Here is a 57671-nt window from a genome sequence, read left to right on the forward strand (position 1 = left end):
AAGACTCTCAGGCGGGAATGCAAGCAGCGATTAGGGCAGGTGCACGGGTGCTCGGCTTGGCCGACTATGTCCCGAAGCCGGCCACAAGAATCACCTTCAGCGATTTACAGTCTGCGACACTTCATGATGTTGCAAGGTGGTATTCCGCGCCATAAACCGCGCTCAAAGCTCTTCTGTTTCCGCTAAGGTGTTGTGCGTGAAGGACTTCGATCAACTTTTTGCTCAGCTCACTGAAACTGCCGACTCCAAGCGCCCAGACTCAAGCACGGTGCAAGCGCTAGAGAAGGGCGCCCATTTCATCGGCAAGAAAATCATCGAAGAAGCTGGTGAAGTGTGGATCGCTGCCGAGTATCAGTCTGACGAGGAGCTGGCGGAAGAGATGAGCCAGCTGATGTACTGGACCCAGGTAATGATGCTGCAACGCGGTCTTACCCCTGATGACATCTATAAATACCTCTAAGGATTTCGCCTGATGATTAAGTTTGCGGTTCCAAATAAAGGCTCTTTGTCAGAGAAGGCTCTCCAGATCCTCAAAGAAGCCGGCTACAAGGGGAGGGGCACATCAAAGGCCCTGAATATCTGGGATGAAGAAAACGGCATTGAGTTCTTCTTCCTGCGTCCAAACGACATCGCTATCTACGTTGCTCAAGGCCACCTTGACCTGGGTATCACTGGGCGAGATTTGGCACTCAATTCCCATGCCGAAGTAGAAGAAGTACTTCCGTTGAGCTTTGGTGCATCAACGTTCCGGTTTGCTGCCCCGCAGTCTGAAACATGGGCGGTGCCTGATTTGGAGGGTAAGCGGATAGCGACTTCATACCCGCACCTCGTGATTGACTATCTTGACGGGCTTGGCATCACTCCGAAGGAAGTCATTGAGCTTGACGGCGCTGTTGAGATTTCGATCAAGTTGGGCGTCGCGGACGTTATTGCTGACGTCGTATCCACTGGTACGACGCTAAGACAACATGGGCTGGCACCATTTGGGGAGCCCATTCTTGCCAGCGAAGCCGTCGTCATCAAGCGTAAGGGCGTAACGCTAGCAAACGAACATGAGGTAGTGCTTCAGCGTATCCGCGGCATCTTGAACGCGGAGAACTTCCTGATGCTCGATTACAACATTTGCAGAGATGACCTCGACAAAGCCAGCCAACTTACACCAGGCATGACGGGGCCGACTGTCTCGCCGCTGTCGCGCGACAACTGGGTCGCGGTGCGCGCTATGGTTCCGCGAACCCAAGCGAATGCGGTTATGGACGCTCTCTCTGAAATTGGCGCGGAAGCCATTTTGGCCACTCAGCTGCGCATTGCACGCCTATAGGATTTTCAATTAATCACCGATAAGTCACCCCTATCCCTATTATTGGGGTGACTAGGTGGCCCAAAAGTTGTATAGCGTCGAATTTGCGTACAATCAGTGGCATGAGTAATCGAATTGAAGAAGATCTGCTTGGCACACTCGAAGTGCCCTCCGACGTCTACTACGGCATCCACACCCTGCGTGCCGTCCACAACTTCCCGATCTCCGGCCAGACCATCAATGACCTGCCAGAGTTCATTCGTGGCATGGTGGAAGTAAAGAAAGCCACCGCACTGGCCAACAACCGCCTCCACGTTCTGCCAAAGAAGAAGGCGGACGCCATCGTCAAGGCCTGCGACGAGATCCTCGACAACGGTCGCTGCATGGACCAGTTCCCAATCGACCAGTTCCAAGGTGGCGCTGGCACGTCCCTGAACATGAACACCAACGAGGTTGTCGCAAACCTCGCTCTTGAGATCCTCGGTGAAGAAAAGGGTAGCTACGACATCATCAACCCGAATGATGACGTCAACATGTCCCAGTCCACCAACGACGCATACCCGACCGGCCTTCGCCTCGGTGTGTACTACGCCGTCCAGGGCCTGCTGACCGAGCTTGAGGAGCTCACCAAGGCGCTCAACGCTAAGGGTGAAGAGTTCGACGACATCATCAAGATGGGGCGCACCCAGCTCCAGGACGCAGTCCCGATGACGCTCGGCCAGGAATTCACTGGCTTCGGCGCACTGCTTGAGGAGGAACTGGACGTCATCAAGTCCGCAGCACAAGCACTGCTGACCGTCAACCTCGGTGCAACCGCAATTGGTACCGAGCTCAACACTCCAGACGGCTACCGTCAGAAGATCGTTGAGGCTCTCGCGGAAGTCACCAAGCTGGATATCAAGGGCGCACCGAACCTGATTGAGGCAACGTCCGATACCGGCGACTACGTATGGATGCACTCCGCACTGAAGCGCGCCGCGATGAAGATCTCTAAGGTATGTAACGACCTGCGCCTGCTGTCCTCCGGCCCACGTGCTGGCCTGAACGAGATCAACCTGCCGGAAATGCAGGCTGGCTCTTCGATCATGCCTGCGAAGGTGAACCCTGTCATCCCTGAGGTTGTAAACCAGGTGTGCTTCAAGGTCTTCGGCAACGACGTTGCCGTCCTGACCGCATCTGAGGCTGGCCAGCTCCAGCTCAATGTCATGGAGCCGGTAGTTGCCGAGGCCCTGTTCAATTCCATCCGTCTCCTCACCAACGCAGTCCGTACGCTGCGTGAGAAGTGCATCGTTGGCATCACCGCTAACAAGGATGTGTGTGAGGCCTTTGTGAACAACTCCATCGGCATCATCACATACCTGAACCCAGTGATCGGCCACCACAATGGTGACGTCATCGGTAAGGAAGCTGCTGCTACGGGTAAGAGCGTTCGTGATCTTGTTCTCGAGCGTGGCCTGCTCACGGAGGAGGAGCTGAAGGTTGTGCTGGGCAAGGACAACTTGATGCACCCAGAGTACCGCGGCGAATTTTTCGACGAGGACTAATCAACCAAAAGTAGTAAATCTCACACTCCCCTGATTCGGTAGTTATCGCCTCTTAGTGCGATAATGGAAGCGAATACTAATTCGACCGAATCAGGGGAGTTCCTGTGTTACTTGTGATACAACTCATCATCCTGTTCGGCGCCATTGTTCTCGGCGCCCGGATGGGTTCCATTGCTATCGGTTTTGCCGGTGGCCTTGGCGTTTTGCTTCTCGGACTCACTGGTATGTCCGTAACCGCCGATGACATCCCCTTTGATGTCATCGGCATCATCATGTGTGTGATCGCTGCTATTTCTGCAATGCAGCTGGCGGGGGGCATGGACTATCTCGTGTACCTCGCTGAGAAGTTCCTACGCCGCAATCCAAAGCGCGTCACGGTGTACGCGCCAATCGTTACTTGGTTGATGACCGTGCTGGCAGGCACTGGCCACACCGCTTTTTCCACTCTTCCAGTTATCGTTGAGGTTGCTAAGGAGGGCGAAGTTCGCCCATCCCGCCCGCTTTCGGTCGCAGTCATCGCATCGCAGATGGCAATCGTGGCTTCCCCGATTTCGGCAGCAGTCGTCTTTATGGCCTCCGTGCTTGAGCCTCTGGGCGTCGGCTACCTGCAGTTGCTCGGCGTCATGATTCCTGCGACCTTCCTCGCGATTTTCCCAACCGCTTGGGTTTCGAACAAGCTTGGTAAAGACCTCGTTGACGACGAGGTGTACCAGCGTCGCCTCGCAGACGGATTGGTTGCAAAGTCCACGACTACTTCGAGCAGCTACCAGCCGAAGGACGGCGCGAAGGCATCCGTGTGGATCTTCCTTGTCGCAATTGTCATCGTTATGTTCTACGCGACGATCATCTCCGATCAGATCGGTCTCATCGAGAACCCAACCGTCCCTCGTAACGAGGCAATCATGGCGATCATGCTTTCCGCTGCCGCTGCGATCCTGCTTATTACGAAGTCTCGCGCAGCTGAGGTCTTGAACACCCAGGTGTTCCGTTCCGGCATGTCTGCTTCTGTGTGTGTGCTTGGTGTTGCATGGCTGGGTACGACCTTTATTAACCACTACATTGAGGACATTCAAAACATTGCTGGTGACGTCCTGACGGCACAGCCATGGCTGCTCGCAGTCGTTCTGTTCTTCGCCGCATCTCTGCTCTACTCGCAGGCTGCCACCGCGAAGGCACTTATCCCAGCTGCTCTCGCAATTGGCGTCAGCCCGCTCACCGCTGTTGCAGCATTCCCAGCAGTGTCCGCACTGTTCGTGCTTCCGACGTACCCAACCCTGCTTGCAGCAGTGGAGATGGACGATACAGGCTCGACCCGAATCGGCAAGTACGTCTTCGACCACCCATTCATTCTGCCGGGTATCGTCTGCATCGCAGTCTCGGTAATTCTCGGCTACCTCATTGGGGCGGTGCTGATTTAAAGCTAAACTAGGGGCATGTCTACACAACATCACGACAGCCCCAAGTCCGAAGTTCTAACTGATGTGGAGATCGCTCAAGCGCATACGCTTGAACCGATCTCCACTATTGCGTTCAAGGCCGGTATTTCCGAAGATGCGCTGATTCCATATGGCAAGTACATGGCCAAGGTCGACCCCTCGCTTGTCAAGGACGATAAGCAAGGCAAGATCATTCTTGTCACAGGTGTTTCCCCAACCCCAGCGGGGGAGGGGAAATCCACCACACTGATTGGCTTAACTGATGCGTTTACAAACCTCGGCAAGAACGCCATTGTTGCTTTGCGGGAACCTTCTCTCGGCCCTGTGATGGGATTGAAGGGCGGCGCTGCTGGTGGCGGTTATTCCCAGGTGGTTCCGATGGAGAACATTAACCTCCACTTCACCGGAGACTTTCACGCCATCACGAGTGCGAACAATACATTGGCCGCGATGATTGACAACCACATCCACCAAGGAAATGAGTTGAACATCGATCCACGCCGTATTACGTGGCAGCGCTGCCTCGATGTGAATGATCGTTGCCTTCGTAATGTTGTCACTGGTCTCGGTGGGCCTGCGCATGGTGTGCCGACGGAAACTGGTTTTACGATCACGGCGGCCTCGGAAATTATGGCAATCCTCGGTCTTGCGAACGACCTTGACGACCTCCACGAACGCCTGGCACGAATCACTGTCGGTTTTACCTACGACCGCAAGCCGGTGACTGCGGGTGAGCTTAATGCAGCCGGGGCTATGACAGCGCTGCTAAAAGACGCATTGAAGCCGAACCTTGTGCAGACCATGGGTGGCACTCCTGCATTTATCCATGGCGGTCCGTTTGCAAACATTGCCCATGGTTGCAACACCTTGATTGCCACGAAGACAGCACAGAAGTGTGCTGACTACGTCTTTACGGAAGCAGGATTCGGGGCTGATCTCGGCGCGGAAAAGTTCTTCGATATCAAGTCACATTACGGTGACCTCGACGTGGCTGGCGCGGTAGTGGTCGCCACTATCCGTTCTATCAAGTACAACGGTGGTGTTGACCGCTCCGATCTCAAGGCTGAAAATATTGATGCGCTGGCGAAGGGCATTGTGAACCTTGAGCGGCACGTCGAAAACCTTCGTAAATTTGGTGTCCGCCCTGTCGTGGCGCTCAACCTGTTCACTTCTGACACGGATCGCGAGCGCGCTTGGATGGCAAAGTGGGCAAAGGATTTCGGTGTTGCACTGGAAGAGGCCGAGGTATGGGCGCATGGCGGTAAAGGCGCCGAGAAGCTGGCAAAGACGGTCCTTGACAACCTGGTCGAAGGTGCTTCGTCATCGCTGTACAACCCGGAGGAAGGTGTCGAGCAGTCAATCGAGACGATTGCCCGCGAGGTATACCGCGCGGCAGACGTTCAGTACTCGGATGCGGCTCGGAAAGACCTCGAGAACTTGCGTGCGAGTGGTGCAGATGCCCTACCGGTATGTATCTCGAAAACGCAGTACTCATTTAGCGACGACCCCTCTCGCCTCGGAGCGCCTGAGGGGCACACACTGCATGTGCGTCAGCTCATTCCGCGTACGGGTGCCGGATTCGTACTAGCACTCACTGGTGCTGTAATGACAATGCCTGGCCTGCCGAAAAAACCAGCAGCCAACAACATTGATGTTGACTCGAGTGGCAACATCAAGGGGCTATTCTAGTTTTAACCTGCAGTGGTCCGTCGCGGTGTTTACTCCACATCCGCCGCGGACCCCGGCCACCCAGGGTACTGCGGTGGCGTCCCGCCGAACTCCGGGCAGTACGCCTGAAACGCACACCAATCACAGAGCCTGGAACGTTTTGGTCGGAACTGTCCGGTTTCACCGTCACGGGTAATTTTGGCCCAAAGTTCACCGAGGTCGCGCTCGAAGTACTCGAGTTCTTCACTTGAAGGGGTAAGGAAGAGTGAGTCTGCCACCTTGAGATACATGAGCCGCAGTTGATCAGGTATTTCGTTGAAAAGCCGCCAGTACACCAGTGCGTAGAAGCGCATCTGGAACTTCGCGTCGTGTGAGAACCTTGGCTGTGGTTTCTTGCCGGTCTTGTAGTCAACGACCCTGATTTCACCAGTTGGCGCGACGTCAACGCGGTCGATGAAGCCTCGCACGGGCACACCGTTAGGCAGCACAGTATTGACGTACATTTCTTGCTTGTGTGAGTCAAAGCCAAGTGGGTTTTCCATCTGGAAATATCCGCGTAGGAGCGTGCGGGCGTCGATAAAAAGCAGTTGTTCGTCCTCGATGGGGTCTGCAACGCTGGGGTCCTGTTCGCACATCTTCTGCCATGCGGGGACGATGAGTTTGACCGCCGCAGGGTAGGTGCGTTGTTCGCGTTCCATCCCAAACAGTTCCTCGAGGACGGCATGCACGAGGGTGCCTTTGACCTGGGGTTCAGTTTTGGGTTCTTCGATTTTGTCGATCGCTCGCAGCCTGTAGAGCAGTGGGCACTGCTGGTAGTCGGACGCGCGCGAGGGGGACAGGGCTAACGGTTTCGCTTTCATATTCGTCCTATCCTAGTGGTTTCTCTCGAGCTAGACTCGCACGTATGACTACATCGATTGATTCGTTTCTTCGATTTCTTAGCGCAAGCCCGAGCGCGTTCCACGCAGCTAGCCAAGTTCGCTCGATGCTCGTAGGCAAAGGATTTCTTGACGACGCCAGCTCCACCGCATCTCCCGCAACTCCGGGTGGCCATGTGGCCGTCGAAGGAGGGGCAGTCGTAGCGTGGTGGATACCCGAAGAGTTTGACTCCGAGACCAGCCGATTTCGGATTGTTGGGTCGCATACGGATTCCCCTGGGCTTATGGTGAAGCCGAGGCCTGACGTTAAGGGAGAGGGGATACATCAGGTGGCAGTTGAGGTCTACGGCGGGCCGATTTTGCAGAGTTGGTTCGACCGTGACCTTGCCTTTGCGGGGCGTGTGGTGGACGCGAGTGGGAAGACCCACTTGGTAAATACTGGTCCGATTGCTCGGGTCCCGAACCTCGCAATTCACTTGTACCGAGCGGATACGCCTCCGGTTGAGCGCCAACAACACACGCAGCCGGTGCTCGGCGTGGATCGTCCGCTGCTAGACATCATCGCTGAGCAGATCGGGCTCGACGGTGAGCAGGTAGTTGCACATGAACTGATCTCGGTGGATACGCAAGAAGGTGCAGTCATCGGTGACATGCTGATGGCAGGCAGGCTAGACAACCTTTCGAGCGTGTGGGCGAGCCTAGAAGCGCTGATTGAAGCCCAACGTGAGGCAACACATTCCGATGTATTGGTTCTCGTCGCGTTCAACCACGAAGAGGTCGGTTCAAACTCACCGACGGGCGCAGCAGGCCCACTACTCGAGCGATTCCTACGACGAATCGCGTCCGGGCTGGGGGTCAATGACTTCCTGAGCCTCTGCGCTAGGTCTTCGATGATCTCAGCCGACGCGGCTCACGCGGTGCACCCGAACTATGCAACAAAGCACGATCCTTCGCACCGCCCCTTGCTGAACGCCGGGCCTGTCCTGAAGGTGAACGCAAATCAGCGCTACGCCTCCGACGCGGAAACTGAGGCAACGTGGCTTCGCGCTTGCGAGGCGGCGTGTGTGCCGAACCAGGTGTTCGTCGGAAACAACGACGTCCCTTGCGGTTCGACGATCGGACCTATCGCCGCGACGCGCCTTGGCATCCCTACCGTGGATGTTGGTGTTCCGTTGCTCTCGATGCACTCCGCCCGTGAAATGTGTGGGGTAGAGGATATGAAGTGGTTTGTACAGGCGCTCCACGCCTTTTACACGGATGCGCGAGTGTAAGGCATACTGAACAACATGTATTCAGGTCCATTTCGCGTTGGCGATAAAGTCCAACTCACGGACGCAAAGCGTCGCCACTTCACCATCCAACTCGTTGAAGGAGGGCAGTTTCACTCACATAAGGGGATTGTCAGCCACGACGACATCATCGGCGCGCACGAAGGCTCGGTGGTGAAGTCCACCTTGGGTGCGGACTATCTCTGTTTCAGGCACCTGCTTGTTGATCACGTGTTATCTATGCCACGTGGCGCCGCGGTCATTTATCCAAAGGATGCCGCTCAGATTCTTGTCGAGGGCGACATTTTTATGGGTGCGCGCGTGTTGGAGGCCGGCGCAGGTTCCGGTGCTCTCACGATGTCGCTCTTGCGTGCTGTCGGCCCCGATGGTCATGTGTTTTCCTACGAGATCCGCGATGATCATCTGAAGTTCGCGAAAGACAACGTAGAGGACTACTTCAACGGTCGCCCTGATTGGTGGACACCACGTCTGGGAGATTTCGGTGAGGTCACTCAAGAGGACCTTGGTGGACCAGTTGACCGCGTGATCTTGGACATGGTTGAGCCGTGGCACTTCATCGACACCGTCAAGAATGTGTTGATCCCCGGTGGCGTTTTCATGACCTACGTGGCAACCGTCCCGCAGCTGATGAACATTATGGAGGGCATCCGCGAGGCAAAGTGCTTTACGGAACCTCGCGCATGGGAAACCCTGCTGCGTGAATGGAAGGTCGAAGGTCTGGCAACTCGGCCAGAACACCGTATGAACGCGCACACTGCATTTCTCGTGTGGACGCGCCGACTCGCGGACGGAGTGACACCACCTCGTCCGCAACGGCGCGCGCGTCGCTAAGATTCCTTGTATGACTGAACGCTTGCCCGAAGTCCAGGTACTCACACGCGACAACCAGCAGCTCCGCGCGCGCAATGCACAGCTTGCGGACATGCTCAAAACCAGTCGGGACAAGCTGCAAGAGCTCTACGAACAGGTCGAGTCCCTCGGCGACCCAGCTTCGACGTACGGCCTGTTCCTTGCGTCCACTGGCAATGGAACAGACGCTGAAGTCTTTACAAGCGGTCGGCACATGCGTGTCAAGGTCGCGCCAACGATCGCGATCGACCGAGTGAAGCCGGGGTCGCTGGTGAGGCTTGGCGATGGCAGCGTGGTACTCGAGGTCTGCCAATATCCTGCTGTGGGCCAGCTAGCTACGCTCGTTGAAAAGCTGGACGCCGGTCGCGCTATTGTGCAAGACATCCAGGGAACGGAGCACGTCGTACGGCTTACAGACGAGCTACAGCGTGAAAGCCGTGCCGGTGACACGTTGCTCACCGATGTGCGCGCACAGTTCGCGTTTGAGCGCATTGCAAAGACCGAGGTGAACCAGCTTTCACTCGAAGAAGTACCCGATGTGACGTATGAGGACATCGGCGGGCTCCAAGAACAGATTGAGCTCATCCACGATGCGGTTGAGCTGCCGTTCGCGCACCCTCACCTTTACCAGCAGTATGACTTGAAGCCTCCGAAGGGCCTGCTACTGTACGGCCCGCCCGGGTGCGGTAAGACGCTGATTGCGAAAGCGGTCGCGAATTCGCTGGCGCACCGGCTTGGTCATGATGCGTCGGCACACTTCATCAACGTGAAGGGCCCCGAGCTGCTGAATAAGTTCGTGGGAGAGACCGAGCGTAGAATCCGGCTGATTTTCGAGCGTGCGAGGGAGCTCGCCTCGGAAGGTCGCCCCGTGATCATTTTCTTCGATGAGATGGAGTCGATCTTCCGTACCCGCGGTTCGGGGGTGTCCTCCGATATGGAAACGACAGTTGTGCCGCAGCTGCTCACAGAGATTGACGGCGTAGAAGATATTTCGAACGTCATCGTCATCGGCGCGACGAATAGGGAAGAGCTCATTGACCCTGCGATTCTCCGACCTGGACGCCTCGATATCAAGGTGCGGATTTCACGCCCGACTAAAGCTGAGGCCCTCGATATCTTCGGCCGGTACTTACGCCCTGAAGTCCCTCACGCAGCTCCTATCGAGGAGCTTTCTGAGATTGCCGTCGAGGAGTTGTTTGCGCCGCGGCCTTTCGTCCGTCTCCGGTTGATTGATGGCTCTGAGGAGACGTTGCATTACTCTGACTTTGTGTCTGGTGCGATGATCGCGAACATTGTCAGCCGCGCCAAAAAGCTTGCTATCAAGGACGCTATTTCCGGCGAGTCAGATACCGGCGTTACTGCGGAGCACCTGCGTGCGGCGGTTCGCGCGGAGCAGCAGGAAAATGAGGACCTGCCAAATACTGCCGACCCAGATACTTGGTCGCGCCTAGCCGGTCGACATGGCAAGCAAGTGGTCGCTGTGGAGGTCGTCGCTAGGTCAGCATCCTAGAAACTCAGCGAGGGAGCGCGTTGCGGCATCAAAGTCTTGGTCGCTCAGCGTTGAGAAACTGAGCAGTGCAAAACAGTCTTCGCCAGCGCCAGTTGAATCACCGGTCGCGCAAACGCAGCCAGCGCATTTCAGCTGCTCCCTGAAGCGCTGCAGATCGCGTTGATGAGAAAACTCAACGATAATGTCAGCGCTACTCGTGTTGCTCATAGCAGCGTTGCTCGCACCACTGACTTCGGCAATACGCTCGAGGAGTGGGGTTACTTGTCGACGCCGCTTCGCAAGCCTAGTGTGAAACGCCTTGGTGCTTTTCCGGACGGTGCCATCAGTCAGTAGGTGCGCGATCGCGTGTTGGGTAACTGTCGACACCGGCATTCCTAGCACTTCCCGGGTCTCTTGCACCGAGGAAAACGTATCCGGTGTGGTGACGATGTAGCCGGCGGAAAGCTGCTTGTGCAGCAGCGTTGTGAAAGTACCGAGCGTGAGCACATTGCCTGAGTTCGGTAGAGCACTCAGTGTCGGTTGGGGAGCGGTTCGGTAGCGCAGTTCTGTGTTGAAGTCATCCTCGATGAGCAACGTACCCGTTGCCGATGCCCATTCGAGTAACTCAACGCGTCGGCGTACTGTCATGACACCGCCAAACGGCGGCACGTGTGCTGGCGTGATGAGCAGTGCGTCGATGTCGCATGGAAGCTGCGAGACCAACACGCCTTCGTCGTCACATTGGCAGGGCACCGTCGCATGGCCTGCGAGAGCGATCACGGAACGAAGCCCGCTAGACTCCGAAGTTTCAACACCAACTCGGACGCTGTTGCCAATAGACATCAGCGTGAGCAGTAGTCCTTCGCGGGTCCCACCGGTGACGATGACCTCCTCCGGAGCAACGTGAAGCCCACGAGCTACTCGCAGGTGCTCGGCGATTGCAGTCCGTAGTTTCGGCTCGCCTTGTGGGTCGGCCTGTTTCGGCACGCAATATGAGGCTTCGCGCCATGCACGGTGCCAGGCTGCCGGGCGGATCATGCCGTCGATACCTGATGTTGGGACCAGCGAAAGTACTGCAGGTGTTGACGCCTCGTTGGATGCTCTTTGCCTCCGTTGTATCGACTGCTTCGGTACTCGGAGCTCAGGATGAATCCTTGTTGGTGCTCCCTGCGTGGTATCCAGATAGCCTTCGCTGATGAGCTGATCGAACGCGCTGACCACGGTCCCACGCGATACGCCAAGTTGGGCAGCAAGCTCGCGGGTAGATGCGATGGTGTCTCCGGGTCGCAGTGTGCCTTCGGCAACCGCGGTTCGGATTTGCGCTGCGATTTGGGCAGGAAGTGAAAGTGATGCGTTACGCGAGACTGGAAAGAACATACTCACCAACTGGTACAAAATATTGCTGTAAAACTGGACCTCGTAATCGTCCAGATCGTACCGCATGATGGAACCCATGACTGATTTTTCGAAACATGCAGAGTTGACCAACAGCTTGCGCGGCGGCGTCATTATGGACGTCGTGACCGCAGAGCAGGCGAAGATTGCGGAGAATGCCGGCGCCGTTGCCGTCATGGCACTTGAGCGAGTCCCGGCAGACATCCGTGCCCAGGGAGGGGTGGCGCGTATGTCCGACCCCGACCTCATCGAAGAGATCCTCGACGCGGTGGAAATTCCAGTCATGGCAAAGGCGCGCATCGGACACACGGTCGAGGCCGCGATCTTGGAGCATCTCAAAATCGATTACATCGATGAGTCCGAGGTGCTCAGCCCAGCTGACTATGTCAACCACATCGATAAGAACGCATTCGACACCCCCTTCGTGTGCGGTGCGACAAACTTGGGTGAAGCACTTCGCCGCATCAATGAAGGCGCGTCCATGATTCGTTCCAAAGGCGAGGCTGGTACTGGTGATGTCTCCGAGGCCACGAAACATATCCGCACTATCAAAGCCCAAATCGCACAGCTGCAGGCTACGGTAGCGTCTAACCCAGATGAGCTCTACGTCGCGGCGAAAGAGCTGCAAGCCCCATATGATCTGGTGAAGTACGTTGCTGAACACGGCGAGCTTCCCGTTGCCCTGTTCACCGCTGGTGGCGTTGCAACACCGGCTGACGCAGCTCTGATGATGCAGCTTGGCGCTGACGGCGTCTTCGTCGGCTCGGGCATCTTTAAGTCCGAGCATCCAGAGAAGCGCGCGGAAGCTGTCGTTCGTGCAACCCGCAACTGGCAAGACATCGCCGAAGTCACAGCAGCTTCACGCGGCCTTGGCGAGGCAATGGTTGGCATTAACGTCAGCGATCTGCCTGCGCCGCATCGCTTGGCTGAGCGCGGCTGGTAAATACCAGCACGGGAGGTAGCGTCGCGGTACAGTCGTGAGCCATGGGACGTTTCATGGGAACAGAAACTGAGTATGGCATCACGACTCCGAGCGACCCGACGCTCAGCCCGCTCATAACCTCGACGCATGCCGTCGTGGCATACGCTGCGATGCATACGAGTGCTCGAAGCCGATGGGACTACGCGGAGGAACACCCGCTGAAGGATACTCGCGGATACGACCTCCAACGCTATCGGACGGTTCCTGTTGTCGACCCAAACGCGATTGGCGTGGCTAATGTGGTGACTACTAACGGTGCTCGGTATTACGTCGACCACGGCCATCCTGAATACTCCTCCCCGGAAGTTGATAACGCCTGGGACGCCATGCTGTACGACGCCGCTGGTGATCTCTACCTGCGGCAGTCCATGGACGACATCCGCGATCTCTGGGACGAAGGTATTTCGGTGCTTGACGGCGCTGCACCATGCCCACCCATTAAGTTCTACAAGAACAACGTCGATGGCAAGGGCCAGTCGTACGGCAGTCACGAAAACTACCAGTACTCACGCCATACTGACTTCGCAGCGGTGGTAGAGGGGCTCATTCCGTTCTTCGTCACTCGGCAGGTCATCATTGGCGCCGGACGAGTTGGCATCGGGCGCGAAAGTGAACATGCCGGTTTCCAGATTTCACAGCGCGCAGACTACTTCGAGCAGGAAATCTCACTCGAAACGACACTGAACCGAGGCATCATCAACACGCGCGACGAACCACACGCTGACGCTACACAGTTTCGACGCCTCCACGTCATCATCGGTGACGCCAACATGAGCCAGTACTCCAACTTCTTGAAGATGGGCATGACCAAACTCGTGCTCGACGCAATCGAAGCTGGAGTGGACTTCTCGGACCTCACCATCCAGGACCCGGTTGCTGAGCTGCAACGCATCTCCCACGACCCAACGTGCACACACAAACTACTTCTTGCCAACGGTAGGCGCTGCACAGCAATCGAGGTGCTCCGGGAAATCCGAGATCGGGTGCAGGGGCTGCCAAACGAAGGGGACGTCGATAAGCGAGTGCTCGCTCTTTGGGCTGAAGTGCTCGATGATCTCGCAGTCGACCCACTGCGCACCGCGGATCGCCTTGATTGGACGGCCAAGTGGGCGCTTGTGCGCTCGTTCATGGACCGAGGAGTAGCCGCGGACGACCCAAAGTTGAAAATGATCGACATCCAGTACGCTGACATAGATCCTGCGAAATCGCTGTATCACGCACTCGTCCGAAAAGGATCGATACGGACGCTAGTAGGCGATGAGGAGATTGCTCACGCAGCAAAGAACCCGCCGAGAAACTCCCGCGCATACTTCCGTGGCAAGGTAACCGAAAAGTTTGGGGAAGAGATCGCGGCATCGAGTTGGCAGTCCATCGTTTTCAGGATTGAGGATCGAATGGTCCGCGTGCCGCTCGACGATGTCAATGGCTGGACGTATGAGCAAACTGCCCAAATCATCAACCGCGCTACAACGGCATCGGAGCTGCTAAACGCGCTAGGGTATAAGCATGTCTAAGCAGCAACAAATGTTCGGTGGAGGAGACACCCCGGAACCGCAGAATGAAGAAGGCAACAGCGCCCAAGCCCAGGTCGAGGTGACAGGCACTGACGATTTACTCGATGAGATTGATGCCTTGCTTGACACGAACGCTGAGGAGTTTGTGCGCTCATTCGTTCAAAAAGGTGGCCAATGAGTTCCGAACACCCTGCGCTGTATGCGCGCCGAATCATGGGGGTAGAGACGGAGTTTGGGCTCGCCGCCTACGCACATGGGCAATCCATCCTTGGCCCGGAAGAGCTTTCGCGCTACTTGTTCCGGCCGGTAGTTTCGCGCTATCGGTCGTCGAATATCTTCACCCAGAACGGCTCTCGGCTCTACCTCGACGTAGGTGCGCACCCTGAAATCGCGACGCCAGAATGCGACTCACTGATGCAGCTCTTGCAATACGACAAGGCTGGCGAGATGCTCTACCACCAGCTTGCGCTGCATGCAGAGGAAGCCCTTGCACAGGAGGGGACTCCGGCCCAGGTGTACCTGTTTAAGAACAACGTCGACTCACAGGGCAACTCTTACGGTGCACACGAGAATTATCTGGTGAGTCGCGAAATCGTCCTGAAGTCATTTAGCAAGCAGCTCCTGCCTTTTTTGATTACGAGACAGCTAATATGTGGCGCAGGAATGATCAATAAGGGCAAGTTTGTGCTGTCCCAGCGCGCCGACCAGGTGTGGGAAGGGGTTTCATCTGCCACCACGCGCACGCGTCCCATCATTAACACTCGAGATGAGCCACACGGAGATTCTCATCGATTCCGCCGAATGCACGTCATCGTCGGTGACGCCAACATGTCGGAAACTACGTTCGCACTCAAGGTAGGCGCGACGCAGCTGGTCATTGAGATGCTTGAGGCTGGCTTCCCGATGCCGAACGTGGAGCTCGAAGATCCGATCAAGCATATTCGAGCGATTGCGCTCGACCCGACTGGCCAAACGCTCCTTACTTGTAAAGACGGTTCAACTGTTACAGCACTCGCGGTGCAGCAACAGATTCTTGACGCCGCCACAAAATGGCTGACACAACGGCCAGACGAGGGAACCTCAAACGAGGAACTCAGTCGGGTAGTGGAGCTATGGCAAAGAGTGCTGACTGCAATCGAGACGCAGGATTTCTCTGCGGTTGACACAGAGATCGACTGGGTGATCAAACACAAGCTCTTAGAGCAGGTTCGTGAAAAACTAGACACGGACTGGTCACATCCGAAATTGGCACAGATTGATTTGACCTATCACGACATCAACCCGGAGCGTGGTCTGTTCTACCTGCTGCAACGCAAAGGCCTCGCGGCGCGTTGGACTACCGACACGGACATTCGAATGGCTGCTGAGCAGCCTCCTGCCACGACCCGCGCCGCGCTGCGGGGCAGGTTCCTCTCAGCTGCTCGGGGCTACAACGCGGAGCACAACGTCGACTGGGTGCACCTGAAAGTAAACCGTCCAGAGCCTCGAACGCTCAAGCTTCTCGATCCCTTCGAAACCGAGAACGCTGACGTCGACGCCTTGATCCAATACATCGTGGACAACCATCAGCAGGAGCATCATGACACGTAGTGATGTAATGACTTCCCGGCAGCTGAACTTGGCGTTCGCGTTACTGGGGTCACCGCGTCCGAGGACACAGCAGTGGATTGCCAAGCACGTCGACGGATACGCTGATCGAACTCCAGAGGCCCTGGAGAAACTGATTAAGCGCGACGTCGACGACCTTCGCCGTGTTGGCGTGCCCGCAGAAACTCGAGCAGGCGAGGCATGGATCGAACACGATAAATATGAACTCGAGCCGCTCAACCTCACTGTTGAGGAGGCAACGGCGCTTGGTCTCGTAGTTGATCTCAGCCAGGCGGGACGCCTAGGCGCGTTTGCGCGATCCGGTTGGACAAAGATCGCGGCATCTGGCGTTACCAGGATGTTTGATAGCCCAACCATTGCGTTCGTCGACAACGACATCATCAACCTCGACCCTGATGTACTCAAGGCGGCCTTGGCTTGCGCACGCACCAAGACCCGCATGACGTTCGATTTTCAGCCAGCTCCAGGTACGTCGCTCCAGCGCCGAACGCTCGACCCGTGGAGCGTCGTACCTCTCAATAACAAGACTTACCTTGTTGGTTGGGACTGCGATCGCGGCCAGGAGCGCGTCTTCAGACTGATGAAGGTGAGCAACATCAGGAAGTCGAAGAATCAGACATCGTTTCACGACGCCACCAAGGACCCGCGTGACGTACTTCAGAACGTACTTCGTGGCCCGCTTGCCGATGCCGTGGTGGAAATTTCAGCTGGTGTAGGCGAGGAGCTATCGCTGCAAGGAGAGCGCTCAGAAGGCTCTGCAGCGGGTCTGGACCGGATAGCTGTCAGTGGGGTCGAACGCGACTGGCTCGTGCGCACTCTCGCGAGCCTTGCTCCGCATGTGCGCTCAATTACGCCGCCCGATATCCACGAAGAGGTATCTGCGCTCTTGCGCAAACAGCTTCGAGGACAGGAACGAGTTGAAGCATGAAGCAAAACACTGCAGTCGAACGCCAGGTGCGTCTGGCACGGCTTTTAAACCTGTTGTCATACCTGTCGCAGCACCCAGATCGTTCACCAATGGAAATAGCGCGGGACATCGGAACTGACGCGGAACAGGTGAAAAGCGACTTGGCGATGCTCCATTTGACGGGAGTTGGCAATGGCCCCGGGGAGATGATTGATCTCAAACATTCGTGGACCGAGGTGACCGTCATTGACGACCAAGGTTTGAGTCGGCCCTTGCGTCTCACACCAACCGAGGCAAACACATTGTTACTGCTGCTCGACTCATTCGAGACCATGCCAGGCCTGCTCGACCAAGCGGCGCTGAGTTCTGCAGCAGAGAAGTTGCGAGCTGTAGTTGGCAGTACCTCCGTGCTTGATGCGGATGGGGAACAAAGCGATCAAGAATCCATCCTGGGGATACTTCAAAGTGGTTTGCAGCAGGGCGTCCAAGTGCAGGTGACATACTTTTCGCCTTCCTCCGATACGCTTCGTGAGCGCCAGTTGACCGGTATTCGGTTCTTTCACCAAGGTGGTCACACCTATTTCACGGCGCTGGATGAAGGAGAGGAGAAGAGCTTCCGAACTGACCGTATTCGTGAAGCTCAGTTGACCGAAGTTCCAGCCGACCGTTCTGCGGTAGGCAAAACGTTCGACGGCTCCGACCCATTTGGCTTCGACTCTGAAAACATCGCCACGCTACTCGTATCTTCCGATGCGACATGGCTTGCGGACTACTGGGAAATCGAAATCGGTGATGCCTATGATGACGGACGGATTGAGGCAACCATGGTCTACGGGTCCGCGGACTGGCTTATCCGTTTCTGCCTTAGCCAAGGAGACCGCATCGAACTCGTCGGTCCGCCAGAGCTGGCTGCTGAGGCACGCCGTCGTGCGTTTTCCGGCTTAGAGGCATTAGAATAGCGGAGGACTCTACCCAAGCAGTGTGAAAGGAATCCAATGCCGAATTTAGGTTGGATGGAAATCCTCATTATTTTGGCCATCGTGCTGTTATTGTTCGGGGCAAACAAGCTTCCCGACTTGGCACGTTCGATGGGTCGCTCCGCCCGTATCTTCAAGTCTGAAGTCAAGGAGCTGCGCAACGACGACGAGGCACAAGCTACTCCGCAGCAGCCTGCGCAGAGCCAGGAACCTAAAGAAATCGCTCCTCCATCGAATCCACAGCAGCAAACAGGCCCTAACGCTCAGCAAAGTTTTTGGGACGCGCCTGAGAACCAGCACCGCCAGTAGCGTTTGTTGTTAAGGAATTCTTGGAGGTCGTAGTTCAGTGGGGCAACAGCAAGTTCCGCCTGCACAAAAGGCAGGTCGTCGATTTCGTCGGAAGCCAAAGAATGCTACCGGCGAGATGACGCTCGTTGAACACCTGAAAGAGCTACGACGCCGCGTCATCGTCTCGCTCGTCGCAGTGTGCGTCGGCACCGTTGTGGGATTCATTTGGTATCAGTCTGCGCCTTTTCACTGGTACCCACTCGGCGAAATCATTCGAGGCCCGTACTGCAACCTCCCGACTGAGCTTCGAGCAGACTTCACAGGTGATGGCAATTGTCGTCTCTTAGCGACGGGCCCCTTCGAAATGTTCATGCTGCGGCTGAAGGTAGGCGCGCTCGCTGGGCTCGTCATGGCATCACCAGTGTGGCTGACCCAAATTTGGCGATTCATCACGCCGGGGCTCCACAAGAATGAAAAACAGTACACATTCACGTTTGTGACGCTTGCGGTACTGCTCTTCGTGGCCGGGGCGATGCTTGCGTACTTTGTTTTGGACAAAGGCCTGTACTTCCTGATGACGATGGGCAGCGAGGTGCAGATTGGCGCACTGTCTGGTGGGAGCTACTATAACTTTTTGCTCGGGCTCATCGTCGTCTTTGGTGTGAGCTTCGAAGTCCCCCTCATCATCGTGATGCTCAACGTCGCGGGCATCATTCGTTATGAACAGGTAAAGGATAAGCGCCGGATCATCATCGTTGGGATCTTTATCTTTGCGGCGTTTATGACACCCGGCCAGGACCCGTTCTCGATGGTCGCGCTGGCGCTCTCCATCACACTCCTCGTCGAGTGCGCATTCCAGTTCTGCAGGATCAATGACAAGCGCCACGCCAGGAACAGACCGGACTGGCTCGACCTCGACGACGACGAGTCCTCAGGACCTATCGACGCAGCTTCGCCCATCGAAAAGGCAGCACCGATTGGTGACGTAGCGGCCGTCGAGAAGCCAAAGCCCGTGCACACGTTTACCGAGGATCCATTCAACGACGTACTGTAGGGGCATGTCCGCTTCCTCTGACTCGTTTCTCGCACAGTTTCAAGCCTCGAAGGATTTTCCGCTCGACCCATTCCAAATTGAAGCTTGCCAGGCACTCGAAGACGATCGGGGCGTGCTCGTCTGCGCCCCAACGGGATCCGGGAAAACCGTAGTCGGTGAGTTCGCCGTTGCGCTGGCGCTCTCGCGAGGCACAAAGTGCTTTTACACCACACCAATTAAGGCGCTGAGCAATCAGAAGTACCACGACTTCGTCGCTGCATACGGCGAAGAATCCGTTGGACTGCTGACAGGCGACGTGAGCATCAACGGTTCGGCGGACATCGTCGTGATGACGACAGAGGTGCTCCGAAACATGGTGTACGCGGAAGCACCTCGCCTGGACCGACTAACCCACGTGGTAATGGATGAAATCCACTTCCTCGCAGACCCGGAACGTGGACCTGTTTGGGAGGAGATCATTCTCAACTTGGACGACTCCGTCCAGATCGTTGGGCTTTCGGCGACTGTGTCGAACTCGGAAGAGTTCGGTGAATGGCTCAACACTGTTCGTGGCGATACGACCGTGATTGTTTCCGAAGACCGTCCGGTTCCGTTGAGTCAGTACATGATGGTTGGCAAGAAGGTCCTTCCATTGTTCGAGCCTGCCAACCCATCCTCCGAGCCCGAACTTAACAGGGCTTTGGCGCATCAGATCGCCCGTATCGAGTCTCGAACGATGGAAGAAGGCGCGGACGACTTTCATGAAGGTCGCGGGTTCCGTGCCCGCTCGAGTGGACGTCGCCATGGGAGGACGCGCCAACAAGACCGCTACCGTCCGGTTGGGCGGCCGGAAGTTGTCGAGGTGCTCGATGGGCTAGAGATGCTTCCGGCTATTGTGTTCATCTTCTCTCGAGCGGGATGCGATGGCGCTCTCTACCAATGCCTCCGTTCGCGGAAGGAACTCACGACAGAAGAGGAACGTGCACGTGCCGCCGAGATCATCGACGCGGGTGTTGAAGGCATCCCGGAAGAGGATCTCAAAGTACTGAACTACCGGCAGCTTCGCAGCGCGTGGCTGAGGGGGTTCGCTTCGCACCACGCAGGGCTATTGCCCGCGTTCAAGCACATCGTCGAGCAGTTATTTGTGGAAGGGCTCGTCCGGGTGGTGTTTGCGACGGAAACGCTGGCCCTGGGCATCAACATGCCGGCCCGAACCGTCGTGCTGGAGAAGTTGGTCAAGTTCAACGGCGAGGGCCACGTAGACCTCACACCAGGGCAGTACACCCAGCTCACGGGGCGCGCCGGTCGGCGAGGGATCGATGTGCTCGGCAACGCTGTTGTGCAGTGGGCGCCAGCGATGGACCCGCAGTATGTAGCTGGATTGGCGTCGACAAGAACGTATCCACTCATTTCACCATTTGCTCCCGGCTACAACATGGCTATCAACATGCTTGCCATGAATGGTTTCGACGACTCCATTCGACTTATCGAGCAGTCATTTGCTCAGTTCCAAACCGACCGATCCGTGGTTGGCGAGGTGAGGGACCTAGAGCGGCTGGAAGGCAAAGTTGCTCGACTTCGCGCCCAATTATCCCGCGATATCTCTTCGTACGCGCCACCATCAGATCACGCGATTGAGGACCTGTTGGAGTACTTGGACATCCGACATGCTCTCAGCGTGGAGGAGAAGAAAGCACGCAGAGACGCGCTCGACAACCGGCACACCGAGGTCGCCCGCGTGCTGGCCCGACTGGAAGTCGGCGAGATCATCGCGCTTCCTGGTAAACGTCAACCGGAGCTCGCGGTCGTGGTTCAGCCCGCCGGCAGACACGACGATCCGCGCCCCTGGGTCACCACCGAGCGTGGCTGGTCGAGCCGCATCAACGCTGATTTTTTCAAGAACACTCCACTCGTCGTAGGGCGAATGAAAGTTCCACGGCATACGCGGGACCAACCACGTAAATTTGCGAAAAAGATCGCAAGCCAGCTCCGCCACGCTCCGGTGCATGCACCAAAGCGACTGCGTGAGAAGGCCCGGTATCGAACTCCAAAATCCGTCACCAAACTTCGCGAGCAACTTCATGCGCACCCCGTCCACTCATGGCCGGCCACGGACCGCGAAATGCTGGCCCGAGTAGGCGAGAAGCTTGCCCGTGAGCAGCGCGCACTTGACCGGCTGAGCAGGCAAGTAGACAACGCCACCGACACACTTGGCAGAACATTCGAGCGCCTGATCGGGCTGCTGCAAGAACTCGACTACGTGGAGCTCGTGGAAGGAGAATTCCAAGTCACTGATGAGGGCGAGCGTTTAGCAAAGCTGCACAATGTTTCGGACCTCCTCGTTGCGCAGTGCCTAAAACGCGGGATCTGGGACGAGTTGGACCCCGCCGAGCTCGCCGGTGTCGCGTCGATGGTCGTGTTTGAGAACCGCCGTACCACGGGAGGCTCCCCGGAGGCCGCTACAGAGCCAATGGCCCACGCAATGAATGAAACGATGCGTGTGTACGGCGAACTCGTTTCCGATGAGCAGCGTCACAAGCTTCCACTCACCAGAATGCCAGACCCACATTTCTCACTCGCGTTGCACCAATGGACCGCCGGCGCACCGCTTGGGTACGCGCTTGCAGCCGCGGCAGAATCTGGCGCGGAACTGACCGCGGGCGACTTTGTCCGATGGTGCCGGCAGGTGATCGACCTGCTAGAACAGGTGAAGAAGGTCGGCTACAGCGATGAGATTCGCAACAATGCGAACCGCGCGATAGAAGCTATTCGACGCGGTGTAGTAGCAATCGGGAACTAGTGCGAGTACTAGTGCGCCTACGATGGGCGTATGACTTTCTTCGGAAGCGATACATTTGAACGTCGACGCGCAGCAGCCTGCAAATTTCTTGCGGCAAATCACCTGCGCGCCGTGATCATCGGCCCTGGCCCGGAATTTGAATACCTGACCGGTACACAAATCGATACGCACGAGAGGCTCTCCGCTATCGTGCTCACCGATGAAGGAAACGCTACCGTTGTCCTCCCCAGCACCGACGCTGGCTCCTTCCCCTCAGACGACCCGGCGCTCATCCCCATTGGGTGGCGCGATGGCGAAGACCCCTATGAAATTGTTTATAAACTCATCGCATCGCCTGCCGACAGCGCAACGCCTCCGATCATTGGCCTGGGCAGCACGCTCACCGCGGATCACGTGCTGGCTTTGCAGCGATACCCATTCAAGACCTGTCTTGCGCAGGACGCATTGTCTAGTCTGTTTATGGTCAAGGATGATGACGAGATTGCGCAATTGGCTCAGGCCGCCGAAGCAATCGACCGCGTTCATGCCCTCGTTCCCTCGCTACTTACCCCAGGTATTACCGAGCGCGCTGTGGCTGACGCACTGCACACGGCGATCATGGAGGAGCACACTGCAGTAGACTTCATCATTGTCGGTTCTGGCCCCAACGGCGCAAACCCTCATCACGACTTCTCCGATCGAATCATTGAAGCAGGGGACATCGTCGTCGTCGATATCGGAGGGACGATCGCGAGCGGCTACCACTCCGACTGCACGCGAACGTATCTTGTCGAAGGAGCACCGGGCTGCCAAGAGCAGCTCGATGCCTACGAAGTGCTTTTGCAAGCGCAACAGGCAGCTTGCGACGCCGCTCGGCCTGGAATGCGAGCAGAAGAGCTCGACGCGGTTGCGAGGAACATTATCTCCGAGCACGGGTACGGCGAGTGGTTTACGCACCGAATCGGGCACGGCATTGGGTTGGCTGGCCACGAACCGCCGTTCCTGGTCACCGGCAATGATCTCGTCCTAGATGAAGGAATGGTCTTTTCCATCGAACCAGGAATTTACAAACCAGACAGCTGGGGAATGCGTATCGAGGACATAGTGCATCTCCAGGCAGACGGTGCACACGCGCTGAACACCAGGCCAAAGACCTTGCAGCCCCACCCACGAGACACTCCGAAGATCTAGGAAAGCACATACATGGAGTTCGGCTTAACTCTTCGCACACTGCTGCCGCTTAGCGTTGACCTCTCACATTCACATCCGCTCACAGATGCGGAGTACGGCAAAGCAACTTGGGCAGTCGGCGCTAGTCCTGGCACACTGCTGCAAGCAACGCCGATTCGTCCTATAGGGCTGCAGTACAGGCTCAATCGTGCCAACGCATTCAGAATTGAATACACCACGACCGACGAGCGGGAACGCGTGATGTCTGCTACCGGCGCGGTGTTCCTCAGCAAGCGTCCCTGGCATGGCAATGGACAGCGTCCAACCGTCGCGTTCGCCCCCTCCACCCAAGGCGTTGCCCCGGCATGTGACCCTTCTTACTCCTGCACAGTGGGACTTCGACTTCGACGCAAACCACTGGACCTTATCGCTGCCTACGAGCAGCCTGCGATCAACATGTTGCTCGCCGCGGGAGCGAATGTCGTGTTGACGGACTATCCACGAGATCCCGAAGACAATGTGCAGCTCTATTGCTTCCACCGCGCAGCAGCCCACGCACTCGCCGATGCAGTTCGCGCCAGCGTAGGCCTAGGCTGCAGCGTCGAAAAGCTTGGTCTCTGGGGTTTTTCTCAGGGCGGGGGCGCCGCAGCTTCATGGTTAGAGCAACCCGAGTACTCGCCGGAACTACATCTGCGTGCCGCAGTCGTCGGAGCACCACCTGCAGATCTGCTTGCGATGCTCGACCGCATCGATGGAACGCTTCCGTCCATCATGATTCTTTACGCAGTCGCCGCCCTTCTAGCATCCGACCCAGAGATCACGGAAGAGCTGATGCCCCACCTCAGCCCCGTTGGTATGTCCGCTGTCATCCTTGATGCGAACATCTGTGCAGTGGGCGCGGTCCTCCGACATGCTTGGGCAAGCACCGTACACTGGACGGCAGCAGGTATCCCAATGTCTACGCTCCTCGAGGATCTTCCGAAAACAGCCGCAGCGCTCGACGATCAAGCATTAGGTACTCGTACACCACTCGATATCCCACTCAGACTGTGGGGCAGTAAGCACGACGACATCGTCCCGTGGCAAGTGGTCGCCGAACTAGGGGAGAGGTGGGATAGACCCGTTCAAATGCGAAAACTTCCCAAGCTTCCGGGAAGAACTGGCATCAACCACTTCGCCCCATACTTCCAGCACCTCCGAAAGGACGTCCTGTGGCTATTAAGCCAGCTAGAATCCTCAGGCAAGTAACCGTGTAGTCCGGCTAAGATGGTCGGCATGCCAATCTACATTTTGACGTATTTCCTCGTAGAAGCGCTGGCGTTTTTCCTTGTCGCGAAGTCAATCGGCGTTGGCTGGGCTTTGCTGGCAATCTTCGCGCTGATGGTGCTAGGCGGTGCACTGGCGACGCTCACGCTCCGCGGCGAACTCGCAAAGGCGGCACGTGGCAAAACATCTGTAGGGAAGCTAGCAGGCGACTCTGCGCTTCTCATGGTTGGCTGGGCTTTTTGCATTATCCCGGGCTTCGTTTCTTCAATCCTGGGGTTCTTCTTGGTCTTCAGCCCTACTCGCTCGATACTCCGAAACCACCTTTCACGCTCTCTGCGGCAACGCGTGGAAAATGTTGGAATCAGGATGTACGAATCGACGCCGATGTCCCGAAACTCTGCTTCCTACGGCTCGTTCACGCGGCCAACTCCTGAGCGTGGGGCCAGCGACGATGAGCACCCCGTCATTGACACGGATGAAATTGAAGACTGGCTCTACGAAGAGCACAAACGCCGATCAGAAGGTGGGGAAGAGGGACCACGGTCGTGAATGCGTCACTCCGACTTGTCCTCGCGGTACTTTCCGGCGTTGCGGTTGCGTTCTCCTATGAGCCGTTCGGGTACTGGTTCCTCGCAGTACTCGGCGTTGGTGCGTTCTACCTCGCTCTGATGCCGTGGCAACGTTTTGCTACAGCAGCGAAGCCATCGCCAAGTGCAGCATTTGGCTGCTTGCTCGGGTTTGCCCATGCCGCCACGTGCTACTTGATCCTCCTGCCCTGGATCGGAGCATTCGTCGGCGCGATGCCCTACGTGGCGCTCGCTATCACGCTGGCGCTCTCAGCGCTTATCACTGGCGCGGTTGGCGTCCGCATTGCCCGTTGCCAGTATGGGTTCCTTGCTTTTCCATTTGTGTATATCGCGGTGGAGTTCCTCCGCTCGTCGCTTCCATTCGGCGGATTTTCCTGGGTCCGGCTGGCATGGGGGCAGGTCAATGGGCCTCTGGTGTGGCTATCTTCAATTGGTGGTCCAGCGCTAGTTTCTCTCGCCGCCTGTCTCGCTGGTGTAAGCCTCGTGACGTTTCTCATCACGCGTGGGAGAACCCGCAGGGTAGCTGCGTTAGGTTTCGCGCTCCCGATCGGGCTCGGAGGACTTATCAGCCCGAGTTTCGATGGCGAGGGGACAGAGGCTCAGACGGCACAGGGCAACTCCGTACTGGTCGCAGCGATTCAAGGCAATGTGCCGCGCCTCGGGCTTGACTTCAACGCTCAGCGCAGAGCCGTGTTACAAAATCACGTCGATGAAACTGTTCGCGCAGCGAATGATGCCCAAAAACAAGGTGAAAAGCTTGACCTCGTTATTTGGCCGGAGAACTCGTCGGACGTGAACCCGTTTCAAGATCCTTTGGCGGCGTCGTCAATCGAACGCGCTGTGAGCGCAGTAGGGGCACCGGTGCTGGTGGGGACGCTGACGCGCGACGAGGTCGGTGCGCGCAACACGATGGTCGTGTTTAACCCGGAAACAGGGCCAGGCGAGACGCATCATAAACGCTTTTTGCAGCCGTTTGGCGAGTACATGCCAATGCGCGACTTCTTCCGGAAAATCACGGACCTCGTGGACCTCGCCAGCGATTTCAAGCCCGGCAATGGCCCAGGTGTCGTCCACATGGGAGGCATCCCTGTTGGGATTGCCACATGCTATGAAGTGGCAGAAGACCCGGCGTACCGGATGGCAATTAATAATGGTGCGCAAATTCTCGCTACACCGACGAACAACGCGACTTTCGGGTTTAGCGATATGACCTATCAGCAGCTGGCGATGAGCAGGCTGCGTGCCATTGAAACGGATAGGGCAGTGGTTGTTGCAGCTACTTCAGGTGTGTCAGCAATCGTGCACCCTGATGGAACGGTGAGCCAAGAAACTTCTATATTTGAAGCTAACCACCTGATTGAACGCCTGCCACTACATACAACGCGGACATTTGCTGTGCGTTTTGGGGACTACCTCGAGGCTGCGTTCGTTTGGCTTGGGTTCATGCTCATACTCGGTGCAGCAGTCCGCCGACCCAGGGAGTATGCTAGACAACATTTGAACAACGGCGAGAAACGTTGCTGGAAAAGGAGCAGCCACCGTGGCGAATTCGACATTAGTGATCATCCCGACGTACAACGAGATTGAGAATCTTCCCCTCATTGTTGGCCGGGTTTTCGATGCAAACGATGATGTAGACATCCTTATTGTCGACGACAATTCTCCTGACGGAACGGGGCAGAAGGCCGACGAACTGGCAGAAGCGAATGATCGCCTGCACGTCCTGCACCGTGCTGGCAAGGAAGGGCTACTCGCCGCGTACCGCGACGGTTTCAACTGGGGACTCGAGCGTGACTATGAGGTTATCTGCCAGATGGACGCCGATGGCTCGCATGCACCTGAGGAGCTTCACCGCTTGTTGGAGGAGATCGAAAGCGGCGCAGACGTCGTAATCGGTTCGCGGTATGTGGACGGCGGGGAAGTTAAAAATTGGCCCAAGCAGCGCTACTTGCTTTCCAAGCTGGGAAACGCCTATGTTTCCCTTGCGCTGGGTGGCGATGTTCGCGACATGACCGCAGGTTACCGCGCTTTTCGACGCGAAGTCCTCGAGACCATCGATCTCCAGGAGTTGTCCAACAAGGGCTATATTTTCCAGGTCGATATGGCGCACAAGGCCGAGCTTGCCGGTTTCGACGTTCGCGAAGTACCGATTACATTCGAGGACCGCACGTTGGGCGAATCTAAGCTAGACGCAAGCTTCGCGACAACTTCTCTCTGGGAAGTCACCAAGTGGGGTGCCACCGAAAAGTTTGGCACCGCACGGGAGATGGCGAAAGAGGGATTCCGAATGCTCAGCTACGAGGCCAAGCGCTCTAAAGCAAACGAGCTGCTGAGCAAGGCGAACGACCTGCCTCAGCTCGCGGGCAACGTCGTAGAGGTTGCCAAGGAATTCATCGCTTCGAAGCGTAAGTAACTTCGCGTTGACAGTTAGACGAAAGGCGAGAAGCTACAGAATATGTGGCCTCTCGCCTTCGGGCTATAACTAGCTCTTACTTCTTGTTTTCTGCTGCTTGTTCTTTCGCCAAGCGCGCAGCAGCGCGACGACGTTTCCGCAGCTGTTCAAGGCGCTCTTCAAGCAGCACGTCGAGCTCTTCGATAGTACGGCGTTCGCGAAGCATATCCCAGTGCGTACGGGGTGGCTTCGTCGGCTTCGACTCGACGCCTTCGCCTTCCATAAGGGTGCCGAGCTGGCCGTTCTTGCACATCCATTCCTCTGGAATCTCTGCATCATCTGCGAACGGCACTTCGAAAATCTCGCCGTTCGGAGTGCGGTATCGCGCTTGCTGCCGAGGCGCGAGATCATGGTCTCGGTCCGTCTCGTAGCTCACAGCGCCCATTCGACTTCCGCGAAGAACACGATCAGCCATACTCAATTGTCCCTTCTAAACACATTTAAATGCAGTCGCCCTATTATAACGTTCACCTTTTAGATTTTGTTCCCGCAGTATTGAACCGGACATGCATTCCGTTCAAGGTGTGTATTAGGCTGACCCGTATGCCAGAAAGTGATGTGTACGCGAAGAGCGAATCGCCTACGTGTCAGTGGTGTGGCAAAGAAATGGCTCGTCAGCAGGGAAGAGGACGCCGCCGAAAATATTGCAGCCAGTCATGTAAGCAGCGCGCGTATGAACAGCGTAACTTTGTAGCCGGCACTGCGATTGATGAAGGGGCAGCCATACTTAAACCGGAAACTGTGTCGATGCTCCGCGACAACCTTTTCGTTTTGCGTTGTACAGCGGAAGATATCCGGACAGCGGTGGATGAAGGTGCAAACCCGGATGAATTACGTAACATGTGTGACGAATTAATTGAATTAGCGCGAACAGTTGAGAAGTTGAGGTAAGTACCCATGAAGGAAGTGCAAGCTCCCAGCGACCGCAAGAAGAAGCTCTTGATGGTCATTGTTGCGGGAATTGCGGTGCTCGCGGTCCTAATCGCGATAATCCCATTGCTGCTCAACATGTTTGGTGGCGGTGGAGTCAAGACAGAAGGAATTGATACAGACCGACTTAAACCGGCGGACACTGACATCAACGGCGTTTGGAAGATCCAAAAGCGTCCTGGCGTCAACTCGACGTCCGTTGGGTTCACGTTCGATGAAGTTCTTCCTGGTGAAGCAAAGACGACCTCAGGATCGACGACAGGCGTTGAAGGCGAAGTACATATTGAGTCGGGTGTACTGCAATCTGGCGAAATCGTAGTCGACATGACGAATTTAACTACAGACAGCGATGTTCGAGACAACAACGTACGCCGGAAGATTCTTCACACGGATCAATACCCGACGTCAAGCTTCACGATCACCGAGCCGATTGATCTATCCAAGGTTCCATCAGACGGTTCCGCTGGAACCGTGAACGTGGTCGGAGACTTGACCATCCATGGCGAGACGAATCGCGTCACAGCACCTTTTGACGTAGCCCTGTCTGGCAGCCATCTCATCGTCGCGGGCGATGTACCGTTTGATAGAGCTGACTACGGCGTTGAGACGCCTGAATTTGTCGCAGCGAAGATTGCCGAGAGCGGGCTACTCAATATTCGCCTCAATATGACCAAGTAGACTGTCCAGAATTACCCGCCCAATTACGTCACGTTACGTTATTGGGCGGGCTTCCGCTATCTATATGCAAAGTTGTGGAAATGTCCGATAATGTACATTATGTCAACTAAGACACTCGACCCTTGCTTCTTATCGGCGCCCACCCCGGTGCTTCCGTACCAATACCGCCTGCGCCAGATCCAAGCCCCCTACGGATGCAACTGCTTCGCGAACCGCAAACTGCCAGAGCCATAGTCGGCGAAATACTTCGTCATAGCCATCGGCCGCGGCTTCACGGAGCCGCCCTTCAAACATTTGACGCTGCAAACGAATCGACAACCGAAGATGTTCCGGCGCACGGCTAATACTGATCGCTTGGAGATGCGTTTGCTGTTCAACTAGCTTCAGAAAATCGACTTCATATTGATACTCCATACCTGGCCATACATACGCACCAAGCACCTGAAGCGCACTCCGACACGCTCGGTTCACGGATTTTGATTGCACGCGACGTGCCATCACCGATTGCACACCGATACGCCCGCCTGGAAGTAGCATGCGGTCCATCGCGCGAAGGTACTGCACTTTATCGCGTTTCGGGCATGATTCAAGCTGACTAAATGAAACGATTGCATCATACGGCCCATGCTGCTGGGCCCATTGGGCGTCACCAAGTTTGCCCACGGCAACGCGCACATCGTTCGCAGCGCCATTAAGAATGAGGTATTCCCGAAGATGAGCGGCACTGTCATGGCTAATTGCGAGAGTATCAACCACCACTCCGCGCCCTATCGCGGCCAGAGCCACAGCACCTCCCGAGTTCGGATACTCGAGCATTCTCGTACCGCGCCCTGCACCGACTAGGTCCAGCAACTGCTGAGCGCTCCGCGCCTGTATATCGCCCAAGTCGGCTCGATCCGCATCGAGCGGTGCTTCGTAGGTGGTCACATCGATATAGCGGCGCTTCGCGCCACGCTGTTTGGCACGCTGCTCCGGGTAGGACTTGGTCAGTTTGCGCTCGGTAGTTGCGACACCTGTAGCGAAATGACCCTGGAAAGCACTCACACGATCGCCCGAAAAGTGCTGTACGAGAGAACTCGGCAGCATCGCTCCAACAGTTTCCGGCCGTGGCTTCCACGATGTACGGCGGGGTACGTAGCCCTGCCCCAGCAGCTTCGCAATGACTTCAACAAGTACATCCGATGAGGTCACTGACCACTCGCCTGCCATGTACCCCTCTGCCAGGCCTGTCCAGCCAGCAGCCGCGATTCGTTCAAAAAGCCGCTCATGGTTCACGAGAATGTCGGCGTCGTCACCAGAAAGCGTTACACCCGCGGCGTCACAGGCTCGAGCAAACTCGGCCTCTGCAAGCCTGGCGCGAGTTTTCAGAGCAAACCCATCCAACGGCTGCACTAGCCGTGGCCACTTTGTGGCGTCAACAGTGTGTAAATGCGTTGGTACTGGTTCAGGAATCGGCACGCTTCCCCACCTTACTTGGTCAAACTTTCAGCGGAGTTTTCGACGCTTCATCTCCAAAACCATACCGTTCTAACATTATGGGCGTACTATAAAGGGAAGAAAATTCAAACAGCTTTCCCAAGGAGCGACACTTTTATGACTCAGACACCATACCGCCCCGCTGGAAACCGCCATCACGTCGTGATCGTAGGTGCGGGGTTTGGTGGCATTAACGCTGCTCATGCACTCGCGGATGCAGACGTAGACATTACGATTATTAACCGCACAAACCACTTCATCTTCGCCCCTCTGCTCTATCAGGTAGCGACCGGTCTTCTGTCTGTCGGCGAAATTGCCTCTTCGGTTCGCCAGATTTTGGCAAGCCAGGACAACGTTCGCGTTGTGCGCGGCAATGTTGACGAGATCGATACCGCGAATCAGATCGTCACTGCTTCCGATGATGGTGCGTCGTCACAGTATGCCTACGACTCATTGATCCTCGCAGCGGGTGCAGGCCAGTCCTACTTCGGCAACGATCACTTTGCGGAGTTCGCACCTGGTTTGAAAACAGCCGATGACGCGCTCGAGGTGCGCGCACGCATTCTTGATGCCTTCGAGAAAGCTGAGCTAGCTACTTCCGCTGAAGAACGCGAACGGCTGCTCACTTTTGTGCTCGTCGGCGCCGGTCCAACTGGTGTTGAGCTCGCTGGACAGATCGCCGAGTTGGCGCACCGCGCATTTGCTGGAGGCCAGTACTCGTTCTCACCAGATCAGACCAAGATCCTTCTTATCGACGGCATGCCACAGGTTCTGCCACCATTTGGAAAGCGTCTTGGCCGGAAGGCGCAGCGCGAGTTGGAGAAGGCAGGCGTTACTGTCATCTTGAACGCCATTGTGACTAACGTCGACGCTGAAAGCGTCACGTACAAGAACACCAAGACCGACGAAGAAACCACTGTCTACACTCCAACGAAGATTTGGTCTGCTGGTGTCCAGGCTTCCCCGCTGGGCAAGCAGGTCGCCGAGCAAGCTGGTGTAGAGGCTGAGCGTAACGGCAAGGTGCCGGTAAACGCCGACCTGTCCGTTGGCGAACTGTCGAATGTATTCATCGTGGGCGACATGATGAGCCGCGACCGCTTGCCGGGCGTCGCTCAGGTTGCAATCCAGTCCGGTGAATATGTCGGAAAGATTTTAAAGGCCCAGGTTGAAGACGAGATTACGCCGGAACAGCGCGAGCCATTCTCTTACTTTGACAAGGGATCGATGGCTATCGTCACTCGCTTTAACGCTGTCGTAAAGATGGGCAAGGTCGAAATCGCTGGATTCTTGGGTTGGTTGATGTGGCTCTATGTCCACGTCTCATTCCTCACTGGACTGCGCAACCGGACTGTTACAGCGTTGACGTGGGTTTACAACGCTTTGAGCTCGAAGCGATACAACCTTCCGACGACACCCGGCCAACGCCACGCGAGCTCCGAAAACGCAGAGAACTAAATGACTCTGCTGACGCGCCTCTCCCCTTTGCATGAGGTTGGAGAGGCGCGTTCGTGTTCCGTTCTCGAAGGGCGTAGTATCTCGAGCGTTGTTGTATCCCTCGCCCTTGATTGGCGCGACGCAGGTAGTAAAGGGGGCCACTATGCCACCAAGGATCCCGTTGTCGAGGAAGTCGTCGAAAAGCACGCTTCAACCATCGCGCATACCGGTGAAGGTCCCTCTGGAACGCTCGATCGACTTTTGCAAAGTATTTGTCGACGGCAAGCGCGTCCCTGGCAACTATCGGATTCCACAGGCACTGCAGGTCGCACGGGAGCACGATAACGCGTTTGTGTGGGTCTCGTTGAAAGGTCCGACAGATGAGCAGATGACGAAGATCTCGTCGTTTTTCGACATTGACGATCTGATCGTTGACGACGTAGTCGATGCCCACCAGAGGCCGAAGGTTGAGCGCTACGATGAGCAGCTGTTCATGGTCGTGCGCTCGGTGTATTACCGCGACGATGAGGAAGTTGCGGATGCCCGTGAAATCATTTCCACTGGTGAAGTCCAAATTGTGACCGGTCCGAACTTTGCGATCACGATCCGGCACGGCGCACCACTGCCTGATTTGACTGGCAAACTAGAGAGCGAGGAGGAGCTTGCGGTGCTTGGCCCAAGTGCCGTCGCATGGGTGGTGTCCGACTACATCGTCGATAACTATTTGAAGGTCGCAGACAACCTGAGCCGCGACGTCGATGAGCTGGAAAACGAGGTGTTTACGCCTCGGCGAGACATTAACATTGACAAGATTTACAACTACAAACGTGAGATCTTGGAGATGCGCCACGCGATCGACCCACTTGCACCGGCGTTAAAGAATGGTTTGACCAACAACCGTGATCTGATGCGGAAAGCGCTCAGATCTTACTTCCGTGACGTGCAGGACAACGCGACGATCGTGAGTGACCACCTCTCAGGCTTCGATGAACGCCTTTCCTCCCTGCTTGACGCCTCGGTTGCGAAGGTTTCGATGCAACAGAACTCCGATATGCGTACGATATCTGCAGTAGTTGGTATGGCTGCGGCCCCGACCATGATTGCCGGTGTTTATGGCATGAATTTCGAGAATATGCCGGAATTGGCTTGGAAGTACTCCTACCCGGTGGTGCTCGGCGTAATGATCCTGACCATGGCACTGATGTATTGGTGGTTCAGGAAGAACCGCTGGCTTTAGGGTACGAGGAGCTTCAGATTCGTCAGGGCCACTAATTTGCCTTCGTGATGCATTTCGATGCGCCAGAGGTGGGTTCGCCGCCCGACATGAACTGGGCGCGCGGATGCTTCGATTCGCCCGTCACGGACGCTTCGTAGGAGGTCGGTGTTGTTGTTCATGCCGACAGCAGGTCTGCCAGCTGTCGCCATCGCTGCAACGGAACCTACCGTTTCCGCGAGACCGGCATAGACTCCCCCGTTGACGATCCCGGCAGGCTGAAGATGCTGGGGTCCGACGTCTATATGTGCAGTTACGCACTCTGGGCTACACGCCGTGATCACCATTCCGATCGTGTTGGCGTAACCGTTGTTGTATTCGTTGAGGATCCGCAATTCTTCCTCGTTGAGCTCGCGATCAACTTTTTCGAATAGAAAACTCATTCCGTTCTTTCCTCTCAGCAGCGTAGTATTGTCTGCATGACTACCACCGAGCATGATACGAATCAGTCCCAGACTCATCTCGCCCAGATCGGCGTTGTCGGTATGGCGGTGATGGGTTCGAACCTAGCACGTAATTTCGCCCGCAACGGACATACGGTTGCTATCTACAACCGGTCCCCTGAGAAGACTCGCGCCGTAATGGCCGAGCACGGGGATGAGGGCTCGTTTATCCCATCTGAAACGATTGAGGACTTTGTTGCCTCGCTGGAGCGTCCACGCCGTGCTGTCATCATGGTCCAGGCTGGCAAGGCTACGGATGCAGTGATCAATCAGCTCGTCGAAGCGATGGATGAGGGCGATATCATCATCGATGGCGGTAACTCGTTGTTCACCGATACGATCCGCCGTGAGAAAGAAGTCGCTGAAAAGGGGCGCCACTTCGTCGGCGCAGGTATCTCTGGCGGCGAGGAAGGTGCACTGCTTGGTCCTTCGATCATGCCTGGTGGTCCTGTCGAGTCATGGGAGGCGCTTGGCCCACTCCTTGAGGATATTGCCGCGAAAGTCGATGGCGTTCCGTGCGTGACCCACATTGGCCCAAATGGTGCCGGACACTTCGTCAAGATGGTGCATAACGGCATCGAGTACGCCGACATGCAGGTCATCGGCGAGGCATACCATTTGCTTCGCTACGCAGCTGGGTTGGAGCCGGCGGAGATCGCTGAAATCTTCTCCGAGTGGAATGAGGGTGACCTGGATTCCTACCTGATCGAGATCACCGCTGAGGTACTGAAGCAAGTCGATGAGCAAACAGGCAAACCGTTTGTCGACGTCGTTGTGGACGCGGCTGGCCAGAAGGGCACGGGTCGCTGGACTGTGAAGGAGGCCCTAGACTTGGGCGTCCCAGTCACTGGCATCGGCGAAGCAGTGTTTGCTCGTGCGCTTTCTTCTTCTACTGCGCAACGCACCGCGGCCTTGGAGGCCAACCTCCCTAGTGGCATAGAAGCTTCGTTCGCTGACCTTGGTCTGGACAAGGCGCAGTTCGTCGAGGATGTCCGGCGTGCTCTGTACGCCTCAAAGCTCGTTGCGTACGCGCAAGGCTTTGATGAAATTTCTGCGGGTTCCGAAGAGTACGACTGGGGTCTGAAGCCTGGTGAGCTGGCGAAGATTTGGCGTGGTGGCTGCATTATCCGCGCGAAGTTCCTCGACCGCATCACCGAGGCGTATGAGAAAAACCCTGAGCTGCCATCACTGTTGCTCGACCCTTACTTCCGCAATGAGCTGGAGGGCGGCGTCATTGATGCGTGGCGTCGCGTCGTCATAACGGCTACGCAGCTCGGGCTTCCGGTTCCGGTATTCGCGTCCTCGCTCTCCTACTACGATTCCTTGCGTGCAGACCGCTTGCCTGCGGCGCTGATTCAGGGACAACGTGATTTCTTCGGTGCGCACACCTACAAGCGCGTCGATATGGACGGCACGTTCCATATCGCGTGGTCTGGCGACCGCAAGGAGCTTCGTTCCTAAGCGTGGCGATAGCACCTGACCGCAAAAAGGCACTAGGGTGTTTGCAATGAAAAGTTTTGCCGATCTCGGCCTTCCCCACCCCCTGGTGCGCGCGCTCAACGCAGAAGGAATTACTCGGCCGTTTCCAATTCAGGAAGCGGCTATTCCTGATGCCCTAGCAGGCAGAGACGTGCTTGGGCGTGGTCCGACCGGCTCCGGCAAGACTTTTACGTTTGGTTTGCCGATGTTGGCGCGTCTGAGTGGTGCGCCAAGTCAGCCTGGACGGCCCCGTGGACTTGTGCTCGCACCGACGCGTGAATTGGCAAGCCAGATTCAACAGCGATTGAACAGCCCCGCGAGCGCACAAGGCCTTCGCGTGCTGGATGTAGTTGGTGGCGTCAATATCAATACGCAGATCCGCGCTTTGGCGGCACCAGTCGACCTCTTGGTGGCGACACCGGGCCGTGCAGAGGATCTATTGCAGCGTGGCGTCCTCGATTTTCGGGCTCTGGAGATCGTCACGCTTGATGAAGCCGACCAGATGGCCGACATGGGCTTCATGCCTCAGGTCATCAAGCTTGTCGACCGAGCGCCAAAGGATTCCCAGAAGTTACTGTTTTCTGCAACGCTCGATGGCGATGTACAGAGAATCGTTGACAGGTACATGCATAATCCGGTTACGCACTCCACAGCTCCAGCGAAGTCAGCTGTAAAGACCATGAAACACTTCGTCCTGTTGTGTGGCAGCCGCGAGTCGCGCAATGCTCGAGTGCTGGAAATCGCCGCACGCGAAGGCAAGACGATCATGTTTATGCGCACGAAGCATGGTGTGGACAGGCAGGTGAAGAAGCTTCGTCGCGCCGGAGTTCACGCGCAGGGAATTCACGGTGACAAAGGTCAAGGTGCTCGAACTCGCGCACTAGAGGGGTTCGCTGATGGTTCAACTCCAGTCTTAGTTGCGACGGACATCGCAGCACGCGGAATCGACGTTTCGGGAGTCTCACTCGTTGTCCACATCGACCCGCCTGCAGAACACAAGGCATACTTGCACCGCGCGGGGCGTACAGCGCGTGCGGGCACTGAGGGCAACGTTGTTACGTTGGTCATGGATGAACAGCGTAAGGAGGTTCGCTCGCTTCTAAACAAAGCTGGAGTGCGAGCGACCGAAGTCCGGGCGCTGGAGCTCACACCTGAGGTCGTTGAGATCACCGGAGCTCGGCAGCCGTCTGGGAAGCCCCTGCCACCGCCTGGTGGCCAGCCACCACATCAGCGAAAGAACCACAACGCAACCAGGCGTTCGAAACGCCCCAGTGCGAATGCTCAACGACGACGGTCGACGGGAAGGAGCGGTAGGCGTCGGACGCCTCGGTCATAGTCGATGGATATAGTCATTTCAATCTTTGCTCTTTTGGGCTTCATCTTGTTGACGGCCTCAACGGGCCTGTTCGTTGCAATCGAGTTTGCAATGACAGGACTCGAGCGCTCAACTATCGATGAGCACGTCCGGGAGGTCGGCGACCGCACGGCGAAAGCCGTCGCTCGAGACCACGCGAACCTTTCGTTCGTGTTGTCAGGCGCGCAACTCGGTATTACCGTGACGACGCTCGCAGCTGGCTTCCTCGCCGAGCCGGTGTTGGGCAAGTTCTTCACCCCCCTGCTTGAGCTCGTTGGTCTGAGTGAAGCGGCCTCAACGACAGTAGCGCTGATCCTTGCGTTGGCGATTGCGACATTGCTCTCGATGGTTTTTGGCGAACTTGTTCCAAAGAACATGGCGATTACGGATCCGCTGAAGACTGCGCGGGTCGTGGTACCTCCTGTGAATGCGTTTAATACCGCAGCTGGTTGGTTTATTAAGTGGCTCAATTCTTCGGCGAACTGGGTTGTGCGAAAACTCGGGATTGAGCCAGCAGATGAGCTAGCCTCCGCTCGTTCTGGTCAAGAGCTGGGTGCGGTGGTCCGAAACTCGATGGAGTCTGGAGACCTTGACGCAGATACCGCAGCGGTGATCGACAGATCGCTGCAGTTCGGAGAGACCACCGCCGAAGCCGTGATGACGCCACGTTCAACCATTAATGCGCTTGACGCTGAGGACACCGTAGCGGATTTGATTGCGTTTGCACGTGAGACAGGCCATTCGCGCTTCCCCGTCCGCCGCGGTGACTTGGACGACACAATAGGCGTGGTCCACATCAAAGACGCCTTTTCTGTAGATAAGAAGCAGCGTGCAACCACCAAGCTGTCAACGCTGGCCAAGCCAGTTCCGTTTATCCCCGGGACGCTTGACGGCGATGCGGTGCTCAACAGGGTTCGTTCCGCGGGCTCACAGGTAGTGCTGGTTGCGGATGAGTTCGGCGGAACGCAAGGTCTGGTCACGATTGAGGACGTGGTCGAGGAGATCCTCGGTGAGGTGTACGACGAGTACGACGACCGCGAATCCGAGCGGGACTTTTTGCACGTCGGAACGTCGTGGGAGATTTCTGGTTTGGTGCGGCTCGATGAACTGCAGGAGGAGCTCGGTTATGTTGCACCCGAGGGGCCTTACGAAACTCTTGGAGGACTGATTATGTCAGCACTTGGACATATCCCAACAGTTGGCGACAAAGTAGTGCTCCCCTCCGGTACAGCTGATTTCCAGGAACAGTTTGAAACAGGCAGCGCCGGCCACTGGCTCGCAAGGGTTTCCACAATGGATGATCGCAGGATCGACAGGGCAATTTTGAGTCCGATTTCTCCAGAGGAAGCAATCGAGTTTCAGAGGAGGTCAGCACAGTGAATATTTGGGTAGCATTCCTTCTCATTTTGGTCCTGCTGGCGCTCAACGCGTTCTTCGTTGCGTCAGAGTTCGCACTCGTGTCCTCCAGGCGCGATCGATTGGAGTCAATGCAGGCACAAGGCAAGACAAATGTTACTGGCGTGCTGTACGCGACGGAACACCTCTCGATTTACCTCGCAGGTGCCCAACTGGGCATCACCATCGCGTCGCTCGTGCTCGGTAAGGTCGCTGAGCCTGCGGTTGCACACTATGTTGAAGTTCCGTTTCTCGCGATGGGGTTGCCGGGTGAGTGGCTGCATCCTGTTTCCTTCGTGATTGCGCTGGCGTTCATCTCCTTCTTGCATATTTTGTTCGGCGAGATGGTGCCGAAGAACATTGCGATTGCCGGACCAGAGTCAACTGCTGTTTGGCTTACCCCCGCTATGACGCTTTGGATGAAGGCCACGGGGCCGTTTATTCGCTTCTTGAACTGGGTAGCGCGTAAGACGCTGGCTCTGTTTGGTATTGAACAACGCGATGAGCTTTCATCCACTGTGGACCAGAAACAGCTGGCAAACATGATTCGTGAATCACGCGAAGAGGGTCTTCTTGACGCTGAGGAAACAGCTCGCCTTTCAAAGGCGCTGCGCTCTGAGTCGAGGAACCTCAAAGAGGTAATGATCCCGCTCGATCGTCTGACAACCATCCCCTTTTACCCTGAGGGCGTCGCGCTTTCGATAATCGAGCAAGCTGTACGTGAAACCGGATATTCGCGCTTCCCCGTTGCTAGGCCTTCCGGCATTCTCGTTGGATATATTCACGTGAAGGACATTCTGGACCTGATGGAGTCCGATGAGGATGATCCACTGGTACCGGTGAGCCGCATCCGCCCATTGATGGTGATTGATGGCTCTGAGTCGCTGGATAGTGCGCTGACGTCGCTGCACCGTCGCTCTGCACACATGGCTCAGGTCCGCGATCAAGGTCGCCTCGTTGGCGTACTTGCTCTTGAGGACGTCATTGAGGAGTACGTGGGCACGGTCGCAGACTGGACCCACGAGAATTCATGATTCGTACGTTCCTGGAGTCAGCCGAATACGAGGCTCGGATCGCGTCGCATGAGGAACGTGCGGCCGGATTCGTCGAGCCACACCTAGCTCGCCGTCGTCGCGCACAGAAGCACCCGGTGTGGGACTTCCTGTTCGACTACTACAGGTTCCGCCCCACACACCTTAAGAAGTGGCATCCTGGCGCAAATACAGTGCTTCTCGACGCCTCTACGCTTCCTCAAGCTTCATGGCGCGACTACCAAGTTGTAGACAGCAGGCACGTGTGCGCAAACATCGCGTCGTTTCTTGAGCACCGTGAACAAGACGTTCGGGAAATTGACGAACTACTTCGCGCGACAGCCTCTCGTTCGGCGCACTTTGACTGCTTCGGTTTGCATGAATGGGCAATGTTGTACCGCGAGGAACGCCCTCGTCATGATCTTCCGCTTCGTCTCGGAGCAGACGGCACGAACTCAGTGGTTGAATCTCATCAGCTTCGATGCAGCCACTTCGACGCGTTTCGTTTCTTTACTCCCCCAGCTCGCCCCCTCAACGTTGTGGCGTTGCGGAGGGAAGACCAGGTATCGAGGGAACAACCAGGCTGTGTGCACGCCACCATGGATCTGTTTAAGTGGGCTTTGAAACTGGGCCCATTGGTCCCTGGTGAGCTCCTCCTTGACTGTTTCGAATTGGCCAAGGACGCGCGTCGCCTCGATATGGAGGCATCCCCGTACGACTGCCGGGAACTCGGCTTCGACATCGTTCCTGTGGAGACTACCGAGGGAAAAGCCACGTACGTGCAGCGCCAACGAGCGCTCAGCGCGCGTGGAGAAGAATTACGCTCCCGGCTCGTCGCTCTCCTCGACGTAGTTCTAGGGCGATAGACTGTGTGACAACGCTAGACGGGTTGTACACGAAGTAAGGACGGTATTGGCATGGGCCGACATTCTGATGGCAAGAGTAACTATCGCTTGTCCGGTGGAGCGATCCTGGTCATTCTGGTCGCGCTCGCTGTGATTTTGAGTGCCATTTTGATGATGAAGCTGAAGCCAGAACAGTCCGATGATGCTTCTGAAGCACAGTGCGTGTCTGGAGAACTCTCACTGCCAGTAGCGTCTACGGAACGATCGGTCGGTGAAGCGATCGTAGCCGCGTACAACGAGTCGCACCGTGTTGTGCGGGACTACTGTATGCAGGCAGAGCTCGTCGATAAGGTCGAGGACGCAGCTATCCTTCTCGCTCCGGAAACCGCGAACCCAGACGCCGTACTTAGGAACGCAAAACGCTCGGCGGCGGTACCTGACCCACAGATTGTTTACGCAGCACCTCTCGGCGTGGAGGGGCAAACTTCTACTGATCCAGCGACACTTAAGCTGGAGTCAGTGCGATTTGTGTTGCCTGAACGCTCGGATGCCTCTGTTGCTGTTGCGTCATTGCTTGCCAAAGATGAGGCAGGCGCCGTAGATGTCCTACAACAGCAGGCAGTGGAAGATATAGAGTCAATCCAAGATGAACAGAGTCTATACGCAGCAGCTATTGAACAAGCATCCGGTGACCGGGTTTTCACATCGCTAGATGCAGTTTTGAACTACGTCGGTATCCCGCTGAACAGTACTGATAACGTCGATGAGAATAAGTCTCGCGCCGGGCAGGACCTCATGAAGTACGCGGCGTCAACGTTGAAAACTGATAGCAAATCACAGGTGGTTGATGTCCCTGATCAGGTTTGGTCCCAGGTGGCAGAAATTCCGGTCGATGAAACAGAAAAGGAACAGAAAGAAGTTGGTTCCGAGAACCAACAGCAAGCTCTGGACACGTTATTCCTGTACGATACGTCAGATGCGATGCAGCCTTTCAAGCCAGCAGTCGACACCGCGATACGCGATGCTGCATACCGTGTCACCGAATCTGGCCATCAAGTAGCGCTTTGGAACTACTCTTCCCCACTGAACCCTGGTGTAACGAAGGGTTGGCGCAGCAACATTGCTATGACCAGTGATGCCGAGGACGTCGCATACACCGCCAGCTTGCTTGGCACCGGCGGTGCTCCGCAGACTCGGGAAGCGCTCTTCGCTGCCGCCGATGCCATGCGTGAGCTCGATCGCGATATTCGCATCGTGTTGATTACCACCGGCACCGCCGATGATGATGGTTCACCACAGGCGGCAGCAGCACTGCAGGACCGGCTCGGTGAGCGAATCAAGCTTGACGTCGTTCGTGTAGGCGATAGCCCTGCAGATACGGCTGTGACAGATGTCGCATCCGTGGTGAAAGAGGCTCCATCCGCTGAGCAGGTCAGTGCCGCTCTGACCGCCGTTGTGGACTAACCACTTGCGCTAGACCCACAGCAGTACGAAAGGCTGCAGCCCCGCCGGGGAGTAAACGGCGGGGCTGCAGCCTTTCAGAACTCTCTAGGAAGACTTACGACGGCGACGATCTGCGAGTTCATCGAACCCGGCAGGCTGAGGGTCATTGAGTTCGGGATTGATGGTTTCTGCTGGGAAGTCAGCAATTGTGCCAGTCAGATCCTTCATAATCTGCGGGACCGCGATACCAAAGACACCCTGGCCGCCGCCGAGAAGGTCAATGACCTCCTCGTTGCTGCGGCACTCGTACACCGTTGCGCCATCAGAGACCAACGTGATCTCGGCGATGTCATTCACACCCCGGTTACGGAGCTTATCCACGGCTAGGCGAATGTTTTGCAGTGAGATCCCGGTATCCAAGAGACCTTTCACGATTTTCAGAACCAGAATGTCCTTGAAGGAGTAGAGGCGCTGGGAGCCGGAGCCCTTTGCGCCACGGATTGAAGGCTTCACCAAGTCAGTGCGCGCCCAGTAATCGAGCTGGCGGTACGTGATGCCTGCTACCTGGCATGCAATCGGAACTCGGTACCCCACTTCGTCAGAAGGCCCGATATCAAACAGCGTTTCCTGAACAGGCCCTTCCACTGCGGAAAGTTCAAGCTCTTGTTGCAGATCGCTCATTTTCCATACTCCCGTTTTCTATTGTCTCGGCTAACAGTATTTGTACTGATAGCTTAGGCATTTGACTCTATCAGCTCGGGCCGACACGCCGAAGTCTCAACCTTTACTTTACATTGAGGGAGGTTTAGTTGGCAGCCCCGTCTCCATCTTCATCATCAGAAGTAAAAAGATCATCCGCGCCAAGGCTCTTCATCAGCTGCTCAAAATCGCGGTCTGCTTCTGGGTCACCGCTTGCGGAAACACTTCCGTCTTCAGCGTCCCCTTCGACAACGGGAAGATCAAGGTCAAAGATACCTTTCGCATCTGCCGCGGAAATCCGTATGCCGGCTTGCCGCAAAACCTGAGGGTCAACCTCGAGAGCAATATCCCCTGTCCAAGCCAAAAGCAGCGCGTCGGACATGCTCGTGTCTACTTTGCTGCCAGTACTCAGCAACACCTCGGCATGAAACACGCCTTCGTAATAGCTCGCAATGCGCACGGCCTGCACTTGAGCGCCGAGATCCTTTAACGTTTCCAAATACGTTTCGTAAATACTCGGGTTCAGGGGGCCTACATCATCAATGAGCGCGGCCAGTTTGCCTCCAGAAAATGGCGAAAGCCAAATTGGCAGGAATAGATTCTGCTCTGGTGTGTGCAGCAACGCGCACAGAAAGTGTTCCGGGCCGACCGGGTAGACCCCGAGCAAATTCAGCGACCGCATCTCAGCGCCCGGAATTTCGCAGCTCATTCTTGAGCAGCGAAGCATGCAGTGATACGACCAGGGCAGAAAGCTGCTGTCCAAGTTCTTCCGCCTGCTGTGCTGAATTTTCCTTACCGGACTTCGCAACGGGTTCCGTTACTTGAGAGATGAGATCAGCCTGGCGACGAGCCATAGTCCGCAGCGTCTTGAGGTGGCGAGAATCCAAACCGAATTCCGCTAGAGCCATGGCTGCAGTAACCACGCGAACGTCGTCGGCGGTGAAATGACCAGCCACATCAGGACCGATCAATCCATCACGCACAAACTCGTCGACAAGTTCTTGGTCTGCTTGAGCCTGCTCGGCAACGTCAAGGTCGCTCAAGTGCGTCGAAGTTGGTGCGCGGAAGCTATCTGGAGAAACTAGTGGATCAGCTTCGCTCGCGCTCATGATCGCGGTAACCTGACCGGAATCCATGGCCTCGAGCTGCTCGCGGATCACCTTTAATGGAAGGTAATTGTCTCGCTGGGTAACCAAGATGTAGCGAAGTCGCTCGACATCATCACTTGTAAAGCGCCGGTATCCGGACGCAGTGCGTTGTGGAGTGATCAGGCCTTCGGACTCAAGAAAGCGAATCTTCGACACAGTCACATCGGGGAACTCTTCCCGCAACTGTTTCAGGACAACACCAATGGACATGGTCTTTGTCCCTGACGGGGCGACGGTGGCTCCCATTTGCTCTGTAGCAGCTCGACGTATTGCACTCACGGTGATGATTAATCTCTTCTAATGGGCAGGGGCAGACAAACGGACAATACTATTTTTCGTCGGCGATAAAGACCAGGCGGAATTTACCAATCTGAATCTCATCCCCGGAGGAGAGAACCTGCGAGTCCTTTGGCTCTCGGTTCACATAAGTGCCGTTCAGTGATCCCACGTCAACGACTTCGAAAGAGTCACCGTCGCGGCGGAACTCAGCGTGACGGCGGGACACCGTGACGTCATCAAGGAAAATGTCGGCCTCAGGATGGCGACCTGCGGTGGTTGCGTCCTGGTCCAGTAGGAACCTTGCACCAGCGTTCGGTCCGCGCTTCACCACGAGCAACGCAACACCATCCGGCAAATTCTCCGTGCTGGTGACGTTATCGTTGGCTGCAGCAGCGCCGTTCTCCATCTCCTTCAAAAGGTCAGCGCGAAAGACGGAGGTCGTTTCGACCTGGACGATGTCTGCATCTTTGTTTTCGGCCATTCCCAACTCCTGACGGTGTTTTTGAAAGTCAATAAATTCTAAATCGCAATATTACCCAATTGTGGGTCAACGTGCTGTTGCGGTTCTAGTGTAACGCTCTGAACCTCAACATGAGGATTAACGGAAAACATTTCCAATCCCGGAGATCACCGAGTTCCCCGAACCCGCCAACGGATTATCCGACACCATGTAGGTCCACGTCGCACTCGGACGCTTCCAACCAGCATCTTCGAGGTGTGCTCCATCGTTATCAATCATAACTTTCCTGAAAGTATCGACGGCCTGATCTACGGCACGATTCGCTAGTTCTTTAAATTCACGAATGGCGATTCGATGGTATTCGTCGATTGGCGTTTCACGGGCGATGGCGCGCAGGTGGATAGATTCGCGAACATCGTCCATGAGCGCGAGATACTCAGACCACTCATGGTCCAGGTGGTAGAGCATTATCTCCCGAGCTGCCTGCCGTAGTTTGTCAGCATCGATGGCATCCAGCTCGGTGGCGCGCTCCGGTGCTCGTTCGCTAAGCTCACGCCACGCCGCGTCGGTATCGAGCAATGACGCTCGCCGCTCATCAAGGATTGTACGGTGATCCGAGATGAGCTTGTTGTATTTCCACGTTTGTGAGTGAATTTCTAGCAGCTGGCCCTCTGTAACGCGCTGGCAGTGGTCAACAAACTGCTGTGCACGCGAGGATTCGATCCGTCCCGACGCGTCGGGATGTACGGTGATGCGCTCATCCTCTCCCCCGGTAACAACAATGTCATCTTCCAGGGAAACAAAGAACAGGCTCAGGCCAGGGTCGCCCTGACGCCCTGCACGTCCGCGCAATTGATTGTCGAGCCGCGCTGTGCGATGGCGTGCTGTACCGATAACGGCGAGACCACCCAGCTTCGCAACCTTGTCGTGATCTCCTTCGTCAGCGCCACCTAGGCGAATATCGGTACCGCGGCCTGCCATTTGTGTAGACACGGTCACCCGCCCTAAATCTCCAGCCTCAGCCACAATGCGTGCTTCCTCAGCGTCATTCTTCGCATTGAGCACGTTCACGCTGATCCCACGCTCGTTCAATGCCTCTGCGAGAGCCTCAGACTCTGCAACGTCATGAGTCCCTACAAGAACAGGTTGACCATTCGTGTGAAGCAGCGCGATCTCTTCGACGATCGCTTGGTTCTTCTCCTCCATCGTTGCGTAGATCCGGTCGGCTTCATCAAATCGCTGCAACGGATTTGCGCGGTCAATAACAGATACGTGCAGGTCGTAAAATGAACGCAGTTGATCGGTGGCTTCTACGGCGGTTCCAGTCATGCCACAGACCGTCGGATAGCGACGCATAAGTGCTTGCAGCGTGATCGAGTCGAGAATTCGGCCCCCCTCGGAGACCTTCAGCCCCTCTTTTGCCTCGACTGCTGCCTGCAATCCGTCAGGCCAACGCTGCAGTTCAGCGACGCGGCCGCGGGAGGCGTCAACAAGCGCCACCTTGCCGTCCTCGACGATGTAATGTACGTCGCGGATCAGCAGTGCTCGAGCGTGTAACGCAAGGTTGACCCGGACAAGTGTGGTGCCAATGTGCTCATCAGAATAGAGCGAGTCGATACCGAGCAAACGTTCAACTTTCTTCGCCCCCTCCTCGGTAAGGAAGACATTGCGACCATCGGCATCAGTTTCGTAGTCCTTCTCCTCGTCAAGGTGCGAGACCGCTTCGGTGATCTTGCCTGTGGGCTGCTGCGTACTTTCAGAACCAGCCAGGACGAGCGGGACGAGGGCTTCGTCGACAAGGACGCTATCGGCCTCATCGACAAGAGCGACCTCGGCTGGTAGCTGAACGGTTTGAGAGCGGTGCGTGATCTGATTATCACGAAGGTGATCAAAGCCGATCTCGGTCACCGGAGCATAGACGACGTCACATCGGTATGCCTCTACACGCTGTTCACGTGGCGTCGATTCCGTTACAGCGGCAACACTGAGCCCAAAGAACTCGACAAGCGGCCGCATCCACGTGGCATCGCGCTCAGCGAGATAGTTATTCACGGTGATGAGGTGCACCCGCTTACCAGTGAGCGCAAAACCGGTCGCAGCGATAGTCCCAACGAGGGTTTTGCCCTCGCCGGTGGCCATCTGAATTACATCGCCTTCGAGTAGGCGCAAAACCGCCTGGTTTTGAACGTCGAACGGGGTCATCCCAAGGGTTCGAGTGGCGGCAACCGACAGAATTGCGAGGAAGCGAGGTTTGTCGACGACCTCTCCGTCACGCACGGTGTCACGCACAGCGGCGCTCAGCGCGGCGTCGTCAAGAGCTTCGAACTCGGCGATGAGCTCGTGAGCTTTCGCCACGATCCCCTTCGACTTCTTGTTGTTGCGTTCGGACGTTGCACCCATTGCTTTCCAAAACCAGCCAAATGCAGCCATTCCTCATACGACCTTTCGTCACGGCAAAAGTGGCCTTTTGCCTCTCGCACTACCTGGTCTACATGGTAAGTGCTTCTCACTCGTTCACGTCAATGTACTCTATCCTTGTTCAAGCAAAGACCACCGAATGCGTCCCCGTTCTCAGGAGGAAAGCCCACATGTTATCGCTGAACGTGAAGGTGCCGTCGTCGACGGGCAAGATGATGGCCGGAACGATTGACCGGCCTGACGGGCCGGCGAAAGCCTACGCGATTTTCGCACACTGTTTTGCGGGGTCCAGACATACTCCTGGTGCTTCGCGAATCTCCAAGCGGTTAACAGAGTTCGGCATTGCAACGCTCAGATTTGATTTTCCTGGTCTCGGACAATCCGAGGGTGAATTCGCCGATACTTCGTTCTCACAAAACGTTGACGATATCGTGGCTGCAGCAAAGTGGTTAGCCAAAGAGTTCAAAGCGCCACAGCTCATCATGGGCCACTCGCTCGGGGGCGCTGCAGCACTGAAAGCGGCGACCCATCCCGATCTCAAAAAGACGCTCAAAGCCGTAGCGACAGTCGGTGCGCCGTTCGACCCTGCTCACTCGGTGTTGCACTATGCGGATAAGATTGGTGACGCGGACCGCGACGGCTATGTCCCCGTCATCCTCGGCGGCAGGGAGCTCATCATTTCACGCGACTTCCTTGAGGATCTCGCCGACACGAACCCCGAAGAATACCTGCCGAAACTGCGCAAGCCACTATTGCTGGTCCACTCGCCTATTGATGTGACGGTAGGCATTGATAACGCCCAGTCAATTTTTAGCCTCACCCGCTACCCGAAGTCACTCATGGCGCTGGACAAGGCCGATCATTTATTGACGCGCCAAGGCACCGCACAGCGTGCAGCCGACATTATCGGCTCGTGGGTCATGCAATACATCACCCCCGAATTTGTCCCGGATGCCACCGGCGACTCCAACGCAGTCTCCTACTCCGCTCGCGGGACGAAGTATGGCGACGTAGTTCGCACCTCCAATCGTGCGATCGCAACTGACCGGGCTAAGAATGCTGGCGGCAAGGGCCAGGGTGTGACGTCGACAGGCTTGTACATGTCCGCGTTGGCAGTATCTTGTTCCCAGGCAATTCGTTCCGCCGCGAAAGGACTTGCGCTCAACGACGTGCGCGTGGAGGTCACACATCTCGGCGAGGGGCACTTCACACGTGACATCACGTTATTCGGCGACCTCAGCGACGCCGAGGCCCAGACGCTCATGGAGGCCGGCAAACGCTCAACCGTCGACGGCTACGTTCACAGCGCCTCGGTGCAGACAACCATCGACGTGGTGCGCTGACGTGAAACGCTGCCCATGTGGCCTCGATCGCCCATACCCCCTGTGCTGCGGCGCCCTGCACGCAGGCAAACCTGCTCCCACAGCAGAATCGCTCATGCGGGCACGCTACAGTGCGTTCGTCGTCGGCGATGCGGATTACTTGCTGCGCACCTGGGCTTCGAGCACACGACCGGCATCGTTGGAGCTTCCACCAGGTGGCGAACCATATATTGCGCTGCGAGTTCTCCACTCCGAACAAGGTGGCCCAACGGATACCTACGGAGAGGTCCGCTTCGAGGCCCTTCACCCGAGTGGCACCCAGCGAGAACATTCCCGTTTCATTCGCGAGGGCGGCGCATGGGTGTACCTCAACGGCACTGCCTTCTAACAGCTGGTTTCATAGTTGAAGTAACTGTGCGCTAAACTATCGGAGCTGTTCCGGTATTCGCCGGATGAAGGCAGCGGGCTGTGGCGCAGTTTGGTAGCGCACCACACTGGGGGTGTGGGGGTCGCAGGTTCAAATCCTGTCAGTCCGACAACTATCAACAAAAACCCCGCTTGACCAGGTGAAACTCCTGGTTGAGTGGGGTTTTAGCTCCCTTAAACGGCTCTTCCGGTTTTAGAGTGCATTGATTAGTTCGCCGGGGTTCGGGCGTGGCACAAGATATTGGGATCCTTGGCTTTGTAGGAAAAAGGGTATCTAATCCATCCGTACAAAACTACGGACCTGCTGTGCAGGCTAACGGAAATGCCATCGTCGATACCGTCTGTCACACCGCAGAACGAGGAGTTACTCTCACCGGTGTCGCAGAAAACGGTGACGTCACTGTTATTGAAGCCGAGCCCGTCGAGCCCATCAATGAATACCTTACCTGCGGGCAGCCTGGAGTATTCCGCGACCATGCCAACCGGGCCTGCTCGTGGGAATGACGCACATCCATCCCGCAACAGCCTGGCAGACCTGGCCCAGAGCAGATGCTCCAGCGACACCCATCGAACCAGGGATTTTGCTAGAGCAGGCAGAAAAATACCGCGGGGACAACATCTCACTACTTGATGCACCAGCAGTAGCTGCCCGGCACGGAAGTCTTCAAAACTCGCATCAAGCGGCCACTTCACCCGAGCTAGAAGCAGATAGCGCCACACAGCCTCACAAGGACCGCAGTGCAGTAACTCCCCGCCCCACGATCGCTCTACACACCGTGGGCTGTTCGAATAGCTGGGGAATTCCTGACCAGCTGCGCGTCAACAAAACGGGGTCGTCACCGTGTTGGGAAAGCGGATCTGTGTCGGCACACGCTTTAAGAACCGGACCCCACGTACCAACGTCACCAGTGACACCTATGCCGAGTTCTTTACTGACCACGACGGCAAATTCCTGTTTAGCTTCCCGCTACCGATCCACACGGACTGGAAGTCAACAAGCCAGATCAACATCTATCACATCGAAAGCGCATGGCACCGCAAACCTCCACTGCTGACGCCGAAGCTATCCAAGCCACGGAGGCCACGAACCAAAGACCAACCGTAAACACAAGCCCCTAAAGCTATCCAGAAAGCAGGGAGACTCCCTGTCCAAAAAGTCCATGGACATAACATTCGAGTTTTGAGAACGCCATCCTAATCACGGAATCATAGAATGCGATGCAAATTCGTAGGAACAAAACCCGGGACACGTCAATTCATGTAGAGATGGAAAGTGACCGACCCTACCTCTTCCGCATCGGACAAAGTTCAGGGGCCAGAAGTAAACTTTTTGAATGCTCTAAACTGGCATAAAGAGTAGGGCTTGAATCATCATATGATCACATTTCTTGCAACATGTTAGGAAAGCAAAATGAAGCCGGATGAAGGTCTGTTGGAACCATTGTGGGATTTCACCAGCCCGATACAGCCCCTAGTACCCAGCGGGCTCCCTTACAGCTTGGACGATGGTGACTACCTCAGCTTCCTTAAGACCAACTTCGTCTATGTTTTGCAGCTATGCTTCCCGCCTTTCGCACCCATGGGAGATGTGAGGTTGTATTGGCGTGATCTCGCTCATAAACTCGGCAATAGATTCACGTTGGGTGTGAGCTTTTGGCAAGCAATTGGCGTTTTTGACGAACCTACCAAGAAGGATTTGTCTTCTTGGTTTTCAGAGCCCTACTTTGGTCTGATCGATATCGGTACATGGCAGTCCCTTCGGCAGGTTTTCGGACTTCCGAACGCTGGTATCTGTTACGCGGATTTCATCATGTACTCACCTGGACAACCTGGCCCCATACTTAACGAAAATGACTACATTCGAAAGACCCCGCAAGGATTCCGGTATCTTACAGGCCGATGTCTTGGGGAGACGACCGAAGAAATTTTTTGCACAGAGTCTGGAGTGAGCTCCTGTTGGATAGAGGGTGAGTGGTTTATTTCCGTCGATAGCGATCTGACCAGAGGTGTGATCTGTTTTAATTCTGTACAGTATTTGAAAAGTTTGGCTGAGGATAGCGATTTAGAGTGTTATCTCCTTCAGCCGCGTGAGCAACAAGGCGATGAGCCGGGCACCCTCAATAACTTATAGTGCCACTTCGTTGATTGCCTTCTCGGAGGCCCCTAACTCAAGTCACTTTTCTTTAGCGGATAGCGGTTTCGAATGGCTGGGTTTTCAGTCTTGGGTGGTAGCCTTCCATGTCTTGGGTGTCCATCGACTTCCGTTAGGCTGCACAGTAGGTCCTTAGTTTTGTACGGATGGATTAGATACCCTTTTTCCTACAAAGCCAAGGATCCCAATATCTTGTGCCACGTCCGAACCCCCGGCGAACTAATCAATGCACTCTAAAACCGGAAGAGCCCCTTAAACACTATTCAGTATCGGAACGGTCCACTGGAACCAAGCCAGTCGTAGCGCGCTTCCCCAGCTCAACATAAAAAGCTGCATGGCGTTCACGTGCCGAGTAAGTCGATTCATCAAGCTCGCGCTTCACCTTCGCTGGCACTCCTGCGGCAAGCGAGAACTCTGGGATCACTTGTCCTTCGAGGATCACTGCGCCACCGGCGATGATACTGCCTTTACCGATGCGTGAATTAGAAAGCACTGTCGCGTTCATTCCGATCAGGCAGCCGGGTTCAATATGACAGCCATGAATCATGGCGAGGTGGCCAATAGTCACATCTGCTTCGAGGACAGTCTCACCGTCCATGTCAACGTGCAGTACGGATCCGTCTTGGACATTGACTCTTTCGCCAATACGAATCGCGCCAACATCGCCGCGGATAACCACTCCGGGCCAAATGTTTGCATCTTCGCCGATTTGGACATCACCGATGATGGTGGCTTCGTCGGACACGAATGCGGACGGATGAATCTTCGGAGTTTTGCCTTCGAATGAGTAGATCATGTGGCAATTATGCCGAAAGATCCTTGGTGCTGCAGCGTGATTTATCGCATCAGCACCAACGCTTGTGGTATCACTCGGATCGTAGCGGCTTCAATAGATCCGACGGTATCACCGTCGACCTCGAACACCTCGGGCACGGCGAAAGACACGCTAATGGTCTTGCCCTTGAAATAGTCCATCTGTGGCGCCGGGATTCCTCGCCAGCCGCCGCCGAGGAGCGCGCGCAAGGTGTTAAACACGATGCGCAAACCGATCAGCAGCCAGCCGATAGGCCCTCGTGGAGACATCGCCACAACATCGATCTCGCCATCGTCGGGAAGGGCGTCGGGAAACAGCGGAATCTTATTCACTAAGTCACCGCAATTACCGAAAATCATGGTGTGCAGGCGACGTGTTATCGGAGGTTGGCCGTCAATCGTAACCTTTGCTTCCACACTGTTACCACCGCCCAACGACCGTGCGATGCCGCCGATATACGCAAGTGGCCCAATACGCCGCTTCAATTCCTCACGGGTTCGCTCGACCATCTGCGCATCAAGGCCTACTCCAGCCATGACTGTGAATCCGTAGGTTTCCTGGGAGCCGTCCCGGCGTGTGACGGTAGCCTCACACAAATCGACTGCGTGCTCTTCGCCTGTAAACGCGCGACGAATCGCGCTTTCAGGGTCCAGGGGCAGGCCAAGATTGCGCGCTAGCAGGTTTCCAGTACCTACCGGAATAATCCCCATTTTGATTCCTGTATCTGCGAGAACATGTGCGATGCGGCGGACTGTGCCATCGCCACCCGCGACGAGTACCACATCCACATCTTCAGTCAGCACGGTGGCGAACCCCGCGAGTGCCGTATCTTCTTTTGTAGTTGGCACCCAACGAATTTCGCGCCGGGGGTCAGCGTACAGCTCGACAAATCGTTCCAGGACCGATGACTGAATCTTCGTCGGGTTGTACACGACGATCGCGGTGCGTTGAAACTTGTCGTCTGCCATTACTTCTGCACCCCTACGCCAAAGAAGCGAAGCACTGCCTCGCTCGCGAAGCCGATGGGGAGAGCGGATGCCGGTGTGGTGCCTGGGCCGAGCCATTCGTGCTTGCCACCTTCGATTTTGTAGTGCACGAGACCTGCGTCGCACCCACTCCACTCAGCCTTCTCGACGCCGGGAAGCACTTCTGACCATTCTGGCTTCGGCGCCTCGTCGTCAGTGGCTTTGCAGTGGTTGCGCCGGGCTTCTCGTTCGACGTCTTGATACGCACCAGCGTAGTGAGTCTTGTGCCGGGTACCGCCCTGGTAGTCAATGACGTTATCGCTCGTACCGTGGATGTCGATGCGTTTGACGGGAATGGCTGAGCACCCTTCTAGCACCGAGTCGTATATCGCTGCTGACACGGTCGCCACCGCGGTGTAGTCTTGCGGCCGCTGGCAGCTCAAGAACTCTGCAAACCCACCGCCGTTTGAAAAGCCGACCGCGAACGTGCGTGCCGGTTGGGTATGGAACTCCTGCTGCAGCTGCTCACGGACTGCGTCCGCAAACTGAAGGTCCTGGCGGGCATTCGTGTTTGCGTACGGCGCTGGCGCCCACGCCTTATTCACGCCTTGCAGGTACGCCACCACGGCATCGGCGTTGTTAAGGCCTGTTGTGCGCTGCATCGATGCGGCAGTACTCGTGTAGCCATGGAATACCAGGATGAGTGGCAACCCTTCTCGCTGCTGTGCACCTTTCGGTAGCGAGAGAATGTAATCGCGCTGCAGACCACCTGCCGGAATCGTTCGTGATTCAACCGAGGCAGCGCTCCACGGCTCTACCTCCGAAACCGTATCTGCACGATTGCTGTTTTCTACTGTTCGCAGTGGGTTCGGCAACGCGTCCGAAGCTTCTGATTCGTCCGTGTCCTCGCTACAGCCCGCCATGACTGCACAGCCGAGCAGCACAGCGAGCAGCACCGTACGGACCGACCAGCGTCGGTTCATCGTGTTGGAAGTGTTCACTCGTGCATTCTCCTGACAGTCACAGGTTGATAGGTTAGTTGATTATGAAGCCAAGCGGAAAGCACCAGCCACTGTTTCGTAGTAGCGAGCACCGACTCGATTCATCGCGCGCATTCGCGGTCGGTGCGGATACATATGATGCGGTCAGGCCTTCGTACCCCTCTGAGGTGGTTGAGCTGCTCGGGAACCGTGGCATAACACGCAGGGTCCTTGATGTGGGCTCAGGTACAGGTATATTTGCTGCCCAACTACACGCGGCCGGGCACCGGGTTTCGTGCTGCGAACCCTCGAAAGACATGGTGAATACTCTGCGCGACCAGCACCCGAACTTCCCTGTGTGGCGCGCCACGGCTGAGCACACCGCAGCTGCTTCCGAGTTTTTCGACGCCGTTACCTTTGCCCAGGCGTGGCACTGGGTCGACCCCCGCCAAGCAAGCGCAGAAGCCGCCCGGATCACGCGACCTGACGGCGAGCTACTCCTATGTTGGAACACCCTCGAGGTTGAGCACCCGTGGGTGCTGCGTCTTGCAAAAATCATGCACTCTGGCGATGTGCTTACCAAGGGCTTCTACCCCACCGTGCACAAGCCGTGGCACCTGAAGCGTGAATTCCGCACAACCTGGATCCAACCGATCCATACCGATCAGCTGTTTACCCTCATGTCGACCCGTTCCTACTGGCTTCGTGCTAACGAACGCGCACGGGCAAAGATGGTGGACAACCTTACCTGGTACCTCTTTGATCGCCTCGGGTTCGACCCAGGGCAGCTTGTACCGCTGCCGTACAGGACAGACGCGTTCCTGTACGGGCGTAGATAGAACTACTTGCGGCGCCGAGGGTTACGCTCGCGTACGCGAACCGCGATTCGAATCGGCGTGCCATGGTAACCGAATTGCTCACGGAACTTTCGCTCAAGGTAACGGCGGTAACCACCATCCAGGAAACCAGTCGTAAACAGTACGATTGTCGGTGGACGCGTGCCAACCATCGTTGCGAACAACACCTTTGGCAGGCGATTGTTCTTCATCGGTGGAGGGTTCGCCGCAATCGCGTCGCGTAGCCAGTTGTTGAGCTGCCCCGTAGAAATGCGTCGATCCCAGTTCTCAAGCGCTTCTTCCATCGCTGGCTCAAGGCGGTGTAGACCACGCCCAGTGTCCGCCGAGATATTCAGCTTCGTCACCCACGGGAGATGCCCGACCATCTCATCAAACTCGCGATCGAAGTAGTAGCGACGGTCTTCATCCATCAGGTCCCACTTGTTGAAGCAGATAACCATTGCCTTGCCCGCCTCGAGCACCATGGAGATCACTCGCTGGTCCTGCTCGGAAATCTCCTGGGAGGCGTCGATAAGCACGACGCACACCTCTGCTGCCTCGATCGTGCCTCGGGTACGCAGGCTCGCGTAGTATTCGTGGCCTTGCGCGTTCTTCACTTTCTTGCGCAGCCCAGCGGTGTCGATGAACTTCCACAGCTTGCTGTCGAGCTGGATCAGCTCATCAACAGGGTCAACCGTGGTGCCAGCCACATTGTCAACGACCGCGCGCTTCGACTTCGAGAGCTTGTTGAGCAAGCTCGACTTGCCGACGTTCGGACGCCCAACCAAAGCAACCGCGCGCGGACCTTCCGTAACTGAGTCTTTCGCGCGTGGAACATCCGGGAACAGCCGCAGGATTTCGTCGAGCACATCCGCGCCTCCGCGTCCGTGCAACGCGGAAACAGGCCACGGATCACCGAGACCAAGCGCATAGAGCTCAGCGACGTCACCCCACTGCGACTCGGATTCAAACTTGTTCGCGACCAAAATGACTGGAACTTCGGAGCGCTGCAGGTTCCGGGCCATCGCTTCATCGGACATCGTGATGCCGGTATGAGAATCGACCACAAAAACGATCACGTCCGCAGTCTCCATCGCAGCTTCCGACTGGTGGGCGATCGCCGCATTGATGCCTTTCGCGTCCGGATCCCAGCCTCCAGTGTCCTGAACCCAGAATCGTCGACCTCCCCAGTCAGTGATGTAACTGATCCGGTCGCGCGTGACACCGGGATGGTCCTCCACCACAGCTTCACGACGACCAATAAACCGGTTTACCAGCGTTGACTTACCCACGTTCGGGCGGCCGACAATCGCTACCGTTGGCAGTGCTTCCTCTGTGTAGTCAGAGTTGACGATACCGAAGGCTTCCTCGACCGCGGCCCATTCTTCCTCCGTGTACTCCTCCGTAGAGTTCAGGTCACCGAAGTCGGCCTCGCCGAAGTCAGCTTCATTGAAGTCGGCCTCGTTAAAGTCCTGTGGAAAGGAATCTTCTGTGGTCACTTGCTGCTCCTTTCAATCACGTCGACGAGCGCCGCCAGAACTTGTTCTGGAGTCATCTCGGAGGTGTCGATTACTACAGCGTCATCAGCTGGCTTCAGTGGGCTGGTCTCACGGGAGGAGTCAAGGGCATCACGACGTTCCACGTCTGCTAGCACCTTTTCAAACTCTACTTTGCGGCCTGCTGCTGTGTCCTGGTCGAACCGGCGCTGTGCACGCACCTGGGCTGACGCCGTCATGTACACCTTGGCCGGTGCATCTGGCAAAACTACGGTGCCAATGTCCCTGCCCTCAACGATGGCGCGATGCGCCTCAGAGGCGAGGCGACGCTGCAGGGCCACCAAATTTTCACGGACCTCTGGGATCGCGGCAACAGCAGAAACTGCACTGGTTACTTCCGCCCCTCGGATCACGTTGGAGACGTCCCGGCCGCCCAAAATAACAGCCTTGTCATCGGGGTCGTCGGAAACCTCCATCGGCAGATCAGCAGTAGCAGCGATGACTGCACTAGTGTCTTCCGGATCCACGCCGGCGTCCAACACCGCCAACGTCGCAACTCGATACATCGCGCCCGTGTCGATGTACTTTGCGTCAAGCTTCTTGGCTAACGCTCGGCACATTGTCGACTTGCCAGTACCCGACGGCCCATCCACTGCGAGCAGCAGACCATTATCTGGCTGGTTACTCAACATCGTTTCCTCCATTTACATCCCCACCGCCTTGAACAGTGATGCCAACTCAGATGAGTTAAGTGCGCGCATCGATCCTGGCTTCATATCGCCGAGCTGCACCGTGTGCACTTTCGTTCGCACCAGACGCTGTACCGGGTAACCAGCTGCTTTCAGCATCCGACGGACAATGTGCTTGCGGCCTTCGTGTAGTTCGACGCGAACAATCGACTGACCATTGTGCACATCGACGATCTGCACGTAGTCTGCCTTCGCCACACCATCATCGAGCTCAATACCGTCGCGCAACTGCTTAGCATCAGCGGATTTAAACTCGCCGAGTACCGTGGCCAAGTACGTTTTTCGAACTTCGTAGCGCGGGTGCATGAGGCGGTTTGCAAGCTCGCCGTCGTTGGTAAGCAGCAAGAGCCCTTCAGTGTCGGCGTCGAGACGCCCGACATGGAACAGACGCTGACCTGCAGCGACTCTCTCAGCAACGAAGTCACCAACAGAGGCGCGATCATGCTCATCTTGCATGGTTGTGTGTACTCCGCGCGGCTTATTAAACGCGAAATACTCCAAGTCCTCATTTACATTGATGCGTGCACCGTCAACTCGAATCACGTCGACGTTCGGATTCACACGGGTGCCCTGGACGGTAACGATCTTCCCGTTGACCTCAACGCGCCCCTGATCAATCATAATCTCAGAGTGCCGTCGCGACGCGACGCCTGCTTGTGCGAGCACTTTTTGCAGACGGATCCCGTCGGTGTTCTTCTTGCGCTGCTTTGTTTCTTCGTCGTCCCACCAGTTGTCATCGAGTGGGTTCGGAGCCTCATTGGCAGCCTTGGCGCGCTTGTCACGCTTGACATGTTGTTTACGTGCCGGTTTCGCATACGAAGGATAGAACGGCTCGTTCTTTCCTTGTTCCGGTATGCCATCTCGGCGAGCGGGAGGATTCATCTTGAGTCCTTTTCTCTTTGCGAGTTATACAGTTCTTCGAACGACCGCAAGTGTAGCAGCCTTTACCATGCTTCCTCGATATCGTCGATCTCAGGCAACAATGGCGCCAGGTTCGGCAGTCGCTCAAGTGAATCTATGCCCAGCAACTCAAGAAAGAGCTCGGTAGTGACGTAACGGTGCGCGCCGGTCGACTCGTCTGGATCAACCTCGGCAATGAGCCCTCGCAGCGTCAGCGTTTTCATCACACCATCAACGTTGACGCCGCGTACTCCGGAAACCTGCGTGCGTGTCACCGGCTGGCGATATGCAACCACCGCAAGCGTCTCCATTGCCGCGCGGCTCAGCTTCGTCTGTGCACCATCAAGCAGAAATGCCTCCACGGCGTCTGCGTATTCTGGGCGCGTGTACAATCGCCACCCCTCAGCTGTCCGCCGAACGTCGATCCCGCTGCCGCGCAGTTCGCATTCCTCGGACCAGTCCTCGAGCTGCTTCTCGACGTCTCCCAGCTCCGCCCCCAGTGCCGACGCTAAGGCATCTACCGTGACTGGATTGTCCGCGACCAGCAAAATCGATTCGATACGTGCGCGAAGCTGCGAAACCATTTGGGGAGCATTCATGGTCTGGCATTCTATCGCTATTCCCAGTTGCTTGACGCAACCACAGCAGGATCAACGTTGATTCCTGTCCAGGAAACCTCCAGGCTACCGAGCGCTTCTGGCTGCTCGGTCTCCACCGCGCGAGCCTTGTACAACTCCAACAACGCCAAGAAGCGCCCCACGAGTTCCATGGAGGAACTACAGTCCTTCGTGAGCACCTCAAATGCGACCCACTGCTCCGCACCAAGGAGATGCAG

56 protein-coding genes and 1 tRNA gene (2 of these 57 running past the window's edge) are annotated in these 57671 nt (G+C 56.3%); 39 read left to right on the top strand and 18 right to left on the bottom strand.

What is annotated here, in order from left to right:
- The 6 genes from QP802_RS01930 to QP802_RS01955 form a co-directional block, all read left to right on the top strand.
- Positions 1–155, top strand: the 3' end of a protein-coding gene (locus QP802_RS01930; RefSeq protein WP_256059485.1) for an HAD family hydrolase. 514 nt of this gene lie to the left of the window's left edge; 155 of the gene's 669 nt are visible here — the last part of the coding sequence; its start codon lies beyond the left edge, outside the window; the stop codon is at positions 153–155.
- 41 nt (positions 156–196) lie between these two features.
- Positions 197–460, top strand: coding sequence for a phosphoribosyl-ATP diphosphatase (locus tag QP802_RS01935; RefSeq protein ID WP_070362457.1), 264 nt, complete (start codon positions 197–199; stop codon positions 458–460).
- 12 nt (positions 461–472) lie between these two features.
- A complete protein-coding gene (gene hisG / locus QP802_RS01940) occupies positions 473–1321 on the top strand; it encodes an ATP phosphoribosyltransferase (protein WP_071572619.1) in 849 nt (282 codons plus the stop codon).
- Positions 1322–1422: 101 nt separating this feature from the next.
- Positions 1423–2844 (top strand): aspartate ammonia-lyase, encoded by a 1422-nt coding sequence (aspA, locus tag QP802_RS01945; protein WP_070362459.1) that lies wholly within the window; start codon positions 1423–1425, stop codon positions 2842–2844.
- Between the two features lie 104 nt (positions 2845–2948).
- Positions 2949–4262, top strand: a complete 1314-nt coding sequence (locus tag QP802_RS01950; protein ID WP_070976914.1) for an anaerobic C4-dicarboxylate transporter — start codon at positions 2949–2951, stop codon at positions 4260–4262.
- Positions 4263–4277: 15 nt separating this feature from the next.
- A complete protein-coding gene (locus QP802_RS01955; protein WP_284817491.1) occupies positions 4278–5969 on the top strand; it encodes a formate--tetrahydrofolate ligase in 1692 nt (563 codons plus the stop codon).
- 29 nt (positions 5970–5998) lie between these two features.
- Here the strand turns inward: QP802_RS01955 and QP802_RS01960 are convergent, their stop codons facing one another.
- Positions 5999–6808, bottom strand: coding sequence for a RecB family exonuclease (locus QP802_RS01960; protein WP_070362462.1), 810 nt, complete (start codon positions 6806–6808; stop codon positions 5999–6001).
- A 44-nt stretch (positions 6809–6852) separates the two neighbouring features.
- Between QP802_RS01960 and QP802_RS01965 the strand changes: the two genes are divergently transcribed.
- Genes QP802_RS01965 through arc form a run of 3 tightly spaced genes read left to right on the top strand, consistent with a single transcriptional unit; the run spans position 6853 to position 10474 of the window.
- Positions 6853–8097 carry a M18 family aminopeptidase gene (locus QP802_RS01965; protein WP_284817492.1) on the top strand — a complete coding sequence of 415 codons (1245 nt, stop codon included), beginning with the start codon at positions 6853–6855 and terminating at the stop codon, positions 8095–8097.
- A 15-nt stretch (positions 8098–8112) separates the two neighbouring features.
- Positions 8113–8946 carry a tRNA (adenine-N1)-methyltransferase gene (locus QP802_RS01970; RefSeq protein ID WP_070477125.1) on the top strand — a complete coding sequence of 278 codons (834 nt, stop codon included), beginning with the start codon at positions 8113–8115 and terminating at the stop codon, positions 8944–8946.
- 10 nt (positions 8947–8956) lie between these two features.
- Complete coding sequence (gene arc, locus QP802_RS01975; RefSeq protein ID WP_284817493.1) at positions 8957–10474, top strand: proteasome ATPase; 1518 nt, start codon at positions 8957–8959, stop codon at positions 10472–10474.
- On the opposite strand, the gene pdxR is transcribed toward arc, so the two are convergent.
- The gene (pdxR, locus tag QP802_RS01980; protein ID WP_284817494.1) at positions 10463–11896 is read right to left on the bottom strand and encodes a MocR-like pyridoxine biosynthesis transcription factor PdxR; all 1434 of its coding nucleotides are present in this window, start codon (positions 11894–11896) and stop codon (positions 10463–10465) included. The genes arc and pdxR overlap by 12 nt on opposite strands.
- 10 nt (positions 11897–11906) lie before the next feature.
- Between pdxR and pdxS the strand changes: the two genes are divergently transcribed.
- The 14 genes from pdxS to QP802_RS02050 all read left to right on the top strand — a co-directional run bounded on the left by pdxS (position 11907) and on the right by QP802_RS02050 (position 27372).
- Positions 11907–12791 carry a pyridoxal 5'-phosphate synthase lyase subunit PdxS gene (pdxS, locus tag QP802_RS01985; protein WP_369822092.1) on the top strand — a complete coding sequence of 295 codons (885 nt, stop codon included), beginning with the start codon at positions 11907–11909 and terminating at the stop codon, positions 12789–12791.
- Positions 12792–12832: 41 nt separating this feature from the next.
- The gene (gene dop / locus QP802_RS01990) at positions 12833–14344 is read left to right on the top strand and encodes a depupylase/deamidase Dop (protein ID WP_284817495.1); all 1512 of its coding nucleotides are present in this window, start codon (positions 12833–12835) and stop codon (positions 14342–14344) included.
- Positions 14337–14522, top strand: a complete 186-nt coding sequence (locus tag QP802_RS01995) for a ubiquitin-like protein Pup (RefSeq protein ID WP_070362468.1) — start codon at positions 14337–14339, stop codon at positions 14520–14522. Before dop ends, QP802_RS01995 begins: the two co-directional genes overlap by 8 nt.
- A complete protein-coding gene (gene pafA / locus QP802_RS02000) occupies positions 14519–15934 on the top strand; it encodes a Pup--protein ligase (RefSeq protein ID WP_284817496.1) in 1416 nt (471 codons plus the stop codon). The genes QP802_RS01995 and pafA overlap by 4 nt, the downstream gene beginning before the upstream one ends.
- A complete protein-coding gene (locus QP802_RS02005; protein ID WP_070477132.1) occupies positions 15924–16880 on the top strand; it encodes a helix-turn-helix transcriptional regulator in 957 nt (318 codons plus the stop codon). The genes pafA and QP802_RS02005 overlap by 11 nt, the downstream gene beginning before the upstream one ends.
- Positions 16877–17818 (top strand): helix-turn-helix transcriptional regulator, encoded by a 942-nt coding sequence (locus QP802_RS02010; protein WP_284817497.1) that lies wholly within the window; start codon positions 16877–16879, stop codon positions 17816–17818. Before QP802_RS02005 ends, QP802_RS02010 begins: the two co-directional genes overlap by 4 nt.
- Before the next feature lie 36 nt (positions 17819–17854).
- Positions 17855–18145 carry a Sec-independent protein translocase subunit TatA gene (gene tatA / locus QP802_RS02015; RefSeq protein WP_284817498.1) on the top strand — a complete coding sequence of 97 codons (291 nt, stop codon included), beginning with the start codon at positions 17855–17857 and terminating at the stop codon, positions 18143–18145.
- Positions 18146–18260: 115 nt separating this feature from the next.
- The gene (gene tatC, locus QP802_RS02020) at positions 18261–19178 is read left to right on the top strand and encodes a twin-arginine translocase subunit TatC (RefSeq protein WP_252930891.1); all 918 of its coding nucleotides are present in this window, start codon (positions 18261–18263) and stop codon (positions 19176–19178) included.
- 4 nt (positions 19179–19182) lie between these two features.
- Positions 19183–21957, top strand: a complete 2775-nt coding sequence (locus QP802_RS02025) for a DEAD/DEAH box helicase (RefSeq protein WP_070976947.1) — start codon at positions 19183–19185, stop codon at positions 21955–21957.
- 30 nt (positions 21958–21987) lie between these two features.
- Positions 21988–23127, top strand: coding sequence for a M24 family metallopeptidase (locus tag QP802_RS02030; protein WP_070362475.1), 1140 nt, complete (start codon positions 21988–21990; stop codon positions 23125–23127).
- Positions 23128–23139: 12 nt separating this feature from the next.
- Positions 23140–24354 carry a lipase family protein gene (locus tag QP802_RS02035; protein ID WP_284817499.1) on the top strand — a complete coding sequence of 405 codons (1215 nt, stop codon included), beginning with the start codon at positions 23140–23142 and terminating at the stop codon, positions 24352–24354.
- 27 nt (positions 24355–24381) lie between these two features.
- Positions 24382–24921: an FxsA family protein gene (locus QP802_RS02040; protein ID WP_070363522.1), complete on the top strand. Its 540-nt coding sequence runs from the start codon at positions 24382–24384 to the stop codon at positions 24919–24921.
- Complete coding sequence (lnt, locus tag QP802_RS02045) at positions 24918–26546, top strand: apolipoprotein N-acyltransferase (protein WP_284817500.1); 1629 nt, start codon at positions 24918–24920, stop codon at positions 26544–26546. The genes QP802_RS02040 and lnt overlap by 4 nt, the downstream gene beginning before the upstream one ends.
- Entirely contained in the window at positions 26500–27372 is an 873-nt protein-coding gene (locus QP802_RS02050; protein ID WP_083290780.1) for a polyprenol monophosphomannose synthase, read from the top strand. Before lnt ends, QP802_RS02050 begins: the two co-directional genes overlap by 47 nt.
- Before the next feature lie 76 nt (positions 27373–27448).
- Here the strand turns inward: QP802_RS02050 and QP802_RS02055 are convergent, their stop codons facing one another.
- The gene (locus tag QP802_RS02055; protein WP_070477143.1) at positions 27449–27826 is read right to left on the bottom strand and encodes an RNA polymerase-binding protein RbpA; all 378 of its coding nucleotides are present in this window, start codon (positions 27824–27826) and stop codon (positions 27449–27451) included.
- A gap of 128 nt (positions 27827–27954) precedes the next feature.
- On the opposite strand from QP802_RS02055, the gene QP802_RS02060 reads away from it, so the two are divergent.
- A complete protein-coding gene (locus QP802_RS02060) occupies positions 27955–28302 on the top strand; it encodes a hypothetical protein (protein WP_071572633.1) in 348 nt (115 codons plus the stop codon).
- A gap of 6 nt (positions 28303–28308) precedes the next feature.
- Positions 28309–29019 (top strand): YceI family protein, encoded by a 711-nt coding sequence (locus QP802_RS02065; RefSeq protein ID WP_070362479.1) that lies wholly within the window; start codon positions 28309–28311, stop codon positions 29017–29019.
- A 129-nt stretch (positions 29020–29148) separates the two neighbouring features.
- Here QP802_RS02065 and QP802_RS02070 read toward each other — a convergent pair whose 3' ends face one another.
- Positions 29149–30477: an SAM-dependent methyltransferase gene (locus QP802_RS02070; RefSeq protein WP_284804733.1), complete on the bottom strand. Its 1329-nt coding sequence runs from the start codon at positions 30475–30477 to the stop codon at positions 29149–29151.
- Positions 30478–30612: 135 nt separating this feature from the next.
- Here QP802_RS02070 and QP802_RS02075 point away from each other — a divergent pair, with 135 nt between their 5' ends.
- Complete coding sequence (locus QP802_RS02075; RefSeq protein WP_256000175.1) at positions 30613–31950, top strand: NAD(P)/FAD-dependent oxidoreductase; 1338 nt, start codon at positions 30613–30615, stop codon at positions 31948–31950.
- A 142-nt stretch (positions 31951–32092) separates the two neighbouring features.
- Positions 32093–33166 (top strand): magnesium and cobalt transport protein CorA, encoded by a 1074-nt coding sequence (locus tag QP802_RS02080; RefSeq protein ID WP_070362481.1) that lies wholly within the window; start codon positions 32093–32095, stop codon positions 33164–33166.
- Here QP802_RS02080 and QP802_RS02085 read toward each other — a convergent pair.
- A complete protein-coding gene (locus QP802_RS02085) occupies positions 33163–33585 on the bottom strand; it encodes a PaaI family thioesterase (RefSeq protein ID WP_284817501.1) in 423 nt (140 codons plus the stop codon). The two genes, QP802_RS02080 and QP802_RS02085, sit on opposite strands and share 4 nt — an antisense overlap.
- A gap of 36 nt (positions 33586–33621) precedes the next feature.
- Between QP802_RS02085 and gndA the strand changes: the two genes are divergently transcribed.
- From gndA to QP802_RS02115, 6 genes are read left to right on the top strand one after another with little or no spacing between them, the layout of a single operon-like run.
- The gene (gene gndA / locus QP802_RS02090) at positions 33622–35106 is read left to right on the top strand and encodes an NADP-dependent phosphogluconate dehydrogenase (protein ID WP_284817502.1); all 1485 of its coding nucleotides are present in this window, start codon (positions 33622–33624) and stop codon (positions 35104–35106) included.
- Between the two features lie 46 nt (positions 35107–35152).
- Positions 35153–36460: a DEAD/DEAH box helicase gene (locus QP802_RS02095; RefSeq protein ID WP_284817503.1), complete on the top strand. Its 1308-nt coding sequence runs from the start codon at positions 35153–35155 to the stop codon at positions 36458–36460.
- Positions 36461–36463: 3 nt separating this feature from the next.
- Positions 36464–37858 carry a hemolysin family protein gene (locus tag QP802_RS02100; protein WP_070477150.1) on the top strand — a complete coding sequence of 465 codons (1395 nt, stop codon included), beginning with the start codon at positions 36464–36466 and terminating at the stop codon, positions 37856–37858.
- Positions 37855–38907 (top strand): hemolysin family protein, encoded by a 1053-nt coding sequence (locus QP802_RS02105; protein ID WP_070477152.1) that lies wholly within the window; start codon positions 37855–37857, stop codon positions 38905–38907. Before QP802_RS02100 ends, QP802_RS02105 begins: the two co-directional genes overlap by 4 nt.
- On the top strand, positions 38904–39770 hold the full coding sequence (locus QP802_RS02110; protein WP_256006599.1) for a 3-methyladenine DNA glycosylase: 867 nt from the start codon (positions 38904–38906) through the stop codon (positions 39768–39770). Before QP802_RS02105 ends, QP802_RS02110 begins: the two co-directional genes overlap by 4 nt.
- A gap of 51 nt (positions 39771–39821) precedes the next feature.
- On the top strand, positions 39822–41213 hold the full coding sequence (locus tag QP802_RS02115) for a hypothetical protein (protein WP_070477156.1): 1392 nt from the start codon (positions 39822–39824) through the stop codon (positions 41211–41213).
- 84 nt (positions 41214–41297) lie between these two features.
- Here the strand turns inward: QP802_RS02115 and QP802_RS02120 are convergent, their stop codons facing one another.
- From QP802_RS02120 to secA2, 5 genes are all read right to left on the bottom strand, one after another.
- Positions 41298–41873 (bottom strand): MerR family transcriptional regulator, encoded by a 576-nt coding sequence (locus QP802_RS02120; RefSeq protein ID WP_070362489.1) that lies wholly within the window; start codon positions 41871–41873, stop codon positions 41298–41300.
- 124 nt (positions 41874–41997) lie between these two features.
- Positions 41998–42600 carry a bifunctional nuclease domain-containing protein gene (locus QP802_RS02125; RefSeq protein ID WP_168156182.1) on the bottom strand — a complete coding sequence of 201 codons (603 nt, stop codon included), beginning with the start codon at positions 42598–42600 and terminating at the stop codon, positions 41998–42000.
- Positions 42575–43318: a transcriptional regulator FtsR gene (gene ftsR / locus QP802_RS02130; protein WP_369822173.1), complete on the bottom strand. Its 744-nt coding sequence runs from the start codon at positions 43316–43318 to the stop codon at positions 42575–42577. Before ftsR ends, QP802_RS02125 begins: the two co-directional genes overlap by 26 nt.
- 49 nt (positions 43319–43367) lie before the next feature.
- Complete coding sequence (gene odhI, locus QP802_RS02135) at positions 43368–43799, bottom strand: oxoglutarate dehydrogenase inhibitor Odhl (protein ID WP_070362492.1); 432 nt, start codon at positions 43797–43799, stop codon at positions 43368–43370.
- A 117-nt stretch (positions 43800–43916) separates the two neighbouring features.
- Positions 43917–46208: an accessory Sec system translocase SecA2 gene (gene secA2 / locus QP802_RS02140; protein ID WP_284817504.1), complete on the bottom strand. Its 2292-nt coding sequence runs from the start codon at positions 46206–46208 to the stop codon at positions 43917–43919.
- A gap of 158 nt (positions 46209–46366) precedes the next feature.
- Between secA2 and QP802_RS02145 the strand changes: the two genes are divergently transcribed.
- The 5 genes from QP802_RS02145 (at position 46367) to QP802_RS02165 (ending at position 50075) form a co-directional block, all read left to right on the top strand.
- Positions 46367–47539, top strand: coding sequence for a bifunctional alpha/beta hydrolase/OsmC family protein (locus tag QP802_RS02145; RefSeq protein WP_070362494.1), 1173 nt, complete (start codon positions 46367–46369; stop codon positions 47537–47539).
- A 1-nt stretch (position 47540) separates the two neighbouring features.
- On the top strand, positions 47541–47906 hold the full coding sequence (locus tag QP802_RS02150; RefSeq protein ID WP_070477164.1) for a YchJ family protein: 366 nt from the start codon (positions 47541–47543) through the stop codon (positions 47904–47906).
- A gap of 74 nt (positions 47907–47980) precedes the next feature.
- A tRNA-Pro gene (locus tag QP802_RS02155) sits at positions 47981–48054 on the top strand.
- 118 nt (positions 48055–48172) lie between these two features.
- Positions 48173–48448: a hypothetical protein gene (locus tag QP802_RS02160; protein WP_284817505.1), complete on the top strand. Its 276-nt coding sequence runs from the start codon at positions 48173–48175 to the stop codon at positions 48446–48448.
- Between the two features lie 907 nt (positions 48449–49355).
- A complete protein-coding gene (locus QP802_RS02165; protein ID WP_284817506.1) occupies positions 49356–50075 on the top strand; it encodes a hypothetical protein in 720 nt (239 codons plus the stop codon).
- 280 nt (positions 50076–50355) lie between these two features.
- Here the strand turns inward: QP802_RS02165 and QP802_RS02170 are convergent, their stop codons facing one another.
- From QP802_RS02170 to QP802_RS02180, 3 genes are read right to left on the bottom strand one after another with little or no spacing between them, the layout of a single operon-like run.
- Positions 50356–50892 carry a gamma carbonic anhydrase family protein gene (locus QP802_RS02170; RefSeq protein ID WP_284817507.1) on the bottom strand — a complete coding sequence of 179 codons (537 nt, stop codon included), beginning with the start codon at positions 50890–50892 and terminating at the stop codon, positions 50356–50358.
- A gap of 41 nt (positions 50893–50933) precedes the next feature.
- Positions 50934–51878 carry a diacylglycerol/lipid kinase family protein gene (locus QP802_RS02175; protein WP_284817508.1) on the bottom strand — a complete coding sequence of 315 codons (945 nt, stop codon included), beginning with the start codon at positions 51876–51878 and terminating at the stop codon, positions 50934–50936.
- Positions 51878–52876: a CE1 family esterase gene (locus QP802_RS02180; RefSeq protein ID WP_256000167.1), complete on the bottom strand. Its 999-nt coding sequence runs from the start codon at positions 52874–52876 to the stop codon at positions 51878–51880. The genes QP802_RS02175 and QP802_RS02180 overlap by 1 nt, the downstream gene beginning before the upstream one ends.
- 44 nt (positions 52877–52920) lie before the next feature.
- Here QP802_RS02180 and QP802_RS02185 point away from each other — a divergent pair, with 44 nt between their 5' ends.
- Positions 52921–53694 carry a class I SAM-dependent methyltransferase gene (locus QP802_RS02185; protein WP_284817509.1) on the top strand — a complete coding sequence of 258 codons (774 nt, stop codon included), beginning with the start codon at positions 52921–52923 and terminating at the stop codon, positions 53692–53694.
- A 2-nt stretch (positions 53695–53696) separates the two neighbouring features.
- Here the strand turns inward: QP802_RS02185 and der are convergent, their stop codons facing one another.
- The 5 genes from der to QP802_RS02210 form a co-directional block, all read right to left on the bottom strand.
- A complete protein-coding gene (gene der / locus QP802_RS02190) occupies positions 53697–55190 on the bottom strand; it encodes a ribosome biogenesis GTPase Der (RefSeq protein ID WP_284817510.1) in 1494 nt (497 codons plus the stop codon).
- A complete protein-coding gene (gene cmk, locus QP802_RS02195) occupies positions 55187–55879 on the bottom strand; it encodes a (d)CMP kinase (RefSeq protein WP_256000164.1) in 693 nt (230 codons plus the stop codon). The genes der and cmk overlap by 4 nt, the downstream gene beginning before the upstream one ends.
- Before the next feature lie 12 nt (positions 55880–55891).
- Positions 55892–56818 carry a pseudouridine synthase gene (locus tag QP802_RS02200; RefSeq protein WP_070362499.1) on the bottom strand — a complete coding sequence of 309 codons (927 nt, stop codon included), beginning with the start codon at positions 56816–56818 and terminating at the stop codon, positions 55892–55894.
- Positions 56819–56880: 62 nt separating this feature from the next.
- Complete coding sequence (gene scpB, locus QP802_RS02205) at positions 56881–57435, bottom strand: SMC-Scp complex subunit ScpB (protein ID WP_070362500.1); 555 nt, start codon at positions 57433–57435, stop codon at positions 56881–56883.
- A gap of 17 nt (positions 57436–57452) precedes the next feature.
- Positions 57453–57671: the 3' portion of a segregation and condensation protein A gene (locus QP802_RS02210; RefSeq protein WP_070977091.1), read on the bottom strand. Its footprint extends 600 nt past the window's final position; 219 of the gene's 819 nt are visible here — the last part of the coding sequence; its start codon lies off the right edge, out of view — the gene reads right to left on this strand; its stop codon occupies positions 57453–57455.

The sequence above is a fragment of the Corynebacterium sp. UMB10119B genome, from assembly GCF_030228125.1.
Lineage (GTDB): Bacteria > Actinomycetota > Actinomycetes > Mycobacteriales > Mycobacteriaceae > Corynebacterium > Corynebacterium pseudogenitalium.

Coding starts and splice junctions, on each gene's coding strand:
- hisG (WP_071572619.1), top strand. CDS start 473: ATGATTAAGTTTGCGGTTCCAAATAAAGGCTCTTTGTCAGAGAAGGCT.
- aspA (WP_070362459.1), top strand. CDS start 1,423: ATGAGTAATCGAATTGAAGAAGATCTGCTTGGCACACTCGAAGTGCCC.
- QP802_RS01955 (WP_284817491.1), top strand. CDS start 4,278: ATGTCTACACAACATCACGACAGCCCCAAGTCCGAAGTTCTAACTGAT.
- QP802_RS01960 (WP_070362462.1), bottom strand. CDS start 6,808: ATGAAAGCGAAACCGTTAGCCCTGTCCCCCTCGCGCGCGTCCGACTAC.
- QP802_RS01965 (WP_284817492.1), top strand. CDS start 6,853: ATGACTACATCGATTGATTCGTTTCTTCGATTTCTTAGCGCAAGCCCG.
- QP802_RS01970 (WP_070477125.1), top strand. CDS start 8,113: ATGTATTCAGGTCCATTTCGCGTTGGCGATAAAGTCCAACTCACGGAC.
- arc (WP_284817493.1), top strand. CDS start 8,957: ATGACTGAACGCTTGCCCGAAGTCCAGGTACTCACACGCGACAACCAG.
- pdxR (WP_284817494.1), bottom strand. CDS start 11,896: ATGCGGTACGATCTGGACGATTACGAGGTCCAGTTTTACAGCAATATT.
- pdxS (WP_369822092.1), top strand. CDS start 11,907: ATGACTGATTTTTCGAAACATGCAGAGTTGACCAACAGCTTGCGCGGC.
- dop (WP_284817495.1), top strand. CDS start 12,833: ATGGGACGTTTCATGGGAACAGAAACTGAGTATGGCATCACGACTCCG.
- QP802_RS01995 (WP_070362468.1), top strand. CDS start 14,337: ATGTCTAAGCAGCAACAAATGTTCGGTGGAGGAGACACCCCGGAACCG.
- pafA (WP_284817496.1), top strand. CDS start 14,519: ATGAGTTCCGAACACCCTGCGCTGTATGCGCGCCGAATCATGGGGGTA.
- QP802_RS02005 (WP_070477132.1), top strand. CDS start 15,924: ATGACACGTAGTGATGTAATGACTTCCCGGCAGCTGAACTTGGCGTTC.
- QP802_RS02010 (WP_284817497.1), top strand. CDS start 16,877: ATGAAGCAAAACACTGCAGTCGAACGCCAGGTGCGTCTGGCACGGCTT.
- tatA (WP_284817498.1), top strand. CDS start 17,855: ATGCCGAATTTAGGTTGGATGGAAATCCTCATTATTTTGGCCATCGTG.
- tatC (WP_252930891.1), top strand. CDS start 18,261: ATGACGCTCGTTGAACACCTGAAAGAGCTACGACGCCGCGTCATCGTC.
- QP802_RS02025 (WP_070976947.1), top strand. CDS start 19,183: ATGTCCGCTTCCTCTGACTCGTTTCTCGCACAGTTTCAAGCCTCGAAG.
- QP802_RS02030 (WP_070362475.1), top strand. CDS start 21,988: ATGACTTTCTTCGGAAGCGATACATTTGAACGTCGACGCGCAGCAGCC.
- QP802_RS02035 (WP_284817499.1), top strand. CDS start 23,140: ATGGAGTTCGGCTTAACTCTTCGCACACTGCTGCCGCTTAGCGTTGAC.
- QP802_RS02040 (WP_070363522.1), top strand. CDS start 24,382: ATGCCAATCTACATTTTGACGTATTTCCTCGTAGAAGCGCTGGCGTTT.
- QP802_RS02055 (WP_070477143.1), bottom strand. CDS start 27,826: ATGGCTGATCGTGTTCTTCGCGGAAGTCGAATGGGCGCTGTGAGCTAC.
- QP802_RS02060 (WP_071572633.1), top strand. CDS start 27,955: ATGCCAGAAAGTGATGTGTACGCGAAGAGCGAATCGCCTACGTGTCAG.
- QP802_RS02065 (WP_070362479.1), top strand. CDS start 28,309: ATGAAGGAAGTGCAAGCTCCCAGCGACCGCAAGAAGAAGCTCTTGATG.
- QP802_RS02075 (WP_256000175.1), top strand. CDS start 30,613: ATGACTCAGACACCATACCGCCCCGCTGGAAACCGCCATCACGTCGTG.
- QP802_RS02080 (WP_070362481.1), top strand. CDS start 32,093: ATGCCACCAAGGATCCCGTTGTCGAGGAAGTCGTCGAAAAGCACGCTT.
- QP802_RS02085 (WP_284817501.1), bottom strand. CDS start 33,585: ATGAGTTTTCTATTCGAAAAAGTTGATCGCGAGCTCAACGAGGAAGAA.
- gndA (WP_284817502.1), top strand. CDS start 33,622: ATGACTACCACCGAGCATGATACGAATCAGTCCCAGACTCATCTCGCC.
- QP802_RS02095 (WP_284817503.1), top strand. CDS start 35,153: ATGAAAAGTTTTGCCGATCTCGGCCTTCCCCACCCCCTGGTGCGCGCG.
- QP802_RS02100 (WP_070477150.1), top strand. CDS start 36,464: ATGGATATAGTCATTTCAATCTTTGCTCTTTTGGGCTTCATCTTGTTG.
- QP802_RS02110 (WP_256006599.1), top strand. CDS start 38,904: ATGATTCGTACGTTCCTGGAGTCAGCCGAATACGAGGCTCGGATCGCG.
- QP802_RS02115 (WP_070477156.1), top strand. CDS start 39,822: ATGGGCCGACATTCTGATGGCAAGAGTAACTATCGCTTGTCCGGTGGA.
- QP802_RS02120 (WP_070362489.1), bottom strand. CDS start 41,873: ATGAGCGATCTGCAACAAGAGCTTGAACTTTCCGCAGTGGAAGGGCCT.
- QP802_RS02125 (WP_168156182.1), bottom strand. CDS start 42,600: ATGAGCTGCGAAATTCCGGGCGCTGAGATGCGGTCGCTGAATTTGCTC.
- odhI (WP_070362492.1), bottom strand. CDS start 43,799: ATGGCCGAAAACAAAGATGCAGACATCGTCCAGGTCGAAACGACCTCC.
- secA2 (WP_284817504.1), bottom strand. CDS start 46,208: ATGGCTGCATTTGGCTGGTTTTGGAAAGCAATGGGTGCAACGTCCGAA.
- QP802_RS02145 (WP_070362494.1), top strand. CDS start 46,367: ATGTTATCGCTGAACGTGAAGGTGCCGTCGTCGACGGGCAAGATGATG.
- QP802_RS02165 (WP_284817506.1), top strand. CDS start 49,356: ATGAAGCCGGATGAAGGTCTGTTGGAACCATTGTGGGATTTCACCAGC.
- QP802_RS02170 (WP_284817507.1), bottom strand. CDS start 50,892: ATGATCTACTCATTCGAAGGCAAAACTCCGAAGATTCATCCGTCCGCA.
- QP802_RS02175 (WP_284817508.1), bottom strand. CDS start 51,878: ATGGCAGACGACAAGTTTCAACGCACCGCGATCGTCGTGTACAACCCG.
- QP802_RS02185 (WP_284817509.1), top strand. CDS start 52,921: ATGAAGCCAAGCGGAAAGCACCAGCCACTGTTTCGTAGTAGCGAGCAC.
- cmk (WP_256000164.1), bottom strand. CDS start 55,879: ATGTTGAGTAACCAGCCAGATAATGGTCTGCTGCTCGCAGTGGATGGG.
- QP802_RS02200 (WP_070362499.1), bottom strand. CDS start 56,818: ATGAATCCTCCCGCTCGCCGAGATGGCATACCGGAACAAGGAAAGAAC.
- scpB (WP_070362500.1), bottom strand. CDS start 57,435: ATGAATGCTCCCCAAATGGTTTCGCAGCTTCGCGCACGTATCGAATCG.